A 47,582-nucleotide genomic window follows, 5' to 3' on the forward strand; every position below is an offset into this window, starting at 1 on the left:
GGAGTCGCCGAAGGTGGGACGTACTCCGCCGGGAGTGGGACACACGCCGCTGGAGGATGCGCCGGCTTTGGCTGCCGGACTGGGTTAAGGGCCGCCTGTGCGCTTCCGTGTGTCCCAGTTTCGGTCGCTCGGGTGGGTTGGGAGTCGCCGAAGGTGGGACGTACTCCGCCGGGAGTGGGACACACGCCGCTGGAGCTGGGACACACGCCCCAGAAGCTGGGACACAGCAGAATGCGGGACACTCGCGGAGAAGCGGCATGCGCCGAGAAGAGGCATGAGAGGGAGGATGCGCGCGTGCGGAGATGGGTGCCTGCGGAGGATGGCGCTTGCCCCGCCGGGGAGGCCCGAGAGAGAGCGAGACTCAGCCGAAGCGGCCTGAGAGAGCGAGACTCAGCCGAAGCGGCCCGAGAGAGAGCGAGACTCAGCCGAAGCGGCCCGAGACGTAGTCCTCGGTGGCTTGGATGGCCGGGGTCGTGAAGATCGCGTTTGTGTCGTTGTACTCGATGAGCTTGCCCGGCTGGCCGGTGCCGGCGATGTTGAAGAACGCCGTCTTGTCCGAGACCCGCGACGCCTGCTGCATATTGTGGGTCACGATGACGATCGTGTAGTCCTTCTTGAGCTCCTCGATGAGCTCCTCGATCGCGAAGGTCGAGATCGGGTCGAGCGCGGAGCACGGTTCGTCCATCAGCAGCACATCGGGCGAGACGGCGATCGCGCGCGCGATGCACAGGCGCTGCTGCTGCCCGCCGGAGAGGCCCGAGCCGGGCCTGTCGAGGCGGTCCTTGACCTCGTTCCAGAGGTTCGCGCCCTGCAGCGACTGCTCGACCAGGGCATCGGCATCGCTCTTGGAGATCCGCCTGTTGTTCAGCTTCACGCCGGCAAGTACGTTCTCCTTGATCGACATCGTGGGGAACGGGTTCGGGCGCTGGAAGACCATCCCCACCTGACGGCGCACGAGCACCGGGTCGACACCCGGACCGTACAGGTCGTCGCCGTCGAGGAGGACCTCACCCTCGACGCGGGCACCGGGGATGACCTCGTGCATGCGGTTCAGGGTGCGCAAGAACGTGGACTTGCCGCAGCCCGACGGACCGATGAAGGCAGTGACGGAGCGCGGCTGGATCTCGAGGCTGACGCCCTCGACGGCGAGGAAATCGCTGTAGTAGACGTTCAAGTCGTTGACTTCGATGCTCTTGGACACGGTTCCTCAGGTTTCGCTTTCGGGTGAGTTCAGGGTGCCGTGCAGGTCAGCGGCCCATCTTGGGGGAGAAGATCTTCGCGACCAGACGCGCGATCAGGTTGAGCGCCATGACGATGACGATGAGGGTGAGGGCTGCGGCCCAGGCTCGGTCGATATACGCCGAAGCCGGGGTGCCCTGGTTCATGAACTGTGAGTAGGCGAAGACGGGGAGTGTCGCCATACGGTCGCTGAAGAGGTCGAAGTTCATCGACGCGGTGACCCCTGCAGTCAGCAGCAGGGGTGCCGTTTCACCGATGACGCGTGAGATCGACAGCATGACTCCCGTTGTGATGCCCGCGAGCGAAGTGGGCAGAACCACCTTCACGATCGTCAGCCACTTCGGCACACCCAGTGCGTACGCCGCTTCGCGAAGTTCGTTCGGCACGAGGCGCAGCATCTCTTCGCTGGAGCGCACGACGACCGGGATCATGAGCACGGCGAGGGCGAGCGATCCCATGATTCCCATGCGTACGCCCGGTCCGAAGAAGAGCGCGAACAGGGCGAACGCGAACAGGCCGGCCACGATCGACGGGATGCCGGTCATGACATCGACGAGAAATCGGATGCTCCGGGCCATCCGGCCGTCGTGGCCGTACTCGACGAGGTAGATGGCGGTGAGCAGTCCGATCGGAATCGAGACCACTGCCGCGGCGAGGGTGATCAGCAGCGTCCCGACGATCGCATGCAGCGCCCCGCCGCCTTCGCCGACCACGTTGCGCATGGAAGAGGTGAAGAACTCCGCAGAGATGCCGGCCACGCCGTTGACCACGACCGTCCAGGTGACCGAGATCAGCGGCACCATCGCGAGTGCGAAAGCCGCTGTGACCAACCCGACCACCAGACGATCGACGCCTCTGCGGCGGCCCTCGACCAGCGTGGAGGTCACCGAGATCAAGATCAGGCAGATCAGGACGGACACGACGGCCCATCCGGGGACGTTGAATGCCCCATCGGGCGCCAGCGCGAGCACCCAGAAGATCAGGGCGCTGATGACGGCGCTGATCCCCAGAATGGCCCACGGCGCCCAGTTGGGAAGATGGCCGCTTGTGAGCTGGCTTGATTTCGGCACGGCGACCTTCGATGGGGCCGGTGCGGGAGCGGTGGTCATGGTCATGTCAGTTGGCCCCCGAGAATTCCTTGCGGCGGTCGACGACCCAGCGTGCGACGGCGTTGACGATGAACGTGACGATGAAAAGAATGAGACCCGTGGCAACGAGCACATTGATGTTCGTGCCGTACGCCTCGGGGAACGTCAAGGCGATGTTGGCCGGAATCGTCCCGGGATTCTCGGCGGTGAGAAGTCGGATGCTGATGATGTTGGCAACCGAGAGCACCATCGCCACTGCCATCGTCTCGCCGAGGGCACGGCCGAGGCCGAGCATCGAGGCCGAGACGATTCCACTCCGGCCGTAGGGGAAGACAGCCATCCGGACCATCTCCCAGCGCGTTGCGCCCAGTGCCAGCGCCGCCTCTTCGTGGAGGACGGGGGTCTGAAGGAAGATCTCACGACAGATCGCGGTGATGATCGGCATGACCATGACGGCGAGGACGATGGCGGCCGTGAAGATCGTGCGCCCGGTGCCCGAGACCGTTCCGCTGAAGAGCGGGAACCATCCCACATTGGCGTTCAGCCATGCGTAGACGGGCAGGACGGCGGGCGCGAGCACCAGGATTCCCCACAGACCGAAGACGACGGACGGCACAGCGGCCAAGAGGTCCACGATGTAGCCGAGGGCTTGCGCCAGTCGCCGCGGCGCGTAGTGCGAAATGAACAGCGCGACGGCGATCGACACCGGTACCGCCATGAGGAGGGCGAGGAGCGCCGCCCAGATTGTGCCGAAGGCGAGCGGCCAGACGTAGTCCCAGAAATCGCTGCGAAGGATCGAGGCAGTCGCTTTCGTGGCCGAGATGCCCGGTATCGACTGGATGATCAGAAAGATCGCGACCGCTGCCAGCGTGACGAGGATCATGGCAGCGGCGCCGAGGGCAGTCGCCGAGAACCAGCGGTCGCCGGGACGCTGCTTGGGTTTCGGTCGGGGAGCGACCGTCTGCGCCGGTGTCGTGGTCATGGATCCGTTTCCCCTCGGTGGTGTAAAACCCGTGGTGTGCCCGGTCCGGCGAATCGCCGGACCGGGCACACCGAGCGTCACTCAGTGACGATCAGGTCGATCGCAGACTGCATCGCGGAGCGCTGCGTGTCCGAGATGGGCGCGCTGCCAGCCGCGGCTGCCGCGGCATCCTGACCCTCAGCGCTGATCACATACTCGAGGAATCCCTTGACCAGCGGCGCCACGGCGGCGTCGGTGTACTCCTCGCAGGCGATCATGTAGCTGACGAGCACGATCGGGTACGCGGCCGTGTCGGGAGTGCGGTCGAGCGCGATCGCCAGGTCTCCGGCGGTGCGCCCCTCTTCTCGCGGCGACGCGTCGACGACGGCGGCGGCAGCCTCCGGCGAGAACGACACGAACTCGCCGCCGACCTCGACCGCGACGGTTCCGAAGCCCTCGGCGCGCGACGCGTCGGCGTATCCGATGGTTCCGGTTCCGCCGTCAACGGCGGCGACGACTCCCGAAGTCTGCGGGGCTGCTTCGCCGGCCACGGGCGTCGCCGGCCACACACCGTCGGCCTCCCACGTCCACACCGCAGGTGCGGCCTGGGAGAGGTAATCGGTGAAGTTCTCCGTGGTGCCGGAGTCATCGGCGCGGTGCACGGGGGTGATGGCGAGGTCCGGCAGCGACACGCCCTCGTTGCTCGCGGCGATCGCAGGGTCGTTCCAGTTCGTGATCGTGCCGGCGAAGATGCCGGCGACCGTCGCGGGATCCATGTTGAGCGTCTCGATGCCGTCGAGTTTGAAGATGACGGCGATCGGTGAGATGTACGACGGCATCTGGATGATGTCGGTACCCTCGACGCAAGCGCTGAAGGGGCCTTCGGCGATCTCGTCAGTGGTGAACGCACGGTCCGATCCGGCGAAGCCCACGGCGCCGGCCTGGAACGACTCGCGCCCCGCGCCCGAGCCCGAGGGGTCGTAGGTCACGGTCGTGGCGGAGTTGATGGTCTGGAATCCTGCGGCCCAGGCCTGGACCGCGACATCCTGGGCGGACGAGCCCGCTCCGGCGAGCTCGCCGGAAAGGGACGAGGCGCCATCGGTGGGCTCGGTGTTTCCACCGGTCTCATTCGAGGCGCAAGAGGTGAGGGTAAGCGCTGCAATGGCGGCGACTGCGCCCAGTTGGGCGAGGCGGGTGAGCTTCACGTGTGTGTCCTTCGGGTTTGTCCTGTGATTGCGGCCCCGGTGCAGAGCCAGCCTCGACGGTAGACACCGACTCTTACGAGCGTGCGCTTTCCCGGTGAACGAGAGGTGAACGCGCGGCGCACTGATCGGCGCGAACCGGCACCCCGTTCTCTTTCGGCCAACTCGCCCGGACTAGTCTGTGAGCCATGACGAAGTCGAGCAAAGCCGAGCGCGTGCTGTCGCGCCCGGACGTCCTCTCCTGACCGTGTCGACATCCGGTACCGCGATCCTGGATCGTTCGCAGGCGGCTGCTGACCCACGCACCCTTGTCGACATCATCCGGCAGACCACGGCGCGCCACCCCGAGGCGTCGGCGATCGACGACGGCTCCGGAGCGCTCAGCTACCGCGAGCTGATGGCACGCGTCGGCGCAACGGCGGCCCGCCTGCACGCGGCCGGAGTGCGGCGCGGCGACCGGGTCGGCGTGCGGATGCCCTCCGGCTCGAAGGAGCTGTACATCAGCATCCTCGGCGTACTGGCTGCCGGTGCCGCGTACGTGCCGGTGGATGCCGACGACCCGGACGAGCGGGCGCGACTCGTCTTCGGTGAGGCGCGCGTGCACGGCGTCATCACGGGCACCGGCGCATACGCCCCGGTCAGCGCCGAGGATGGGGACCCGGACGAGTCGCCGCTGTTCGCGGGCAATGCTCCGCATCCGTCCACGCACGCCCTCGTGACCGTGCCGCCGCCGACCGCCGACGACGACGCGTGGATCATCTTCACCTCCGGGTCGACCGGAGTCCCCAAGGGTGTCGCGGTCACGCATCGCTCGGCGGCCGCCTTCGTCGACGCCGAGGCGCGCCTGTTCGCGCAGGATGCCCCGCTCGGTCCGCAGGACCGTGTGCTGGCGGGCCTCTCGGTCGCATTCGATGCGTCGTGTGAAGAGATGTGGCTGGCCTGGCGACACGGGGCGTGCCTCGTGCCCGCTCCCCGCTCGCTCGTGCGCTCGGGAGAGGACCTCGGACCCTGGCTGCTGCGGCAGGGCATCACGGTGGTCTCCACGGTTCCGACGCTTGCGGCGATGTGGCCCGCGGACTCGATCGAGAACGTCCGCCTGCTGATCTTCGGCGGTGAGGCGTGCCCGCCCGAGCTCGCGGCCCGCTTGGCGGCGGAAGGACGCGAAGTCTGGAACACCTACGGGCCCACCGAAGCGACGGTCGTCGCGTGCGCCGCGCCGCTCGGCGGTCCGGGGCCTGTCCGCATCGGACTGCCGCTCGACGGCTGGAGCCTCGCTGTCGTCGACGCCGACGGGCAGCCCGTCGCGGACGGCGAGATCGGAGAGCTGATCATCGGCGGCGTGGGACTGGCGCGCTATCTGGATCCGGCGAAGGATGCCGAGAAGTACGCCGCGATGCCGACCCTCGGCTGGGATCGCGCCTACCGCTCCGGTGACCTCGTCCGCTTCGAGAGCGCCGGGCTCGTCTTTCAGGGGCGCGCCGACGATCAGGTCAAGGTCGGCGGCCGTCGCATCGAACTGGGCGAGGTCGAAGCGGCCCTGCAGGATCTTCCGGGAGTGACGGGCGCAGCGGTCGCCGTCCGGATGACCGAGGCCGGCGTGCCCGTGCTGGTCGGGTATCTCGCGGCGTCCCCCGATTTCGACCGACTCGCCGCGCGCGCCGACCTCGCCGAGCGGCTGCCCGCTCCGATGGTCCCGCTGCTGGCCGTCGTCGACGACCTGCCGATCCGCACCTCGGGCAAGGTGGATCGCGCGGCGCTTCCCTGGCCGCTCCCCGACGTGGAGCTGCCGCACCCGGACTTCTCGCCGGGGGAGGCCTGGCTCGCGCAGCAGTGGCAGGCGGTCCTCGGCATGCCGGTGACCGGCACCAAGGTCGACTTCTTCGACCTCGGCGGCGGATCGCTGGCGGCGGCCCAGCTCGTCTCCCGCATCCGTACGCGGGTTCCGGAGTTCTCCGTCGCCGACATCTACGACGTGCCCCGCCTCGGCGCGATGGCGAAGGCCCTCGGCGCCGCTCTGCACGACGACGCCGACGACACCTTCCACCGGCCCCAGCCCACGCCGCGTCGGATGCAGTGGATGCAGTCGCTTCTGGGTGCGCCGCTGTTCGTCCTGTCCGGCATCCGGTGGATGCTGTACCTGCTCATCGCCTCGGCCCTTCTCCGCCTGACGCCCGGCTTCGAGGTGCTGCCCGCTGCCCCCTGGCCCGTTCTCGTGATCGGGCTTCTCGTGTTCGCGACGCCGTTCGGTCGGATGATCATCGCGGCGGCCTCCGCCCGTGTGCTCCTGGCCGGGCTTCGACCCGGCGACTATCCGCGCGGCGGGTGGGTGCACGTGCGGCTCTGGCTCGCTGAGCAGATCGCCGACCAGGTCGATGCGGTGGGGCTGGCCGGCGCACCGTGGATCGGGTACTACGCCCGCGCTCTCGGCGCGCGCATCGGCGAGGGCGTCGATCTGCATGCGCTTCCCCCGATCACCGGGATGCTCGAGATCGGCGACGGCGCGGCGATCGAACCCGAGGTCGACCTGTCCGGCTACTGGATCGACGGCGACGTCGTTCGCATCGGCGGCATCCGGATCGGAGCCGGAGCGACGATCGGGTCGCGCAGCACTCTCGCTCCGGGCACCCGGATCGGCCGCCGCGCCGAGATCGCTCCCGGCTCAGCCGTGTTCGGCCGCGTGCGCGCCGATCAGAACTGGGCAGGGTCACCCGCCGTGCGCACCGGCGGACGATCGGGAGCGTGGCCCGCCGATCGAGCTCCCGCTCCGAACCGCTGGCTGTGGGCGTATGCGACCTCGGCGGTCTTCCTCGCCGTGCTGCCGATCGCTTCCTTCGCCGTCGGCGGGCTGGTCCTCGCGCGCGGAATGGTCGGAGCCGCGACGCTCGGCGCGGCTCTGGGCGGCGCTCTCCTGTGGCTCGTCCCCGCGGTTCTCGTGGCAGGCCTCGTCTACGCCGCCGCGGTCTTCGTCTGCGTCCGGCTGCTGGCCATCGGCCTCGCCGAGGGAACGTATCCGGTGCGCAGCCGCATCGGGTGGCAGGCCTGGACGACCGAGCGACTGCTCGACTCGGCGCGCACGATCCTGTTCCCGCTCTACTCGAGTCTGTTCACACCCGTCTGGCTCCGGATGCTGGGAACCCGCGTCGGCCGCGACGTGGAGGCCTCGACGGTTCTTCTGCTGCCCTCGATGACACGCATCGAGGACGGCGCGTTCCTGGCCGATGACACGATGGTCGCTTCCTACGAGTTGCGCGGCGGGTGGATGCGGCTCGGCCCGGTGCGCATCGGCAAGCGGGCCTTCCTCGGCAATTCCGGCATGGCAGCCCCCGGACATCGCGTGCCCCGAGACGGGCTCGTCGCGGTGCTCTCGTCGGCGCCCGCGAAGGCCAAGGCGGGCTCATCCTGGTTGGGCTCCCCGGCGGTGCGCCTGCGCCGGCTCTCCGCCGAAGGCGACCAGGCGCGCACCTACCAGCCGCCCCGGCGCCTGCGCGTCGCGCGGGCGCTCTGGGAGCTGTGCCGCTTCGTCCCCGTCGTCATCACCTGCGCGATGGGGGTGTTCGTGCTGTTCGCTCTGGCCGCCCTGGTCGAGGCCGTGGGTCTCGGCTGGGCGGTCCTCCTCTCCGGCGTGGTGCTCATGACGGCCGGCGCGATCGCGGCGGGCATTTCCACGATCGCGAAGTGGCTCATCGTCGGCCCGATCCGAGCCGGCGAACACCCGCTCTGGTCGAGCTTCGTCTGGCGCACCGAGGTATCCGACACCTTCACCGAAATGCTCGCGGCTCCGTGGTTCGCCCGCGCCGCCACGGGCACTCCCGCCCTCGCGGTATGGCTGCGATCGCTCGGCGCGACCATCGGACGCGGCGTCTGGTGCGACAGCTACTGGCTGCCGGAGCCGGATCTGGTCACGCTCGGCGACGGATCGACGGTCAATCGTGGGTGCGTCGTGCAGACGCACCTGTTCCATGATCGAATCATGAGTATGGATACCGTCGAACTGGAAGCGGGGGCGACCCTCGGCCCCCACAGCGTGATCCTCCCGGCGGCCTCGATCGGCGCGCACGCGACCGTGGGGCCGGCCTCGCTCGTCATGCGCGGCGAGTCGGTGCCGATCGGCTCACGCTGGAGCGGCAACCCCATCGGGCCGTGGCGTGCGGTGAAGGCGCGCGCGTACCAGTCGACATCGTGAGCGGGCACGACCCGTACACACCGGAGAGCGGCGACCCGACGTTCGACGTCGAGTCTTACGACCTTGAGCTCGACTACCGGGTGCGCACCAATCGCCTCGAGGGCCGCGCGATCATCAATGCGGTCGCCGCGGTGCCGGTCTCGGCGATCAGCATCGATCTCGTCGGGCTCCGCGCGACACGGGTGCGGATCGACGGCGACCGCCGCACCCGGTTCAGTCAGGGGCCGCGCAAGCTCCGGGTCGCGCTCCCGCGGCGGCTGCAGGCGGGAGAGCGGTTCTCGCTGGAGGTCTCGTACGCGGGCGCGCCCGCTCCGCGTCGCTCGCGCTGGGGCACGATCGGCTGGGAGGAGCTCGAGGACGGGTCTCTCGTGGCCGCTCAGCCCACCGGAGCGCCCACCTGGTTCCCGTGCAACGACCGCCCCGACGACCGCGCTCGCATGCGGATGTCGGTGACGACGGATGCCGGCTACCTCCCCGTGCCGACCGGTCGCCCCACGGGCCGCACCGTCGGCGGTGGGCGCGTGACCGTCACGGCGGAGTCCACCGTCCCGGTCGCGACCTACCTCGCCGCCGTCCACATCGGGGCGTACGAGCAGACTGCGCTCGCCGGCGATGCCCGTGTGCGGGTCTTCGCGCCATCGGCGCTGCGCGCTGACGTGGCTCGCGCGTTCGAGCAGATGCCGCGCATGCTGGCTCTGTTCGAATCGACATTCGGCGCGTATCCGCAGGAGGACTGCGCCGTCGTCGTCACGGCGGATGAGCTCGAGATTCCGCTCGAGGCTCAGGGAATGGCGGTTTTCGGCGTCAACCACCTCGTGCCGGAGGAGCAGCGTCTGATCGCCCATGAGCTGGCGCACCAGTGGTTCGGCAACAGCGTGGGTGTGGCACGGTGGCGCGACATCTGGCTCAACGAGGGTTTCGCGTGCTTCGCCGAGTGGATGTGGTCGGAGGCGTCGGGCGGCCCGACCGTGGCCGAGGAGGCGGCTGTGCACCACGCCCGGCTGGCCGATCTCCGGCAGGATCTGCTCCTCGGGGATCCGGGCGCGGATCTCATGTTCGACGATCGCGTGTACAAGCGCGGTGCGCTCACCCTCTACGCGCTGCGGTGCGCCGTCGGAGAAGCGACGTTTTCGCGCGTGTTGCTCGAATGGACGACCGGGCATCGACACGCCGTCGTGACCAGCGACGACTTCCGTGCTCTCGCCGCGCGGGTGAGCGGGATCGACCTCGACGCCCTGTTCGCGGCGTGGGTGGATCAGCGCGCCCTGCCGCCGCTGCCGAAGGCATCCGCGCCGAGGCGCTGAGGGCTGCTGGCGGCGCCGCGCATCAGGGCGACGCTGACCAGAATCCCCGGCACGCCGTCCGGCTCCCATCCGATGAACGCCTCGGTCCGGTCCGAGATGCGCGCGCTCCAGCCGTTCCCGGCCTCGGTGAACTCCAGCTCGGCGGGGTCGATTCTCAGTCCGCGTTCGTCCGCCTTCAGCACGGCCTCGGTGCGCACCCAGCGGAGCAGCCCACCGTCGACGCCGCCGCCCGCGTCCCGCACCGGATCGGCGAGCGGCTCGGCATCCAGCCCGAAGGCCGTCACCGTGTCCGGATGGATCCCGACCACCGCGACGGCGCCGGCATAGCTCACCGATGCCCGCCACGGCGCACCGGCGACGCGCACCGGCCCGTGCGGGCCGCCGCACCGCGGGCACGGGTTGGAGAGAAGGGCATCCGGATGCCCTTCGCGAGCGAGCAGCCGGCGCACGAGCGCCCACGCCGCCTCACGCCGCTCGGCGCGGCCGCCCCGGGCCACGGCCCATGCCAGCCGCAGATCCGGCACGCTACGGCTTCGGATCGTGCGTCTCGATCGACACGATCCCCGATCCGGGGTTGGTCGCAGACAGGTGGACGACCGAGAACGCCGCCGGCTCGAGCGCCGAGGCGCTGCCGAGGTAGGAGCCGCGGAGGGTCCCGGTGGCGAGCGCGATCTCGCTCAGGATGCCGGGGATCACCGGACCGTGGCTGCACAGCACGGCCGGCTTGCCGGAGCGGACGCGCTTGCCGACGACGGCGCGGATGTCCGAGGAGCCGTCGTCCCACGCGTCCTGCGCGATCAGGCGGGTCGAGGAGACGGGCCGGCTGAGGGCCCGTGAGAGCGGTGCGACGGTCGCAAGGCAGCGCACCGCATCGCTCGAGATGATGCGACGCACGCCGAATGCGCGCAGCGGCCCCACGATCGCCGCGGCCTGTCGGATGCCGCGGGGGGTCAGGGGGCGCGTCGCATCGGCGCCCCTCCATTCTTCGTGCGGCGCGGCCTTCGCGTGGCGGAGCACGACGAGGGGGAAAGTCTCGAGTATTCCGTCATCGACGAACGACAGGAACTGTTCGAGGATCTCGACGTCGACCGGGTAGGAGAGGTAGCCCAGGGCTCGACGCGGCGAGACCCACTCGAGCGCTGCGATCTCTTTGTTGGGGACGAAGCTCGACGTGCGCAGGGCGCGCTCGGTCGCCTCGGCGGCCCAGTAGTGCACGATCTTCTGTCGCTTGTTCGGCATGCGGTAGCGCGAGACGCCGATGGGGATGCCGAGCGCGACGCGGATTCCGGTCTCTTCGAGGATCTCGCGCACCGCGGTTTCGGCGAGCGTCTCGCCCGGGTCGACTTTGCCCTTGGGGAGCGTGACGTCCGCGTAGGCGGTGCGATGGATCACCAGCACCTTGAGCTTGCCCTCGACCTGGCGCCAGACGACGCCGCCTGCAGCGTAGACGGCCGTCTCGGTCATCGCACCGCTCGGGCGCGTCGCCGCCGGACCTGCGTCATCGTCGTGTCCTGCAGATCGACGAGGGGCTTGCCGTCCGCGTCGATGCTGTGCCGGGTCCACACCCCGCCGTCGCCGAGGTGCCAAGAACTCGTGCTCTCGCTCATGGCGGCATCGAACAGATCGATGAGCTCGCGCACGTGCGCCGGAGCCACCACCCGCACGAGAGCCTCCACGCGGCGGTCCAGGTTGCGGTGCATCATGTCGGCGCTGCCGATGAACACCTGGGGGTCGCCGTCGGAAAGAAAGGCGAAGATACGCGAGTGCTCGAGGTAGCGGCCGAGGATCGAGCGGACCGTGATGTGGTCGCTGACCCCCGGAAGGTCGGTGCGCAGCGAGCAGATCCCGCGCACCCACACATCCACGCGGACGCCGGCCTGGCTCGCGCGATACAGCGCATCGATGATCTGCTCGTCGACCATCGAGTTGACCTTGATGCGGATGTGCGCCGGCTTGCCGTCCTGCGCGTTGCGCCGTTCGTTGTCGATGTGGCGCAGCAGACCCCTGCGCAGGTGCAGCGGGGCGACCAGCAGGCGCTTGAACTTCTTCTCGATCGCGTAGCCGCTGAGCTCATTGAAGAGCCGGGTGAGGTCGCGGCCGACCTGTTCGTCGGCGGTGAACAGGCCGAAGTCCTCATAGAGGCGACTCGTCTTCGGGTTGTAGTTCCCGGTGCCGATGTGGCTGTAGCTGCGCAGCATCCCGTCTTCTTCACGGATGACGTGGAGCAGCTTGCAGTGCGTCTTCAGTCCGACGAGTCCGTAGACGACGTGCACGCCGGCCTTCTCGAGCTTGCGTGCCCAGACGATGTTGTTGGCTTCGTCGAAACGCGCCTTCACTTCGACGAGCGCCAGCACCTGCTTGCCTTTCTCGGCGGCATCGATCAGGGCTTGAACGATCGGGCTGTCACCCGACGTGCGATAGAGCGTCTGCTTGATCGCGAGCACCTGAGGGTCGCGCGCGGCCTGCTCGAGGAAGGCGACGACACTGGTCGTGAACGACTCGTAGGGGTGATGGACGAGCACATCGCCCTCCCGGATCGCGGCGAACAGGTCGGCTCGTCCGTTCTGCTCCGCGGGCTGGAATGCCGGTGCCGTCGCCGGCACCCGCGGCGGGTAGTGCAGATCCGGCCGATCGATGCGTGACAGGTCGAAGAGCCCGCGCAGATCCAGCGGAGACGGGAGGCGGTAGACCTCGTGGTCGGTGATGTCCAGTTCGTCCAGCAGCAGGTCCAGCGTCACGGCATCCATGCTGTCGGTGATCTCGAGTCGGATGGGCGGCCCGAACCGGCGGCGCAGCAGCTCCGCTTCGAGCGCCTGGATGAGGTTCTCGGTCTCGTCCTCCTCGATCACGACGTCTTCATTGCGGGTGACCCGGAAGGCGTGGTGCTCGAGGATCTCCATTCCCGGGAACAGATCCTCGAGGTTCTCCGAGATGAGCTCCTCGAGCGGGAGGTAGCGCGAACGACCGCTCGCGGGGACCTCGACGAAGCGCGGGAGCATGGGCGGCACCTTGAGGCGCGCGAACTCCTGGCGGCCGGTCTTCGCGTTGCGGATGCGGATCGCCAGGTTCAGCGACAGGCCGGAGATGTACGGGAACGGGTGGGCAGGGTCCACGGCGAGCGGCATGAGCACCGGAAACACCTGTGACTGGAAGTACTCGTACATCGTGGCGCATTCGGACTCGTCGAGGTCCGTCCACGAGACCAGCTCGATCCCGCTCTCGGCCAGCGCCGGGGAAACGAGATCGGCCCACGCGGCCGCGTGCCGCACCTGCAGCCTGTGCGCTTCGGCGGAGATGTCGGCGAGCACTTCCTGCGGCGAACGGCCGACGTTCGTGGGCACGGCCAGGCCGGTGAGGATGCGGCGTTTGAGGCCGGCGACGCGGACCATGAAGAACTCGTCGAGGTTGCTCGCGAAGATCGCGAGGAAGTTCGCGCGCTCCAGAACCGGCAGCCGGGGGTCTTCCGCGAGCTCGAGCACACGCTGGTTGAATGCGAGCCAGCTCAGCTCGCGATCGGTGTAGCGGTTGTCGGGAAGCTGCGCATCGTCGGCCTCGACGGCTTCATCGAAGTCGTCGTCGTCCGCGTCATCCAGGCCAGAGTCGAGAACGTCCGTATCGATCATCCCCTCATCATTGCAGGGCGAAGTGACCGGTGCGTTAACCGCTAAGCCTGTGAGCGTTCGCGCGGGGTGGGGACCTGGTCCTCCTCGTAGACGTTGAACCGATAGCCGACGTTGCGCACCGTCCCGATGAGCTGTTCGAGGTCGCCGAGCTTTGCGCGCAGACGCCTGACGTGCACGTCGACCGTGCGCGTCCCGCCGAAGTAGTCATAGCCCCAGACTTCGCTCAGCAGCTGCTCACGGGTGAACACGCGGGACGGGTGCGTCGCGAAGAAATGCAGGAGCTGGAACTCCTTGTATGTCAGATCCAGGGTCTTTCCGCGGACCTTGGCCGAGTACGCGGACTCGTCGATCGTGATGCCGGAGGTCGAAATGCGGCTGGACACCTGCTCCTTGGCCATCCGGCCGATCGCCAGGCGGATGCGCGCGTCGACCTCGGCGGGCCCCGCCGTGACGAGCAGGACATCGTCGATGCCCCAGTCGGTCGACACCGCCGTCAAGCCGCCCTCGGTGACGACGAGGATGAGCGGCGCGTCGAGTCCCGTCGTGTTGAGGATCTTGCACAGCGACTTCGCCCCCACGAGATCGAGCCGCGCATCGATGAAGATCACATCGGCACTCGGCGCGTTCACGAGCGATGCCGGTTCAGCGGGAATCTGACGGACGCGGTGGCTCAGCAGTTCCAGGGCGGGCAGGGTCGGCCCCCCGCCGCGGGCGGAGCTCAGCACGAGCAGTTGTGCCAACAGGGTCCCTTCCGCTGGGAGAACTCGGGCGGACCCGGATCGTGTCCCATCCTAGAGCGTCGTGCGCGCGGGAGGCGCCGAGCGTGCTCCGCCGGGCCGCGTGGGCCACAATGGACGTGTGTCCCTTCCCGAACTCGCGCCCCGCAGCGGTGTCCGCGGCATCCTCGCCGCGTGGCTGATCGCCGCGGCCATCGCTCTCGCCGTCGGGGTCACGGTCCCGGGCGGCGCGCAGCCGGCATGGATGGCGGTGGGGATGGGGTTCGTGGTCATCGCCTCTTTCGCCATCCAGCTCGCGGGGGGCCACCCGCACGGATTCATCGAGCGGACCGCGGCCAGCGTCGTCGGCGGCCTCTGCGTGATGGGGCTGATCGGCGTCGGTCTCGGTCTTGCCTCATTGTTCTCCGTCTGAGCGGATCGGGCGCGTAGACTGGGCGCATGGACCTCGTCGCACTCGAACTCTTCTTCGTCGGGCTGCTCGCACTCGCCTCGCTGGCGATCGCCTTCGTCTCTGGCGTCGTGATCAAGAACCTGTACCGCGGCCAGCGCTGACGCCGTGCTCGATCTTCCCACCGACCTTCCGGCGGACATCGTTCCGCTGTCCTGGTTGCTGGGTGTGTGGGAAGGCACCGGAGTCATCGACTACGACGTGGACGGCACCTCCTTCTCGGGAGAGTTCTCCCATCGGGTGAGCTTCAGTCACGACGGCGGTGATTACGTCAACTACGCGGCCAGTGCGTGGCTGCTCGGTGGTCACGGCCAACCTCGGCCGCTGGTCGCCGAGACGGGCTATTGGCGTCTGGCGCGACCGGCGACGGGAGCCGATCCGGGTCCGGCGCTCCTCCCGCCGACCGACATGCTCGCCTCTGCGCGCACCGTCGACGATGTCGAGGCCCTCCGCACGGACGGCGGAGGATTCGAGATCGAAGTGGCGGTCGTGCACTCCGACGGGATCAGCGAGCTCTACCTCGGCCAGGTGCGAGGACCCCGCATCGACATCGCGACCGACGCGATCGTGCGTCCCGCGACGGCGAAGGACTATGCCGCGGCGACACGGATGTACGGCTACGTCGACGCTCACCTGCTGTGGGCGTGGGATGTCGCGGCGCTCGGCGGCGGCCTCGCCTCGCACGCGTCGGCGCGACTCGCGCGGGCCGACTGATGGCCGAACTGTTCGCGGGGATGCGGGGCGCCGTGCTCGACGACAACGGCCCGCTGCACTTCGGATCGCCCCATCGGGAACAGCGCGAGCTCGTCGCCGGGCGCGCCCTGGCCATCCTCGGTGATCGTGCCGTCCTCACGATCACCGGCCCCGATCGGCTGACGTGGCTCGATTCGATCACCTCGCAGGCTGTCGCTTCGCTGCGGCCCGGCGAGAGCACCGAATTGCTCATTCTGGATCCGCAGGGACACGTCGAGCACGCTGCATCCGTCGTCGATGACGGAGCGACGACCTGGCTCATCGTCGACCGCGATCGGGCTGCGGAGCTGCTGGCATGGCTGACGCGCATGCGCTTTCGGCTGCGCGTCGACCCCCAGGATGCCGGCTCATCGCATCGCGTGATCGGTGGAACGGCCGAAGCGGCCGCGGCCGTCGATGCCGTGGCGAGGTGGGTCGATCCGTGGCCGAACGTCGCCCCCGGCGGATGGGGATACGCTGCCGCCGATCCGCACCCCGGTGCCGAGCGCGATTGGGTCGAAGCGATCGTCGATGCGGATCAGTACGCTTCGCTCGCGGCCGCGGCGGCACGGGGAGAATCGCCGGTCACCGGCCGCTGGGCGGCGGATGCGCTGCGCATCGCGGCGTGGCGACCGCGAGCCGCGTCTGAAGCGGACGGACGCACGCTCCCGCACGAAGTCGATTGGCTCCGCACGGCGGTGCACCTGGACAAGGGCTGCTATCGCGGCCAGGAGACGGTCGCCAAGGTGCACAATCTCGGGCACCCGCCGCGGCGCCTCATCGCTCTCCAGCTCGACGGGAGCGACGATGTCCTGCCCGAGCCGGGCGCAGAGGTCCTCGCCGACGGCGAACCGGTCGGTGCGGTCACATCGGTCGCGCGCCACTATGAAGAGGGCCCGATCGCGCTCGCGCTGGTCAAACGCACCCTCGCCGAGGACGCCGTGCTCACCGTGCGGACGGACGACGGCGACGTCGCCGCGTCCGCTGAGACGATCGTTCCTCCGGATGCCGGTCGCACCGCCGCGGTGCCGCGACTTCCGCGCTTGTCCCGCCGCCGCTGACGTGTCTGGCCGCGTCGATCCGCCGACGGGTCCGGTGCACACCGGCTTGCGCGGTCGGTTCGACCCTCGTCCCGGCATCGAGCGTGTCCGGGAGTCTGCTCTGGCCATCCTTCAGATCGTCATCGCCGCGACGGCCGCCTTCGCCTTCGCACACGATGTGCTCGGCCATCCGGTCCCTCTGCTCGCGGCGACCGTCACCGTGTCCAGCCTCGGCCTCGTCCGCGATGCCCGCCCGCGACGCGTGCTCGAGACGGTCGTCGGGATGGTCGTCGGCATCCTCATCGCCGAACTCATCGTGTTGGTCGCCGGAATCGGATGGTGGCAGCTGGCCATCACCCTGGCGGTGACCCTGGCCGTCGCCCGGTTCCTTTCGGCGCAACCGGCCTTCGCGATCGCGGCGGCCCTGCAGTCCGCGATCGTCATGGTGATTCCGGCGAGTGTGCCGTTTGTGCGGCTGATCGACGGAATCATCGGGGGCATCGCCGCGCTCCTGGTCACCGCGCTCGTTCCCCGCCGGCCACTGCGCGCCGCCACGCGCGAGGGCGCGGCACTTCTCTCCGCTTTCGACGGCGCCGCTGCCACGCTCGTGCAGGCGCTCCGTCGGGGTGACCGGTTGCGGGCCGAACGGGGGCTGGAGAAGGCCCGTGCGCTACAGCCGCTCGTGGACGACTGGCGGGTGTCGCTCGAGTCCGGCGCGGCCATCGCGAGGATCTCCCCGTTCCTGCGTCGCGAGCGCTTCGAACTCGAGCGGCACGAGCGGGTGCGGGCGCATCTCGATCTCGCCAGCCGCAACCTGCGCGTCATCGCCCGCCGCGTCGTCTACCTGAGCGACGACGGACGACCGCGTCCGGTCACGGCCGATCTGCTGGCAGAGCTCGCCGCCGGCGCGCGGCTGGTCGGTGAATCCCTCGGCGACATCTCCTTCGAGCCGCTCGCACGCGAAGCGGTCCGCGCCGTCGCCGCGCGGCTCGACCCCGCGGCCCTTGCCGGTGGCCACGCCGGCGGCGATCATCATCTGCTCGCGGCGCTGCGTCCCCTTGCGGTCGACCTCATGACGGCTGCGGGGATGCCGGCGGGGGAAGCGCGCGCAGTGCTGCCCCGCGAGTGATCGAACGGTTCATCCGGCGGGCGCGACGCAGTCCCACGGGACGGTGACTTCGCCCAGCCGCCAGCGTGCCCGGCCGCCGACGGGCCAGCCGGATGCCGCCATCGCCTCGAGTGTGACCCGCCAGCGCTGCTCGGCACCGAAGGCCGATGACGCCACCGCCCGGGTCCACTCGGCATCCATCGCCGCCATCAGGGCGTGGACGCGCTCGCCGGGCACGTTGCGGTGTATCAGGGCCTTCGGCAGGCGCTCGGCGGCGACGCCGGGGGAGTCCAGCACCGCAAGCCGCAGCGAGATCGTGAGGCTGCGCGGCTGGGCGTCCTCGCCGAGCTCGATCCAGGTGCAGACGCGTCCCAGCTCGTCGCAGGTGCCCTCCACGACGATGCCGCCGCGGGCCAGTCGAGTCGCCATCAGCGCCCACGCGCCGGCGACGTCGGATTCGTCGTACTGGCGCAGCACGTTGAACGCACGGATCACCGCCGGGCGCCGCCCCTCGGCGAGCGGCACTTCGAAGCCGCCGCGGGCGAACGAGACGCGAGCATCCGGTGCGAACGATGTGCGGCCGGCTCGCACATCGGCGAGCTGTGCGACGGCGCGCTGGACTCGCGCGGGGTCGATCTCGAGCCCCACGACCTCGACGTCCGGCCGCGCACGTCGCAATCGGGACTCGAGCTCGAAGGCTGTGACTCCGCTGGCTCCGTAGCCGAGGTCGACGATCAGCGGGTCGTCGGCGCGGCGCAGCACGGGATGCCGCGCGATCCACCGATCGACGCGGCGCAGCCGATTGGTGTTGGTCGTGCCGCGGGTGATCTTTCCGCTCGTGCGGGAACCGGGCGGATTCTCCGGCGTCATTCCCTCATGATGCCAGCGCCGAGATCGGTAGGATGACGGCCATGACCGCTCCCTACACGCTCATCCTCCTCCGCCACGGCCAGAGCGAGTGGAACAAGACCAATCAGTTCACGGGATGGGTCGATGTCCGCCTCACCGAGCAGGGGCAAGCCGAGGCGGCGCGGGCGGGCGAGCTCCTCGGGGAGGCGGGGCTTCTGCCCGACATCCTGCACACGTCGGTGCTCTCGCGTGCCATTCAGACCGCGAACATCGCGCTCGACACGGCGGATCGCCTGTGGATCCCGGTGCGGCGCTCCTGGCGCCTCAACGAGCGTCACTACGGTGCCCTTCAGGGCAAGGACAAGGCCGAGACCCTCGAGGAGTTCGGCAACGAGCAGTTCATGCTGTGGCGTCGTTCCTTCGACGTGCCCCCGCCCGAGCTGGCCGACGACGCCGAGTACAGTCAGTCCGGCGATCCCCGCTACGCCGGCATCGACGGTGAGGTGCCGCGCACCGAGTCGCTCAAGATCGTGATCGATCGCATGCTCCCGTACTGGGAGTCCGAGATCATCCCCGACCTGCGCACCGGAAAGATCGTGCTCGTGACGGCTCACGGCAACTCCCTGCGAGCCCTCGTGAAGCACCTCGACGGCATCAGCGACGCCGACATCTCCGAGCTGAACATCCCGACCGGCATCCCCTTGGTCTACCGGCTCGGCGACGATTTCATGCCGCTCGAGCCGGCCGCCTACCTCGACCCCGAGGCGGCAGCCGCCGGCGCCGCGGCCGTCGCGAGCCAGGGCAAGAAGTAGCGCCGGCGTTCAGTCGTCGGCGTTCGCGGGCAGTTCGACGCCGTTGGCGGACGCCACGACGGTGATCGTGTCGGTGTCAGGCGCCCACTCGCCGGTAGCGAGGTAGGCGACCTTCTTGGCGACATTCAGGGCATGGTCGGCGAAACGCTCGAGGTAGCGGCTCGCGAGGGTCGCATCGACGGTCGCGCCGGCCTCTCCCTGCCAGTTGTCGCTGAGGACCTTCTCGAACACCGACAGGTGGAGGTCGTCGAGCTTGTCGTCGAGATCGCGGAGCGCCTCGATGAGGGTGAGATCCTCTGTGCGGAGGATCTCGGTGAGCACCTTCGCGACCTGAACGTCCAGTTCGCCCATCTTCGTGAACGTGCCCTTCAGGCCCTTCGGGATGGCTCGCTCGGGGAAGCGCATGCGGGTCAGCTGCGCGATGTGCTCAGCGATGTCACCCATGCGCTCGAGCGATGCGCTGACGCGGAGCGCGGAAACGACGATGCGCAGGTCCCGCGCGACGGGCTGCTGCCGGGCGAGGATCTCGATCGCGAGCTCGTCCAGCGCGATGGCCTTGTCATCGATGGTCTGGTCGGCCTCGATGACTTCCTCGGCGAGGGCGACGTCGCTCGTGCCGAAGGCGCGCGTCGCGTGTTCGATCGCGACGGTGACGAGTTCGGCGATTTCCACGAGGCGCGACTGAACGTCCTCGAGCGACTGGTGGAACACTTCGCGCATCATGGAACCTCTCTTCACGGCCGGCACGGCGCCTCCGCAGACTGGCTGATCTTCCCCTCCGAAGGTTAACGAACGGTGCCGGTGCCGTGAACAGTCCCATTGATCGCGCGGACCGCGTACCGCAACGTCCGCGACGCGCGTATCGCCCGGCCTACGCTGGGTCCATGGACTCGACGCAGGTGACGCTCGTCGCTCTCGTGGTGGGCGTCGTCACCGGAGGTGCGCTCGCGGCCCTCGTGCTGGTGGCGCTCCGTGCGCGAGATCATGCGCGGATGGAGGCCTCGTTCGAGCTTCCCGATGGAACCCGATCGGTCCTGCAGGGTATGGACGATGTCGCCGTCGTCGTCGACACGTCCCTTCTCATCGTGGCCGCGTCGTCCCCGGCGGAGCTGTTCGGCATGCAGGTGGGCCAAGATCTGCCGAGCGACGATCTGCGCCTGCTGGTGCGCGCGGCGCGGCGCGCCGAGCATCCCGAATCAGAGAATCTCCGCCTCCGACGCGGGATCGAGCCCCGCCTGGTGACCGCCCGCGCGAGCGCGATCACGGCGCGGCTCACTCTCATCGTGATCAGGGACATCACCGAGCGCGAACGCGTGGAGGAGATGCGCCGGGACTTCGTGGCCAACACCAGTCACGAGCTGAAGACTCCGGTCGGCGCCGTCACCCTGTTGGCGGAGGCGATCGAGTCGGCCGCCGACGACCCCGACCAGGTGCGTCACTTCGCCTCGCGCCTGATCGCCGAGGCCGGCCGACTGGGGCAGTTGACCTCGCGCATCATGAATCTTTCCCGGCTGCAGTCGGCCGACGATCTCACCGAGCTGCGGGACGTCTCGATCGACGAGGTCGTCGCGGCCGCGATCGAATCGCAGTCGCTCGCGGCGCAGTCCGCTGAGATCACGATCACGCGCGCGGGCTCGCGGCGAGCCTATGTGCGCGGCGACGTGCAGGTGCTCACCGACGCGGTGGCCAATCTGGTCGCGAATGCGATCGCGTATTCGCCCGCAGGTGCGCAGGTCGGCGTCGGCGTCAAGGTCGTCGACGGTGTGGTCTCGATCGCGGTCACCGACCACGGCATCGGCATCCCCGAGGATGAGCAGCGGCGGGTGTTCGAGCGCTTCTATCGCGCCGACCAGGCCCGCTCTCGCCGCACGGGGGGCACCGGCCTCGGGCTGTCGATCGTCAAGCACGCCGTGCAGCGCCACGGCGGCGAGATCGAGCTGTGGTCACGACCCGGGCGCGGTTCCACCTTCACGGTGCGACTTCCGGCTGTGGATCCGCCGCCCGACCTGCCGGGCAAGAAGCGGCGTGTGGCGAAGAAGAAGAAGAAGGCCGCGAAAGCCGCGGCCGTCAACCGAGAGAAGACTCCATGACTCGCGTGCTGATCGTCGAGGACGAACCCGACCTGGCCGACCCCCTCGCCTACCTCCTCCGCAGAGAAGGCTTCGACGTCGAGATCGCAGAGGACGGCCCGTCGGCCTTGGATGCATTCGGGGCCCGCGGCGCCGACATCGTGCTTCTCGATCTCATGCTCCCGGGGATGCCCGGCACCGAGGTGTGCCGCATCATTCGGACGACCTCGACGGTGCCGATCATCATGCTGACCGCCAAAGACGGTGAGATCGACATCGTGGTCGGCCTGGAGCTCGGGGCTGATGACTACGTGACCAAGCCGTACTCGTCGCGTGAGCTGCTGGCGCGGATGCGGGCCGTCCTGCGCCGCTCGGAGGGACCCGATCTCGGCTCAGACGAGCGCGTCGTAGAGGGCGGCCGGGTCGTGATGGACATGGACCGGCACACGGTCTCGGTCGACGGCTCGGTGATCTCGATGCCGTTGAAGGAATTCGAGCTGCTCGAGGTTCTGATGCGCAACGCCGGTCGCGTGCTGACGCGCGGTCAGTTGATCGACCGCGTCTGGGGGAGCGACTACTTCGGCGACACCAAGACGCTCGATGTCCACATCAAACGCATCCGCTCCCGGATCGAACGCAACCCCAGTGAGCCCACCATGCTGCTCACCGTGCGCGGACTGGGGTACCGCTTCGAGAGCTGATCTGGTGGTCCTGGTCAGTCCTGGTCAGTCCTGGTCAGTCCTGGGGGACGAAGTCGGCCAGGTACTCCAGGCTGCCGTCGAGCACGGGGATGAAGTACGCGACCCCCTCACCGTCGCCGGACTGGAACGTGAGCTCGACGTTCGTCCCGGGCGCGGAATCCACGCGGCGCAGGAGCAACGGCTCGGCTCCGTCGAAGCCGAGGCTCACCGTGGAGTGCGCCGGCACACGCACGGTCTGCGTCGCGCCGTCCAGGCCCACCAGCAGAGTTTCAGTGGTGCCGGTGTCGTTGACGACGGCGGCCAGGAAGTTGGCTGTGGCCCCCGACTCGTCGGCCACCAGCAGGGCGTTGCGCACCTTGAGGGGGCCCGAGTCGGGGATATTGACACCGTCCGCCGCCGAGAAGGGGATGGTCGTCGCGGGCATGGTGAAAGTGCTGCAACCGGTGGCGCCGAGGACCACAGCGGCACCGAGGGCAAGCGAAGCGAGCAGACGCGATTTCACGGATCCTCCAGAGGGCAGAACGGTTTCACACAGTCTACGGTGATCGGCAGCACTCACTACGCGCGCGCGGGGGCCAGTCGGCGAACCCTATCGTATATCGCCTGTGGTATCCTTTAGGTTGCCGAAAGGACATAACTGCATGCTTTTTGAGGTTGGCGAGACGGTCGTCTATCCGCACCACGGGGCCGCTACGATCATCGAGGTCAAAGACCGGGTCATCAAGGGCGAGACCAAGAGATATCTGAAGCTGAACGTCACTCAGGGCGATCTGATCATCGAGGTTCCGGCGGACAATGTCGACCTTGTGGGCGTGCGTGACGTGATCGGTCAAGACGGTCTCGAGCGGGTCTACGACGTGTTGCGAGCGCCCTTCACCGAAGAGCCGACCAACTGGTCGCGCCGCTACAAGGCGAACCTCGAGAAGCTGGCCTCCGGCGACGTCATCAAGGTGAGCGAAGTCGTGCGCGACCTGTGGCGCCGTGACCAGGACCGCGGGCTGTCGGCCGGCGAGAAGCGAATGCTCGCCAAGGCGCGCCAGATCCTCGTCTCCGAGATCGCTCTCGCGCTCAAGGCCGACGAAGAGCACGCGTCCGCAGTGCTCGACGACGTTCTCGCCAGCTGAATCGCCGGCCTCGTTGAATCGGTAGTCTCGGGGCCATGAGTTCCGATGCAGTACCGACCCCGCGCGTCGCCGTGATCGTCGTCGCGGCGGGTTCGGGCACACGTCTGGCAGCGGGGGCGCCCAAGGCGTTCATCGGCATCGACGCGCACTCGATTCTTCACCACTGCCTCGCGCGCGTGCTCGCGGGCGAGCTGGCGCAGGTCATCGTGGTCGCTCCGGAAGATCGCGTGGGCGACGCCCTCACCGAGGTGCGCGCTGTCGCGGGAGCGCGCCACGAGCTGATCAGCGTCGTCGCGGGCGGCTCGACGCGGCAGCAATCGGTTGCCGCGGGCCTTCGCGCAGTGTGGCCCGATGTCGAATACGTGCTCGTGCATGACGCGGCCCGCGCGCTCACTCCCCCCGGTGTCTTCGCACGCGTCGTCGCCGCCCTGCAGGACGGCAACGACGCGGTGCTGCCCGTGCTGCCGCTCATCGACACCGTCAAACGCGTCGACGGCACACGGGTGATCGCGGCGCTGGACCGCTCCGAGTTGGTCACGGCCCAGACGCCCCAGGGCTTCCGGCGGTCGGTGCTGGACGCCGTGTACGCGGCCGCGACAGTCGATCACACCGATGATGCGGCACTCGTGCAGGCCGCCGGCCACGATGTCGTGACGGTCGCGGGCGACGATCTCGCCTTCAAGATCACGAGGCCGGCGGACCTCGACCGCGCGCGGGCGCTCCTCGGCGATCCGGTCGAACGAGCCGTGCCGTCCGGGGTGCTGCCGCGGGTGGGCATCGGCACCGACGTGCACGCGTACGGCGGGGAGGGCGCGCTGTGGCTCGCCGGCCTGGAGTGGCCGGGGGAGAACCCGCTTTCCGGCCATTCCGATGGCGATGCCGTCGCCCACGCGATCGTCGACGCTCTGCTGGCCGCGGCCGGGCTGGGCGATATCGGCGCTCACTTCGGGACGGATGATCCGGAGTACGCCGGCGCGCATGCCGCGGTGTTCCTCGCTCGCACGCGTGAGCTGCTGTCCCGTGCGGGATTCGCGATCGGCAACGTGTCGGTGCAGGTGCAGTCGAATCAGCCGAAGCTGGCACCTCGCCGGGCCGAGGCAGAGGCCGTTCTCGGGAGCGCGCTCGGGGCGCCCGTGGCGGTGTCGGCCACCACGACCGACGGGCTCGGCTTCACCGGGTCGGGCGACGGTGTCGCGGCTTTCGCGGTCGCCCTGGTCGTGCCGCTTCCCGCTTGAGTGCGGGAGCTACGCCTCGATCGCGAACGGAGCCGGATCGCGCGCGGCGCGGGAGCCCCACGCCAACAGCGCGAGCCCGGCCCCGAGGACGAGCAGGCCGATCACAGCCAGGAGGGACAGACGCTCCCCGAGCACGATGATCCCGAGGAGTGCAGCCGTCAGGGGCTCGCCGAGCGTCAGAGTCGCGGCCGTCGCAGCAGACAGGCCCTGCAGCCCCCACGTGAACAGGAGGTATGCGACGGCGATTGTCGCAAGCCCCAGCCAGAGTGCCATCACGAGGCCGCGCGGGTCGCCCATCCAGCCGACGTCGACGAACGGCAGAGCCAGCGCGCACAGGACCGCAGAGCCGGCGCCCATGCTCCCGACGACCGTGAACGCGTCCCACTTCTGGTCCAGCAGTCGTCGCTGCACGTTCGCGATCACCGCGAACGAGGCGCCTGCGCCGACGGCACCGGCGATTCCGAGCGGATCGGTGCCGCGTTCGGGCGACCCTCCGACGCCGAGGAGGGCTACGCCGAGGGTGGCGAGGGCGGTCGCCGCGATCCAGACGCGCGAGGGGAGGCGGCGGGTCCGTGCCCATTCAAGCAGGCCGGCCAGAACGGGCGCCGAGCCGAGAGCGATCACGGTGCTCACGGCGACGCCGTTGCGCGCGGTTCCCATGAAGAAGAGGGGCTGATAGACGGCCAGACACACGCCCGTCACGGCCATCAGCAGGACGGGACCGGCGCCGAGGAGCGGGCGAACAGCGACGCGCCCACGTCGTCGCCGACGCGCGAGCGCAAACGAGACGAGAGCGAGTGCGCTGCCGCCGATCGTCATTCTCATCACGCCGATCGACAGAGGGGTGGTTCCCTCGGGTCCGAGGGCTTGCGAGGTGCCGGTCGTACCGAACAGAACGGCGGCCGCGAGGATGGCGAGAACAGAGCGCACCTGATAGTTCTACCGTGCGCCGGTAGGCTGGCGCGGTGACGGTTCGGCTCTATGACACTCAGGCGCAGGCGATGCGAGACTTCGCGCCCGTGGACCCGGAGCGCGTCACGATGTATGTCTGCGGTCCGACGGTGCAGTCCGGGCCCGGCATCCACCACCTCCGCGCCGCGCTCGCCTTCGATCTGCTGCGTCGCTGGCTCGTGCACCGCTACGGGCGGGTGACCTTTGTGCGCAATGTCACCGACATCGACGACAAGGTGCTTGCGAACGCGACCGACGCTGAACCCTGGTGGGCGCTGGCGTACCGAACGGAGCAGGAGTTCGCGCGGGCGTATGCCGCGATCGGCATCCTGCCGCCGACGTACGAGCCGCGCGCGACCGGGTCGATCCCTCAGATGGTCGCGCTGATCGAGCGTCTCATTGCGCGCGGTCACGCCTACACCTCGGCCGGCTCAGCGGGAGGGAGAGCGGGTGACGTGTACTTCGACGTGCGCTCGTGGCCCGCGTACGGTGCGCTCACCCACCAGTCGATCGATGCGATGGAATCCGCCGCCGACGCGGATTCGCGCGGCAAGCGCGACCCCCGCGACTTCGCGCTGTGGAAGGGCGCGAAGGAGACCGAGCCGGCCGACGCCGTGTGGGACTCGCCCTGGGGCCCCGGCCGCCCCGGATGGCACATCGAGTGCTCGGCCATGAGCCGGCGCTACCTCGGCTCCGAGTTCGACATCCACGGCGGCGGACTGGATCTGCGGTTCCCGCACCACGAGAACGAACTGGCCCAATCCACGGCGGCCGGCGACCGTTTCGCACGCTACTGGGTGCACAACGGTCTGGTGACGGTCGGCGACCAGAAGATGTCCAAGTCGCTCGGCAACTACCGTCTCGCCGCCGACGTGCTCGCCGAGCGCGACCCGCTGGTCGTGCGCTACGCGCTCGGCGCGGCCCACTACCGGTCCACTCTGGATCTGAGCGCCGAGAGCTTCGATGAGGCCGAGGCGGCAGTCTCGCGCATCCGGACTTTTCAGCAGCGCGCCCGGCGGATGCGGGGTACGCCGAGCCGGCTGACCGCGACAGAGCTTCCGGCCGCTTTCGCAGACGCGCTGGACGACGACCTCGGAGTCCCGCAGGCGCTTGCGGTCGTGCACGAGACTGTCCGGGCGGGCAACGTCGCGCTCGACGCGCGCGATCACGATCGCGCAGCGGAAGCATCCGTCCAGGTGGCGCAGATGACCGGCATCCTGGGGCTCGACCCCGACGACCCGCAGTGGCGGGACCCGCACGGCGGCGCCGAGGCGGCAGCGCTCGATCGTCTCGTGCGGGCGATGATCACTCAGCGCGCCGAAGCGCGCACGAACAAGGACTGGGCGGCGGCCGACCGAATCCGCGATGCGATCGCGGCGGCCGGCGTCGTCCTCGAAGACGGTCCCGAGGGGACCCATTGGAGCATTCATGACTAAGCCTGGCAACCCCTCCGCGGGCCGCGGCAAGAGGAAAGGCCCCACCAAAGGCACCGGCGGCAAGAACAAGCGCGCGCTGGAAGGACGCGGTCCGACGCCCAAAGCCGAGGACCGTGCCTGGCATCCGGCCGGAAAGCGCAAGGCCGCCGCCGAGCGCTACATCGCCGCCGGCGGCACGGGTGCCCCTGGGCAGCGGCCGAGCGGTGCCTCGCGTGCGCCGAAGTCGAAGGCCGGCGACGACACCGAGAACGTGACCGGGCGCAATTCTGTCCTCGAGGCGCTGCGGGCCAAGATCCCGGCAACGGCGTTCTACATCGCGCAGCGCGTCGAGATGGACGACCGTGTCAAGGAGATGCTGTCGATCGCGACGCAGCGAGCGATCCCGGTGATGGAAGTCACCCGGCCGGAACTGGACCGCATGGCCGGCTTCGACGGCGTGCACCAGGGCGTCGCGCTCAAGGTGCCGCCGTACGAGTACGCGCACCCGCAGGACCTGCTGGAGCAGATCATCGACCGCGGCAAGACGCCGCTGCTGGTGGCGCTGGACGGCATCACCGACCCCCGCAATCTCGGCGCGATCATCCGGTCGACGGCGGCGTTCGGCGGCCAGGGCGTGGTGATTCCGCAGCGCCGCTCGGCGGGTGTCAACTCTGCCGCGTGGAAGACGAGTGCCGGAGCGGCCGCGCGGATACCCGTCGCGATGGCGCCGAACCTGACGTCGACGCTCAAGGAGTTCAAGAAGCAGGGCGTGTTCGTTCTGGGCCTGGACGGTGCCGGCGACGTCGCGCTCCCCGCGCTCGAATTGGCCGACCGTCCGGTCGTGATCGTCGTGGGTTCCGAGGGCAAGGGGCTTTCGCGCCTGGTCACCGAGACCTGCGACCAGATCGTGTCCATTCCGATCTCGGCCGCGGCCGAGTCGCTCAACGCGGGGATCGCGGCATCGGTTGCGCTCTACCAGGTCGCGACGATGCGCGCCGCGTCCGAGTAAGCCGAAAGGGAACAATCATGGCACTCATCGCCGTCCTCGGCGGCACCGGCTACGCCGGCCGTCACATCGTCGCCGAAGCCGTCCGACGCGGCCACACCGTCGTCTCGATCGCCCGATCGGTGCCGGCGGAGCGTGTTCCGGGAGCGACATATCTCGAGGGGTCCCTGCTGGACGTGCCGGGCCTGGTCGCACAGTTGGCGGGAGTCGACGTGGTCATCAGCGCGGTGTCGCCGCGTGGTGAGATGGCGGGTCTCGTCCGCCCCAATCTCGAAGCCCTGGCCTCCACCCTGCCGGACACGGTGCGCATCGGCATCATCGGCGGTGCCGGCGGGAGTCTCGTCGCTCCGGGCGGGCCGCGCGTCATCGACGGGGACTTCCCCGAGGAGTTCACGGCGGAGGGCTTCGAGATGATCGGAGTGCTCGACGACCTGCGGTCGGAGCAATCCGACCGCGACTGGTTCTTCGTCCACCCCGCCGGCGGCTTCGGCGCGTGGGCTCCGGGGGAGCGCACCGGCAGATATCGCATCGGCGGCGACGTGATCGTCACCGATGACGACGGCGTGTCATTCATCTCCGGCGCGGACCTGGCTGTCGCCGTCCTCGACGAGATCGAGAACCCGCGGCACACTCGTGCGCGGTTCACCGTCGGCTATTGACCCGCGGGGTATCGCTCAGACCACGTCGCGCCAGTCGAGGGCGCTGGTCTCGGGGCCGGGTTCGGGCACGTCCTCATCCGATTCGATGATCGCAATGCCCACCGTCTCGGTCGGCGGTCCCATGACGGTCGCCTCGTCGCGGCGATGACGCAGGACGTTGGCGACGTAGGACGAGAGCACTTCGGCAATCGGCACCGACCGTCCCCGCGCCTGCGACATGTACCACCGGTGCTCGAGCATCTGGTGGAAGACCTCCGCCGGCTCGAGCTTGGCTCGCAGATCGCGGGGAATGGCCTTGACCACCGGCTCGAACACACGCGTCAGCCACTCGTGGGCGACCATCTCCTCGTCGGTTCCGAGGCGTGAGACGCGCGCGCGGAACTCGTCCATGTCGTTGAGCAGGCGACGGGCCTGGTTCTCTTCGACGTCCAATCCGGTCAGACGGAGCAGGCGGCGCTGGTGGTGGCCGGCGTCGACGACCTTCGGCTGAATCGACACCCTGGTGCCGTCCGGCGTCGTTTCGATCGACATCTCGCCGATGTCGAATCCGAGCGCATTGAGCTGGTTCACGCGCTCGGTGATGTGCCACGCTTCGTCCGCGGAGAATGTCTCACGATCGGTGAGCGCGCCCCACAGCGAGTGATACGAGGCCATGATCCCGTCGGCAATGGCCACGGCATCCACCCCGCCCTCGAGGCGTCCGCCGGCTTCCAGATCCATGATCTCGCCGGCGATGTTGGTGCGGGCCACGTCCAGGTCGTGTTCACGCTGCCCGGGGGTGAGACCGCTCTCGTGGAGTTCGCCGGTCTCTGCGTCGACGAGGTAGGCGGCGAACGCGCCGGCATCCCGCCGGAACAGCGTGTTCGACAGCGAGACGTCACCCCAGAAGAATCCGACGGCGTGAAGGCGCACCAGGAGAACCGCCAGGGCATCCACGAGGCGGCCCGCCGTATCGGGACGCAGCGTCTGCGTGAACAGCGCGCGGTAGGGGAGCGAGAATCTCAGGTGGGCAGTCACCAGAGCCGCGGGCAGCTGCTCGCCTCCGGGCGTGCTGCGCCCGTCGATCGCGGCCACTCGCCTCACGCACGGCACGTCGAGGCGTGCGAGCGAGCCGAGCATCTCGTACTCGCGCCGAGCCATCTCACCGGTGGTCTCCTTGATGGCCACGACCCGACCGGAGAGATTCGCGAATCGCACGAGATGGCGGGACAGGCCCTTCGGCAGAGACACGATCGTATCGTTGCCCCACTCCCCGAGCGGGGTCTTCCACGGGAGCGCGAGGAGTCCGGGATCGATGCTGCTGGCCGTGATCGTCAGGGAGTCCGCCACCGGGAGGCCTTTCATCCGGTCACGCGCAGCGGCGCGGGCGTTCCGAAGACCCGCCCGCGCCGCTGCGCGAGCGAGATTGGATCAGACGGACGCGATCGCCTTCTTGGTGAGACGCTGGCCGGACTCGACGTCGAACGCGTGCACGTGGTGCGGTGCGGGTGCCAGCACGACCGACTCGCCGGCGCTCGGGTGGTGGCGGCCGTCGACTCGCGCAACGATGTCTGTGCGCTTTCCGGCGAGATCGGTGTGTCCGTACAGGTAGCCGTCGGCGCCGAGTTCCTCGACGAGGTCGACCGTCACGGTGAGGCCCTTGCCGTCGGCAGGGCCCACCACGACGTCCTCGGGGCGCACACCGGCCGTCACCTGCGTGGCGTGGGCGGGCTTGTCGATGTCGGCCTCGATGACGGCCGTGCCGAACTGGATGCCGCCGTCGGTGACGCTGACCGGAAACAGGTTCATGGCGGGCGAGCCGATGAATCCGGCGACGAACACGTTGTCCGGCCGCTCGTACAGGTCTCGGGGCGTGCCGACCTGCTGGAGGACACCGTCCTTGAGAACCGCGATGCGGTCGCCCATGGTGAGGGCCTCGGTCTGATCGTGGGTGACGTACACCGTGGTCACCCCGAGGCGGCGCTGCAGCGATGCGATCTGGGTGCGTGTCTGCACGCGGAGCTTGGCGTCGAGGTTCGACAGCGGCTCGTCCATGAGGAACACCTGCGGTTGGCGAACGATGGCGCGACCCATCGCGACGCGCTGACGCTGACCCCCGGAGAGTGCTTTGGGCTTGCGGGTCAGGTACTCCTCGAGATCGAGCAGCTTGGCCGCCTCGAGCACGCGCTGGGCGCGCTCTTCCTTGCCGACGCCGGCGATCTTCAGCGCGAAGCCCATGTTCTCCGCCACCGTCATGTGCGGGTACAGAGCGTAGTTCTGGAACACCATCGCGATGTCGCGGTCTTTCGGCGGGATGTCTGTGACATCGCGGTCTCCGATGAGGATGCGTCCCGAGTTGACCTCTTCGAGGCCGGCCAGCATGCGCAGCGACGTGGACTTGCCGCAACCAGAGGGGCCGACCAAGACCAGGAACTCGCCGTCAGCGATCTCGAGGTTGAGCTTGTCGACCGCGGCGCGCGTTCCGCCGGGGTAAAGGCGGGTTGCGTTGTCGAATGTGACGGACGCCATGTTTTCTTCTCCTTCACCGGCAGGTACGTGCCGGACGATCCGTGATGAATGGAATGAGCGGGGGCTTGACCCGCACGCCCACCATTGGACGCACCTCTAGTATCACATCCGAGGTGATCATCCGCGCTGCGGTGTCTGGCTTCTCCCAGGGTGTCTGGTTAGCATCGTCAGGGTCGCCACGCCCGAGTGGCCACCCTCGGACACCGCGATCGTCCGTCTGCTCTACCCTGCTCTGCTCTTCCAGAAGGTCCCATGTCCAGCGACGACAACTCGAACGCACCAGTGCCCCGCAGCAGCCGTGACGCTGTGCGAGAGAAGGCGGTGCAGGTGCAGGCTCAGCAGGCGCGGGCCCGCACCATCCGTCGCTCCGTGCTCGCCGCGGGTGTCGTGACGGCGGTCGCGGTCGTCGCGACCGTGGTCGCGTGGGCCGTCGGATCGACGCTGGATCGTCCGCAGTCGTCGCCTTCGAACACGACCGGCGACGGATTCGTGGTCACCGATGTCAGCGGTGTCTCGGATGCGCCTGACGACATGTCCGAGTCCGACGCGATGACTTCGGAGCCGGCGCCCGAGGGCGCGGCGGCGCCCACTCCGACGGCGACCAGCGCCCCTGTCGTCGACATCCAGGTCTACGTCGACTACCTCTCGCCGGGTGCGCGTGAGTGGCAGCTCGCGAACTCCACTCAACTGGCATCGTGGGTGGACGACGGCGCCGTGGCCCTGAGCTACCACCCGGTGTCGATGCTCACGGCGAAGTCAAACGGAACGAAGTACTCCCTGCGCGCGGCCAGCGCCGCCGCCTGCGTTGCGACACACGAGCCGACGACATTCTTTTCGTTCCACAACTCGCTGCTGACGCAGCAGCCCGCAGTCGACTCCGACGGGATCTCTGATGCGGCGCTGGCCGACCTCGCTGTCGCTTCCGGCGCCGAAGACCCGAAGCAGATCCGCTCGTGCATCGAGGACGAAGCGTTCACAGCGTGGGTGAAGTCCGCAACCGAACGCGCCGTCTCCGGCATCACCGGCACGAACCTCGCGCTCACGGGCACCCCGATGGTGGTCGTCAACGGGCAGCAGTACCTCGGCGATCTCACCGACCCCGCCGAGTTCGCCCAGTTCGTGCTGACCAGCGCCAGCGGCGCCTATCAGAAGGCGCAGACCGCGTCTCCGACGCCGACGCCCGGTGTGACCCCGTGATCGCACGGAGGGCCGGATAGACTGGGACTCCTTGCCGGCTTGGCGCAATTGGTAGCGCACCTGTCTTGTAAACAGGGGGTTGCAGGTTCAAGTCCTGTAGCCGGCACCGTTCGCACGCGCTCAGAGGGTGACGATGATCTTCCCGGGGGCGTGCGTGCCCGCGACCGCGGTGAACGCAGCTGAGACCTGGTCGAGCGGGTAGGTGGCCGCCACCGGAACCACGATCTCGCCGGAGGCGACCCGCTCCGCCAGCGCAGCGAGGTTGGCGGCGGTCCTGGCCCGCTGGCCGGCCACGTGGACGCCGAGCTCGTCGCCGGCCGATCCGGCGGCGATCGCTACCATGTGCTCGGCGGCCACGCCCAGGGTGATCCCGGCATCCAGCGCGTCACGCCCGTGGCAGTCGTAGACCGCAGTGAGTCTTGCCCGGGCGGCGACGCGCGCCGCGAGGCCGTCGCCGTAAGACACGGGCTCGACGCCGAGCGAGCGGAGCAGCTCATGATTGCGTGCGGACGCCGTGCCGATCACCCGTGCCCCCGCGGCCACTGCCAGCTGCGCGGCGATGAGCCCGACGCCGCCCGCGGCGCCCCCGACGAGCACAGTGTCACCGGGGCCGATCGGAACGGTGTCGAGGATCGCGACGGCGGTGAGTCCTGCGACGTGCAGTCCGCCGGCGACCTCGACCGCGAGTCCAGCGGGGCGTGGGGCGAGGTCGGATGCCATGGCGATCACCCGCTCGGCGATCGCGCCCGCAGCCCGGCCCAGCACCTCATCGCCGACGCGCACCGGGGCGCCGTCGGCATACACCGCGCCCTCGCCGGCCGCCTCGACCGAGCCCGCGAGGTCGCCGCCGATCCGGCGGGGGAACGGCGCAGTCGACGCGATCGCGCCGCTCAGTACTTTCGAGTCGTAGGGATTGAGGCCCGCTGCCCGCACCCGCACGGCGACCTTCCCGGGACCGGGCGCCGTGTCGGTGACCTGCCCGATGTAGAGCACGCGCGGGTCCCCGACCTCGTCGTACATCGCCGCCCGGCTCATGGATTCTCCTCCCCGTGCGGTGCACCCTGGTCAACCCCCGATCGTACTCGCCTGCGCGAGTAGGCTGACGAGGATGTCGATCCAGCCCGCTCCCGCACGGCTCCCGGCCGGAGTCGCGCTGGGCGGGGCGGTCGTCGTCGGGATCCTGACGGCTCTGCAGGCGCGGATCAACGGGCAGCTGGGGCTCCGCCTCGACGACGGCTTCGTCGCGGCCGTGATCTCGTTCGGCTCGGGGCTCGTCGCGATGATCGTGCTCTCCGCTGCCCTGCCCGCCGGGCGCCGCGGATTCCGGTCGCTCGTCACCGGCATCCGCGAACGCACGATCCCGTGGTGGATGCTCGGCGGCGGCGCCGCCGGCGCGCTGACCGTGGCGACTCAGGGGCTTGCGGTCGGGTTGATCGGCGTCTCGCTGTTCACAGTCGGTGTCGTGGCCGGGCAGACCGCAAACGGTCTTGTGCTCGACCGAGCCGGCTATGGGCCGGGCGGGGTGGTCGCGGTGACCGTGCCACGGATCGCGGGCGGAGCCCTCGCGCTCCTCGCGGTCGGGATCTCGCTCCAGGGCGGCGTGCTCGAGCGGGTGCCGGTGTGGATGCTGGTGCTCCCGGTGCTCGCCGGCGTCGGCATCGCGTGGCAGCAGGCCACGAACGGGCGCCTGCGGCAACGCGTCGGCACACCGCTCACGGCGACGTTCGTGAATTTCCTCGGTGGGACGGCGATCCTCGCCGTGGCGGCGGTCATCCACGTGTCGATCGTCGGCGCGCCGCGGGCGCTTCCCGCCGGCGGCTGGCTGTATCTCGGAGGGATCGTCGGCGTGAGCTACATCTTCTTGTCCGCCGCGCTCGTCGTGCACACGGGGGTCCTCGTGCTCGGGCTCGGGGCTGTCGCCGGGCAGCTTCTCACGGCGTTCGCGCTCGACGCGCTGTGGCCCGCCGAGGCGGGTCCCGGGTGGATCATCGAACTGGTGATGGTCGTGGTCGCGCTGCTCTCGGTCGTCGTCGTCGCCGTGCCGCCTCGCCGCCGGCGGCGCTGACCGGGATTGCGGCGTCCGCAGGCGGACTCACGGCACCCGGTTCGCTCTACCGGGGTCGCTGCTCGGGAGCGAACGACAGCGCGAGCGAATTCATGCAGTAGCGGTCGCCGGTGGGCGTGCCGACGCCGTCGGGAAACACGTGCCCCAGGTGCGAACCGCACCGCGCGCACCGCACCTCGGTGCGCTGCATGCCGTGGGAGCTGTCGTCGATCAGCTCGACCGCCTCGGGGCGCACCGACTCGTAGAAGCTGGGCCATCCGCAGTGCGAATCGAACTTCGTGCCGCTGTTGAAGAGCTCCGCGCCGCACGCCGCACACGCGTAGAGTCCCGCCCGCTCTTCGTTCAGCAGCGCTCCGGACCAGGCGCGCTCCGTCCCGGCTTGTCGCAGCACGGCGTACCGGTCGGGCGACAGCTCGGCTCGCCACTGCTCATCGGTCTTGTCCACGGGATGGTTCACGAGGTCTCCTCTGCGTCACCGCCATTCAACCCGAATCCGCGGGCGGGTGTTCCCCGACAATGGGAGAGTGGAACTCCCGATAGTCGACGTCGCCGAGCGCTTCGGCCGTTTCGCCCGCGACGAGGCCCCCGGACGATCCCACCGGTACGCGCAGTGGGCCTCCGGCATCGCGGCGGATGCGGTCGTGCAGAGGGTCCTCGCGCGTATCCCCGCAACACATCGGCAGCCGCCGCTCGTTTTCGCGGTGACCCGGATGCTCGGATCCGGCGAGCCGGACTTCGCCGAGTGGCGCGAGTGGCTCCTGTCCCACGCCGATGCGGTGGTCGCCGAATGCGGGCGGCGCTCGCTGCAGACCAACGAGCCGCTGCGGTGTGCGGCGCTCCTTCCGGCGCTCAGTCGTATCGCCGGGCCGATCGCGCTCCTCGAGGTCGGCGCGAGCGCGGGCCTGTGCCTGTATCCCGACCGCTACTCCTATCGCTACTCGGGAATCGCGGGCACGCTCGCGCTCGACCCCGCATCCGGTCCCTCCACGGTGGTGCTGGAATGCGAGGTGCGTGGGCGGCGGATGCCGGAGGTCGCTGTTCCCGAGATCGTCTGGCGCGCCGGCATCGACCTTCACCCGCTCGACCCCGCCGCCCCGGACACGGCCGCATGGCTGTCGGGGCTCGTCTGGCCGGGCGAGACCGGTCGCGCGCGCCGCGTGGTGGACGCGCTCGCGATCGCGGCCGCCGACCCGCCGGTGATGGTCGCCGGCGACGCGGCCGACCTGCTCGCGGAGGTGGCGGCATCCGCCCCCGCCGAGGCGACGCTGGTGATCCAGACCCCGGGCGTGCTCGCCCACGTGCCGTGGTCCGGGCGACGGCGCGTGATCGACCGAGCGCGGGCGGCGGGGCGCTGGCTCACGATCGATGCACCGGGACTGCACGACGGGTGGACGGCGCCGATCGATCCGGCGACCTGGCCGGGCGGCTTCGCGGTCGCGCTCGACGGTCAGGTCGAGGCGGCGGCCGACCCGCTGGGCGGATGGTGGAGTTTCCGCGATGCCTCCGAGTGGCGGCCGAGCGCGGAGGGCATCGGCGGTTAGCGTGGAAATGTGACCCTCTCCGACCGTGATCTGGCGCTCCTGGAGTTCGAAGCCCGGTGGCAGCAGCACGGTGCGGCCAAGGAGGAGGCCATCCGCAGGGAGCTGGCACTCAGCCCGGCGCGGTACTACCAGCTGCTGAATCGGCTGATCGACACGGCGGATGCGCTGGCCCACGATCCGCTGCTGGTGCACCGCCTGCGCCGCCTGCGCGAGGTCCGCGCGCGCGAGCACGTCATCCGGGCGACGGCATCCGCAGGTCCGGCCCGGTAGCATTCACTGGTGCCGAAGACCCGCCCGCCCCAGGACCGCTTCGACGACCTGCCCGTCGACAGCCGCCGGATCGGCGCACATCGGGCAGAGAACCCCCGCATGCGCGGGAGCGTGGTCTTCCTCTGGTCGGCGATCGCGACGGTCGCACTCGTGGCGATGGGGATCTTCGGTACCCTGATCGCGACCGGCCGGATCACGGTGTTCCCGGCGCCGGCGGTCACAGAGGCCGGCAGCCCTCCGGCTGCGGCGATCATCGACACGACCTACAAGGTCACCGTGCTCAATGCCACACCGCAGTCGGGTCTGGGTGGTCAGTTCGCCGACACGATCATCGCGGCCGGATGGAACGCGGCCGACGTCACCGCCGGCGCGGCGGGATCGGACGCGTTCGAGACCACGACCGTCTTCTACGCGATCCCCGCCGACGAGGGCGCTGCGCGCGGACTCGCGCAGGTGATCGGAGGGGCCGGCGTCGAGCTCACCGGCGCGTACGCCGACCTTCTGGGAGATGAGTCGGTGGGACAGCTGGTCGTCGTGATCGGCCTCGACCGAACGACCGGCACCGCGGGCTGAGGCGTGTGTTTCACGTGTGTGAACACTTCGATGCACACGTGTCAATAGTTGCGGATTCGGCGATTTCGCCCCGCCGTGGCTCGTTAGCATGGCGGGGTCCCACTGCATCAGGAGATCCACAATGAGCGCACAGACCCGCGGCACCGTCAAATGGTTCAATGCCGAGAAGGGCTTCGGATTCATCACGATCGACGGCGGCGAGGATATCTTCGTCCACTACTCGAACATCGAGATGAACGGCTTCCGGGTCCTCGAAGAAGGCCAGGCCGTCGAGTTCACGGTCGGTGCCGGACAGAAGGGCCCCCAGGCCGAAGCCGTGCACGTCGTCGCCTGACGCCCGCTTCCCCGAACGACCTCTGCGCTCCGGCGCGGAGGTCGTTGTGTGTGTGCCGCCGGCCGCGGCCGCAGCTTGCACTCCCCCCTGCCGAGTGCCAGAATGGGTTAGCACTCACTCCACGCGAGTGCTAAAGACTCATCCTCACGTCCGGGAGGGACGACACACTTATGGCAAAGATCATCGCTTTCGACGAAGAGGCCCGACGCGGCCTTGAGCGCGGCCTCAACATTCTCGCCGACGCCGTCAAGGTGACCCTGGGCCCCCGTGGCCGCAACGTCGTGCTCGAGAAGAAGTGGGGAGCACCCACGATCACGAACGACGGTGTCTCGATCGCCAAGGAGATCGAGCTCGACGACCCGTTCGAGAAGATCGGCGCGGAGCTCGTCAAGGAGGTCGCCAAGAAGACCGACGACGTCGCCGGCGACGGAACCACGACCGCCACGGTCCTCGCTCAGGCGCTTGTCCGCGAGGGCCTGCGGAACGTCGCAGCCGGCGCCGACCCGATCTCGCTCAAGCGCGGCATCGAGAAGGCCGTCAAGGCCATCACGGACGAGCTGCTCGCCTCGGCCAAGGAGGTCGAGACAAAGGAGGAGATCGCGGCCACCGCATCCATCTCCGCGGCGGACCCCGAGATCGGCGCGCTGATCGCGGAGGCGATCGACAAGGTCGGCAAGGAGGGCGTTGTCACCGTTGAGGAGTCCAACACCTTCGGCACCGAGCTCGAGCTCACCGAGGGCATGCGCTTCGACAAGGGTTACATCAACCCGTACTTCGTCACGGACGCGGAGCGTCAGGAGGCGGTGTTCGAGGACCCCTACATCCTGATCGTCAACCAGAAGATCTCCGCGATCAAGGACCTTCTCCCGATCGTCGACAAGGTGATCCAGGACGGCAAGGAGCTCGTCATCATCGCCGAGGACGTCGAGGGCGAGGCGCTTGCGACTCTCGTGCTCAACAAGATCCGCGGCATCTTCAAGTCGGCGGCCGTCAAGGCTCCCGGCTTCGGCGACCGTCGCAAGGCGCAGCTGCAGGACATCGCGATCCTCACCGGCGGCCAGGTCATCACCGAAGAGGTCGGGCTCAAGCTCGAGAACACGACGCTCGACCTGCTCGGACGCGCACGCAAGGTGATCATCACGAAGGATGAGACCACGATCATCGAGGGTGCCGGCGAGGCATCCCAGATCGCGGGTCGCGTCACTCAGATCAAGCGTGAGATCGAGAACACCGACAGCGACTACGACCGGGAGAAGCTCCAGGAGCGTCTTGCAAAGCTCGCCGGTGGCGTCGCGGTCATCAAGGCGGGAGCGGCGACAGAGGTCGAACTCAAGGAGCGCAAGCACCGCATCGAGGACGCCGTGCGCAACGCGAAGGCCGCCGTCGAGGAGGGCATCGTCGCGGGTGGTGGCGTCGCGCTCATCCAGGCGGGCAAGAAGGTGCTCGACGCCCTTGAGCTCACCGGTGACGAGGCGACCGGCGCGAACATCGTGCGTGTTGCCATCGAAGCGCCGCTCAAGCAGATCGCGCTGAACGCGGGCCTCGAGCCCGGTGTCGTGGCCAACAAGGTCTCGGAGCTGCCGATCGGTCACGGTCTGAACGCGGCCACGGGCGAGTACGGTGACCTGTTCGCACAGGGCATCATCGACCCGGCCAAGGTCACCCGCTCGGCGCTGCAGAACGCCGCGTCGATCGCCGGCCTGTTCCTGACGACCGAGGTCGTCGTGGCCGACAAGCCCGAGAGCGCCGCCCCCGCGATGGGCGACCCGACGGGTGGCATGGACTTCTGAGTCCGCGATAACCACGGCGAAGGGCCTCTCCGAATGGAGGGGCCCTTCGCCTTTTCGGTGCTGTCTGTCTCGCTGTCCGTCACCCGTGTCCCACCTTCCGTCGCTCCCACTGCCGAAGGTCAGCGGAAAGTGGGACGCGGGCCACCGAAAGTGGGACACGGCGGGGGAGCCCGAGGCGAGCGGGTCAGCGGAAGAGACCGGCGGCCGACATCTCGGTCTGAGCGTACTGGTTGCCCGCGTGCGCAAGCGCCCCTCCGATGTCGCCGAGGGCGGCCTCGAGCTCACTCTGAGCATGGCGCCAGCGTTCGATGACGCCCTGGAACGCGACGGCGGCCGAGCCCGTCCATGATCCCTGCAGCTGCGTGAGCTGCGCGAGCATCGACGCCGTCTCGCCCTGCAGACGGTCGCTGGTCGCGCGGATCGCTGCCGTCGCGGTGAGCACCGCGTCGCTGTCGACACTGAAGATTGCCATGTGAACCCCTTCCGATGGATGTGGCTCCACGCTAGGGAGGGTGACGGCATCCCGAGGCGGAGCGCACACCATCTGGGGAGAGCCGGCCGATCCGGCTGACTGGGGAGGAAGCTGCGGGCCGCGTCACCACTCCCCGCGGTCGCGGTCACTCCTCGACGGCACGGATCCGTGGCAGAGGCTGGGTCTCGATGAGCAGGTGATCGGCGGCATCGCGCACGTGCGCCAGCGGGAACGCCACGCGGAAGGTCGCGCCGCCGCCCGGCGTCTCACTCACGGCAATCGAACCGTGCAGGGCCTCGACGACCGACGCGACGATCGACAGGCCGAGCCCCGAGCCGCCCGTGTCCCGCGTGCGGGAGGTGTCGGCCCGCCAGAACCGCTGGAAGATCTTGTCGCGGATCTGCGCGGGGATCCCTTCGCCGTGGTCGGCGACGCTGATCCATCCCGTGCCGGCCTGCTCATCCACCCCGACACTCAGCTCGATCGGTGAGCCGGCGGGTGTGTAGCGCCGCGCATTGCCCATGAGATTCGCGACGACCTGGCGGATGCGATTCTCATCACCCAGGACGATCGGCAACGGCCCGGTGGCGGCGGTCGAGGAAGGCGGGTCGTCAGATGCCGGGGCACTGTCGTCCGGGAGCGCTCGCGGGCGCCGTCGTAGCAGAGACCGGGTAGCGCCGGCGATCCCCGTGGGGGGCTTTCGCGCAGTGCCGCCGGTCGGAGCAGCGATGGGAGCCGTCGCCGGAGCCCGAACGTGCGCGGGCTCCCGCGTCGCGAACGAGACCTCGCGGTCCGGCGCGGTCGCGCGCGCATCGAGCGCAGCATCCCGAGCGATCGGACGCAGGTCGACGTCGGTGACGACGATGTCGCGGCGCTCGTCGAGTCGTGCAAGCGCCAGCAGATCCTCGACCAGAACCCCCATCCGGATCGCTTCCTTCTCGATCCGCTCCATCGACTGGGCGATCTGCTCGTCGCCCGAGATCGCGCCCATCCGGTACAGCTCCGCATAGCCGCGCACGGTGACCAGGGGCGTGCGCAGCTCGTGGCTCGCGTCGCCGATGAACCGGCGCATCTGCTGCACCGTCGCGTCGCGCTGTCCGAGAGCCTGGTCGATCCGGTCGAGCATCGCATTGATCGCTGTCTTCAACCGGCCCACCTCGGTACGGGGGGAGATGTCGCTCATGCGCTGAGTGAAGTCCCCGGCCGCGATCGACATGGCCGTCGATTCGACCTGACTGAGGCTGCGGAACGCGAGCGTCACGAGCCACCGGGTCGCGAGCGCACCGGCGAGCAGGGTCACGAGCGCCAGCAGTGTGTAGATGCCGATGTACGACGCGACCGTCTGGTTCACCGAGACCAGCGGCAACGCCACGAGCTGCGTGTATGTGTCGCGCACGCCGGGCATGGGCGGGAGGAAGTCGACGCTCGCGTGGAACTCGCCGGGGCCGTCCGCGGACGGCAGCGTGAAGGGTTCTGTGCCCGTCATCAGGGTCTTCTCGAGCGAGAAGGATACCGGGAACTCCGGTTCGTCGCCGTCGCCGCCCGCCGAGGCGATGAACGAGCCGTCCGGCCCGTAGATCGCGATGAAATACTGCGTCGCCGGTCCGCCCTGGTCCGCGAACCGCGGCACGCCGTCGACCACCTCGACATCGAACAGCGCACTCGCGACATCGGTGGTCACGAGCTGGCGAAGATACTGGTCCAGTGCCGCGATCTGCGTCTCGCGCAGGAACACCATGGTCCCGACGCCCGCCGCGAACAGACCGACCGCGAGGACCGCGACCGTCACCCCGGTCACTTTGGCGCGCAGGCTCAAGCCGCGCCACCATGATGTGACCCGGTCGTTCCTCTTCGCGTTCCGCGAAGGGCTCGGCAGAGTATCCATGACGACGGCGGGCTACGCCGTCTTGCCGGCCTTCAGCATGTAGCCGAAGCCGCGCTTCGTCTGGATGAGCGGCTCGCTGGAATACGGGTCGATCTTGCGGCGGAGGTAGGAGATGTAGCTCTCGACGATGCCGGCATCGCCGTTGAAGTCGTACTCCCAGACATGGTCGAGGATCTGCGCCTTGCTGAGCACCCGGTTCGGATTGAGCATGAGGTAGCGGAGCAGCTTGAACTCGGTCGGGCTGAGGTCGATCGACACGTCACCGACGAGGACGTCGTGCGTGTCCTGATCCATCGAGAGCTCGCCGGCCTTGATGGTCGACTCTTCGTCTGCCTGCATGGTGCGGCGCAGGATCGCCTGGATGCGGGCGACGATCTCGTCGAGGCTGAAGGGCTTGGTGACGTAGTCGTCGCCTCCCGCGTTCAGACCCTCGATCTTGTCCTCGGTCTCGTCCTTCGCCGTCAGGAAGAGGATCGGCGCGGTGTACCCGGCCCCGCGCAGCCGCTTGGTGACGCTGAAGCCGTTCATATCCGGGAGCATGACGTCGAGGATGATCAGATCCGGTTCCTCTTCGAGCACGGCCGAGATGGTCTGCGCGCCGTTGGAGACGGCTCGCACCTGGTAGCCGGCGAAGCGGAGGCTTGTCACGAGCAGGTCGCGAATATTCGGTTCATCGTCCACGACGAGGATGCGCGGTGCAGTCATAGGGCCAGTCTGGCACCGTCATCGTTCCTTTTGCTGGATATCGGGTACTGCGCTCGGGGTGATGATGGATACATGACGCTTCCTTCGGATGCCCTCACGGGAGGCCTTGCCTTCCATCGCCTCGTCTTCGCGCGCCGCCGGAGCGGGTGGTGGACCCCGCTCGCAACAGGACTGCTCGCGCTCGCGTTCTACCTCGCCTTCCAGGTGGTCGTGGTCGTCGCGACGGTGCTGGCGGCCTTCGCTGACCCCGGCATCCTCGATCGGTTCCAGGCCATGGCACTCGCCCCGACCTTCGACCTGACCGACCCGTTCCTCGTGTCCTTCCTGCTGGGAGTGATCGCCCTCATGCTTCCCGCGTACGTGCTGGCCTCGCTCATCGTCAACGGCCGCCGGGTCGGGTTGATCTCGTCGGCGGCGGGGCGCCTCCGCTGGCGCTGGATGCTGCTGTGCGCCGCCGCCGCGGCCGTCATCGCGGTCGTGCTCACGGGCTTGTCGCTGCTGTTTCCGGCCGAGGGGACGCCGCTTGCACCGCGGGAGAACCCGCTCTGGGCGGTGACCCTCGTCATCGTGCTCTTGCTGGTGCCGTTGCAGTCGGCGGCCGAGGAGTACATCTTCCGCGGGTACCTGATGCAGACCATCGGGCGGTGGCTGCGGCATCCGGCGTTCGCGATCCTGCTTCCGGTGCCGCTGTTCGTCGTCGGGCACCTCTATGACGTGTACGGGCAGGTGGGGGTCGCGCTCTTCGCGGTCGCGGCGGGCTGGCTCACCTGGCGCACGGGTGGGCTCGAGGCGGCCATCGCGCTGCACGTGGTCAACAACCTGGTGGGATTCCTGTCGGGCCTCGCCAGCGGGGCTGATCCGACGGCGACCGATCAAGGCCCGCTGAGCATGCTGTGGTCGGTCGTTCTGATCGGCGGGTACGTCGCCGTCGTCGAGGTGCTCTTCCGGCGCTCCCGGATGCCGCGGACGCTCGTGCTGACTCTGCCCGCACCATCTCCCTTCGACCAGACGTCCCCGGTCCAGATCCCCGCGGGTCGCCAGCGGTAGGCGGCTCGATCCGCCCGGCGCGCGCCGCGCGCGGGATTGGTCACGCGGCGATGGCGTCGGCATCCAGGATCGTATAGCTGTACCCCTGCTCGGCGAGGAATCGCTGCCGATTCTGCGCGAAATCCTGGTCGACGGTGTCGCGGGCGATGAGCGTGTAGAAGCTCGCCGTGCGGCCGCTCGTCTTCGGGCGCAACAGGCGCCCGAGGCGCTGCGCCTCTTCCTGGCGCGACCCGAACGAGCCCGACACCTGAATCGCGACGGATGCCTCCGGCAGATCGATCGAGAAATTGGCCACCTTCGAGACGACCAGCACGGGAATGCGTCCCTCGCGGAACGCGCCGTAGAGCGATTCGCGCTCGTCGACCGGGGTCGCTCCCGTGATCTTCGGCACCCCGAGAGCGTCGGCGAGCACGTCGATCTGATCGAGGTACTGTCCGATCACGAGGATCTGCTCGCCCGCGTGCCGCGCGACGAGGTCACGCACCACGCGGATCTTCGCCTGCGCGGTCGCCGCCAGCCGGTAGCGTTCGTCGTCGGCGGCCGCAGCGTACTCCAGCCGATCGGATGCCGGCAGGTCCACACGCACTTCGTAGCAGACGGCGGGCGATATGAAGCCCTGCGCTTCGATCTCCTTCCACGGGGCGTCGAAGCGCTTGGGGCCGATGAGGCTGAACACATCGCCCTCTCGGCCGTCCTCGCGCACGAGTGTCGCCGTGAGACCGAGCCGACGGCGCGCCTGGAGGTCTGCCGTGAGCTTGAACACCGGCGCCGGCAGCAGGTGCACCTCGTCGTAGATGATCAGACCCCAGTCCAGGGCGTCCAGCAGCGCGAGGTGGGCGTACTCGCCCTTCCGCTTCGCGGTGAGGATCTGGTAGGTCGCGATCGTGACGGGCTTGACCTCTTTCGCCTGTCCCGAGTACTCGCCGATCTCATCGGCGGTCAGCGACGTGCGCTTGAGCAGCTCATCGCGCCACTGCCGCGCGCTGACCGTGTTGGTCACCAGGATCAGCGTCGTCGTCTTCGTCTCGGCCATCGCGGCGGCGCCCACGAGGGTCTTGCCCGCGCCGCAGGGGAGCACGACGACACCCGATCCGCCCACCCGGAAGATGTCGACGGCCTGCCGCTGATACGGGCGGAGCGTCCAGCCCTCCTCGGCGAGATCGATCTCGTGCGGGGTCCCCGGCGTGTAGCCGGCATGGTCTTCGGCCGGCCAGCCGATCTTCAGCAGCTCCTGCTTGATATGGCCGCGCGCCCACGCGTCCACCACGAACACATCGGGCGAGGGGTGGCCGATCAGCAGGGGCTGGATGCGCTTGTTCCGCGCGACTTCGGCCAGGACGGCGGCATCGTTGGCGCGCAGGATCAGCGCCCCGTCGGAATCGCGTTCGATCACCAGCCGGCCGTAGCGGCCCACGGTCTCGCGGATGTCGGTCGACACCGACGGCGGTACGGGGAAGCGGGACCATCGGTCGAGCGTCGCGAGCATGTCTTGCGCGTCGTGGCCGGCCGCGCGCGCGTTCCAGAGACCCAAGCGGGTGATGCGATAGGTGTGGATGTGCTCGGGTGCGCGCTCCAGCTCAGCGAAGATCGCGAGCTCGTGGCGCGCGCTCTCCGCCTGCGGGTGGGCGACCTCGAGCAGGACGGTGCGATCGCTTTGAACGATCAGGGGGCCATCAGCCATAACGGGAAAGTCTACCCGCGCCGGCTGTGTCCGCTCAGACGGGGCGCACGCTCACGATGCTCGAGATCGGCAGCGTGCGTTCGACATCGGCGCCGCGGTCACGTCCGCGCAGCCGCCCGCCGCCGAGTCCGGTCACCTCGAGCGTCACCTCCCGATCGCTGCCGTCCGGAAGCCGCACGGCGACGATCAGGAGCGCGCGTGAGCGCGCCGCCTGTTCGAGCTCCCGGCCGAGCCAGGCGGCATCGGCGTCGTGCGCGTGCGCGGCGCGCAGCCGCGCCACCAGAGGCGCGTACGCGGCGCCGGCGGGGGCCGGCGCGGCGGGGACGTCGGGCGCGAGCCGGTGGCGGTCGAGGGTACGCCGCTGACCGTCGGGGCCCACCGCCACGACGGGGTACCGGGCATCGGCGAGGAGCCAGAACGCCGTGTCGGGGCTGCTGCGCGTGGCCAATCCCTCGTCGAGGTCCGTGAGCCCGAGCGGGCGAAGCGCCTGGTCGACGGCGACGGTGCGCAGCAGAGAGGTGTCGTCGCTGGTGATGAGTGTCTGACCCGTCGAGTCGGGACCCACCCGGAGCGCGCCGTGCCGGCTCGCCGACCGCTCGATCTCGTACGCGAGCGGCTGCGGCAGACCCGTCAGTGACAGCGCGGTGAGGAACTCGCGCACCGTGTCTGCGGTCTCGCCCGCCGTGAAGGCTTCGGACAGCGTCTCGGCCGTGAAGCGATACGTGGATGCCTGGGCCCGTGACTCGCGGCGCGCCATGAGGCGCAGGCGCATGTCGAGCTGAGGAGCCAGCGGTCCCGGAGCGATCGCCGTGAGATCGTTCTGCAGGTACACGCGGTCCACCTCCGGCGGCAGCCGTGCCTGAAGCGCGCCGAGATCGGCATCGCCACCCGCGGCGAATCGCCGTGCCCAGCCGGCCGGCTCGCCATCGGCGGCCACGACGGCCCACCGTTCGAGTTGTCCGCGCAGGACCGCCGCCCGGTTCGGCCACGTCGGATCGAACGGATAGGCCGTCGGCCACTCGGCCACCGGCATCCACCCGCCCTCCACGGTGCGCACGGCCGAGGGAAGCGCTTCGCGCAGACGGCGCGCCACCGACTCCCACCGGTCGACGGTGCCCAGGCTCATCCATTCGATGCCGGCGCGCGTCACCAGCCAGTGCCGGTCATCGACCGCGAGGAGTCCCGCGCGCTCTGCGATGGCGATCAGCTCGTCCGCGCCGCGGCCGTCCGGGGCGGCTCCGGATTCGACGAGCCGGCGACGGTCGGCCGCGCCCAGCAGACCTGAGCCGATGCGGGAGACGGGCAGGATGAGCGTGGCCTGCAGGATGTCGGCCAGTGCGGCCGAGGCCTCGAACGCAAGCTCGGCCGCGTGGTCATCGCTCGCTGCCGCGACCGGCGCATTCGAACTCGCGGGCCTCGGTGCGACGCGGTTGACGAGCGCCCGACCCGCGGCGACCGAGGCGTAGGGGCGGCCCTCGTCGTCGACCAGTGCGCGTGCGCTCAGTCGATCGCGAGACACGCCGTCCGGGATCGCTCCGCCGCTCTCGAGGGCTGCGTCGAGCGCATCGGCGTCGTCTGCGGACAACTCGATGAGCGCGCGGGAGACGGACGCCGGATCGAGCAGCGCATCGGCCGCGTCGAACGCGTCGGACCAGGCCACCGAGGCCGAGACGCGGCGAAGGGCCAGCATGTCCGTCAGCGTGGGGTCATCGAGCTGTGCGATGCGGCTCGCGAGGGAACGTGCGTCCGAGGCCGCCACGTCAGCGGCCCTTGCTCTCCCGTGCCCTCCGGATGAAGGTCATGATCAGCACGCTCAGCAGCAACAGGAACGCGATGATCGGCGCGACGTACAGCAGCGCACTGACCACCGGCCAGACACCGGTCTGGAAGTCGGAGTACTCGAGGCCCGAGGAGGTGCCGATGATGATCGCGATGAAGCAGATGATCGACAGGACCAACAGCCCGAGCGACATGAAGGCGAGGATGCGGTCGATGCGGCGAACCGGCAGATCGTCGCGTGAGGGGGGAGTCGAGGAGGACATCGGACTCAGCCTACTGCGCATCACGCTTCGCCGCGGTGGCGGTGCCGTAGGCTGGATGTGGTGCCATCCGGCGCCCGTTCGCCGTGTCCCCACGGCCGGATGCCCCCACAGCAGGTACCCGCATCGCGGGTGTCGATCAGCGAGGTTGAGATGCCCACCGGCAAGGTCAGGTTCTACGACGAGGAGAAGGGCTTCGGCTTCATCTCGGGCGACGATGGCCAGGACGTCTTTCTGCACGCGACCGCTCTTCCTGCCGGTACCACGGGTCTCAAGCCGGGGACGCGGCTCGACTTCGGCGTCGCCGACGGCAAGCGCGGACTGCAGGCGCTCGCCGTGCGGGTGCTCGACGAGCCGGTGACCCTCGCCAAGCGCAACCGCATGAAGGCCGACGACATGGCCGTCGTGATCGAGGACCTCGTCTCGCTCCTCGACAACGTCGGTGGAGACCTGCGCCACGGCAACTATCCGAGCCCCGCGCACGGCAAGAAGGTCGCGGCGATTCTGCGCAAGGTCGCCGATGATCTTGATGCCTGACCCGCAGCCGGACGAGCGGCTGCTGGGAGCCCGCGACCTGGCGCTCGCCGCCCTGCACGAGATCACGCCTCCGGGCACCGTCGGAGCCCCTGAAGGGTACGCGGTCGAGCAGGACGGGGTCGTGTCGCTCCGTTTCGCGAACACGCAGCCCGGGTATCCCTCGTGGTTCTGGACCGTCAGTCTCGCCGTGGTCGAGGGGGCCGAACCCACGGTGCTCGAGGTCGAGCTGCTGCCCGGCGACGGCGCGCTCCTCGCGCCGGACTGGGTGCCGTGGGCCGAGCGCCTGGCCGAGTATCAGGCCGCGCAAGCAGCGGCTGCGGCCGGGAACGAGGACGAGGACGGCGGCACCGAGAGCGACGGAGCCCCGGACGACGATCTCGATGAGGACCTCGACGATGACCTCGACGATGACCTCGACGATGAACTGGACGACCTCGACGATCTGGACGCCT

At 69.2% G+C, this 47,582-nt stretch carries 46 protein-coding genes and 1 tRNA gene; 25 read left to right on the plus strand and 22 right to left on the minus strand.

Annotated elements, in window-relative coordinates:
• Positions 1–421: 421 nt before the first annotated feature.
• The 4 genes from pstB to QZV81_RS00780 form a co-directional block, all read right to left on the minus strand.
• On the minus strand, positions 422–1,201 hold the full coding sequence (pstB, locus tag QZV81_RS00765) for a phosphate ABC transporter ATP-binding protein PstB (RefSeq protein WP_292831005.1): 780 nt from the start codon (positions 1,199–1,201) through the stop codon (positions 422–424).
• 46 nt (positions 1,202–1,247) lie between these two features.
• Positions 1,248–2,354, minus strand: a complete 1,107-nt coding sequence (pstA, locus tag QZV81_RS00770) for a phosphate ABC transporter permease PstA (protein WP_292831008.1) — start codon at positions 2,352–2,354, stop codon at positions 1,248–1,250.
• A 1-nt stretch (position 2,355) separates the two neighbouring features.
• Positions 2,356–3,309, minus strand: coding sequence for a phosphate ABC transporter permease subunit PstC (pstC, locus tag QZV81_RS00775; RefSeq protein WP_292831011.1), 954 nt, complete (start codon positions 3,307–3,309; stop codon positions 2,356–2,358).
• Positions 3,310–3,386: 77 nt separating this feature from the next.
• Positions 3,387–4,493, minus strand: coding sequence for a phosphate ABC transporter substrate-binding protein PstS (locus tag QZV81_RS00780; protein WP_292831014.1), 1,107 nt, complete (start codon positions 4,491–4,493; stop codon positions 3,387–3,389).
• Between the two features lie 244 nt (positions 4,494–4,737).
• On the opposite strand from QZV81_RS00780, the gene QZV81_RS00785 reads away from it, so the two are divergent.
• Positions 4,738–8,673: a Pls/PosA family non-ribosomal peptide synthetase gene (locus QZV81_RS00785; RefSeq protein WP_292831017.1), complete on the plus strand. Its 3,936-nt coding sequence runs from the start codon at positions 4,738–4,740 to the stop codon at positions 8,671–8,673.
• Positions 8,670–9,977, plus strand: coding sequence for a M1 family metallopeptidase (locus tag QZV81_RS00790; protein WP_292831021.1), 1,308 nt, complete (start codon positions 8,670–8,672; stop codon positions 9,975–9,977). Before QZV81_RS00785 ends, QZV81_RS00790 begins: the two co-directional genes overlap by 4 nt.
• Here QZV81_RS00790 and QZV81_RS00795 read toward each other — a convergent pair.
• Genes QZV81_RS00795 through QZV81_RS00810 form a run of 4 tightly spaced genes read right to left on the minus strand, consistent with a single transcriptional unit; the run spans position 9,929 to position 14,340 of the window.
• Positions 9,929–10,501 (minus strand): chemotaxis protein CheY, encoded by a 573-nt coding sequence (locus QZV81_RS00795; RefSeq protein WP_292831024.1) that lies wholly within the window; start codon positions 10,499–10,501, stop codon positions 9,929–9,931. The two genes, QZV81_RS00790 and QZV81_RS00795, sit on opposite strands and share 49 nt — an antisense overlap.
• A 1-nt stretch (position 10,502) precedes the next feature.
• Positions 10,503–11,441: an NUDIX hydrolase gene (locus tag QZV81_RS00800; RefSeq protein ID WP_292831027.1), complete on the minus strand. Its 939-nt coding sequence runs from the start codon at positions 11,439–11,441 to the stop codon at positions 10,503–10,505.
• Positions 11,438–13,600 carry an RNA degradosome polyphosphate kinase gene (locus QZV81_RS00805; protein ID WP_292831030.1) on the minus strand — a complete coding sequence of 721 codons (2,163 nt, stop codon included), beginning with the start codon at positions 13,598–13,600 and terminating at the stop codon, positions 11,438–11,440. Before QZV81_RS00805 ends, QZV81_RS00800 begins: the two co-directional genes overlap by 4 nt.
• A gap of 41 nt (positions 13,601–13,641) precedes the next feature.
• Positions 13,642–14,340: a response regulator transcription factor gene (locus tag QZV81_RS00810; protein WP_292831033.1), complete on the minus strand. Its 699-nt coding sequence runs from the start codon at positions 14,338–14,340 to the stop codon at positions 13,642–13,644.
• Positions 14,341–14,458: 118 nt separating this feature from the next.
• Here QZV81_RS00810 and QZV81_RS00815 point away from each other — a divergent pair, with 118 nt between their 5' ends.
• The 4 genes from QZV81_RS00815 to QZV81_RS00830 all read left to right on the plus strand — a co-directional run bounded on the left by QZV81_RS00815 (position 14,459) and on the right by QZV81_RS00830 (position 17,686).
• The gene (locus tag QZV81_RS00815; RefSeq protein WP_292831036.1) at positions 14,459–14,749 is read left to right on the plus strand and encodes a hypothetical protein; all 291 of its coding nucleotides are present in this window, start codon (positions 14,459–14,461) and stop codon (positions 14,747–14,749) included.
• A gap of 144 nt (positions 14,750–14,893) precedes the next feature.
• Positions 14,894–15,499, plus strand: coding sequence for an FABP family protein (locus tag QZV81_RS00820; RefSeq protein WP_292831039.1), 606 nt, complete (start codon positions 14,894–14,896; stop codon positions 15,497–15,499).
• The gene (locus QZV81_RS00825; protein WP_292831042.1) at positions 15,499–16,578 is read left to right on the plus strand and encodes a glycine cleavage T C-terminal barrel domain-containing protein; all 1,080 of its coding nucleotides are present in this window, start codon (positions 15,499–15,501) and stop codon (positions 16,576–16,578) included. The genes QZV81_RS00820 and QZV81_RS00825 overlap by 1 nt, the downstream gene beginning before the upstream one ends.
• Before the next feature lies 1 nt (position 16,579).
• The gene (locus QZV81_RS00830; RefSeq protein WP_292831045.1) at positions 16,580–17,686 is read left to right on the plus strand and encodes an FUSC family protein; all 1,107 of its coding nucleotides are present in this window, start codon (positions 16,580–16,582) and stop codon (positions 17,684–17,686) included.
• Positions 17,687–17,695: 9 nt separating this feature from the next.
• Here QZV81_RS00830 and QZV81_RS00835 read toward each other — a convergent pair whose 3' ends face one another.
• Entirely contained in the window at positions 17,696–18,535 is an 840-nt protein-coding gene (locus QZV81_RS00835) for a class I SAM-dependent methyltransferase (RefSeq protein WP_292831048.1), read from the minus strand.
• 41 nt (positions 18,536–18,576) lie between these two features.
• Here QZV81_RS00835 and QZV81_RS00840 point away from each other — a divergent pair, with 41 nt between their 5' ends.
• Positions 18,577–19,326, plus strand: coding sequence for a phosphoglyceromutase (locus QZV81_RS00840; protein WP_292831051.1), 750 nt, complete (start codon positions 18,577–18,579; stop codon positions 19,324–19,326).
• A gap of 9 nt (positions 19,327–19,335) precedes the next feature.
• On the opposite strand, the gene phoU is transcribed toward QZV81_RS00840, so the two are convergent.
• Positions 19,336–20,046, minus strand: a complete 711-nt coding sequence (gene phoU, locus QZV81_RS00845; RefSeq protein WP_292831169.1) for a phosphate signaling complex protein PhoU — start codon at positions 20,044–20,046, stop codon at positions 19,336–19,338.
• Positions 20,047–20,210: 164 nt separating this feature from the next.
• Between phoU and QZV81_RS00850 the strand changes: the two genes are divergently transcribed.
• Together QZV81_RS00850 and QZV81_RS00855 are read left to right on the plus strand one after the other, a co-directional pair.
• Positions 20,211–21,416: an ATP-binding protein gene (locus QZV81_RS00850; RefSeq protein ID WP_292831054.1), complete on the plus strand. Its 1,206-nt coding sequence runs from the start codon at positions 20,211–20,213 to the stop codon at positions 21,414–21,416.
• Complete coding sequence (locus tag QZV81_RS00855; RefSeq protein ID WP_292831057.1) at positions 21,413–22,096, plus strand: response regulator transcription factor; 684 nt, start codon at positions 21,413–21,415, stop codon at positions 22,094–22,096. Before QZV81_RS00850 ends, QZV81_RS00855 begins: the two co-directional genes overlap by 4 nt.
• Positions 22,097–22,130: 34 nt before the next feature.
• Here the strand turns inward: QZV81_RS00855 and QZV81_RS00860 are convergent, their stop codons facing one another.
• Entirely contained in the window at positions 22,131–22,598 is a 468-nt protein-coding gene (locus QZV81_RS00860) for a DNA modification methylase (protein WP_292831060.1), read from the minus strand.
• A 139-nt stretch (positions 22,599–22,737) separates the two neighbouring features.
• On the opposite strand from QZV81_RS00860, the gene QZV81_RS00865 reads away from it, so the two are divergent.
• Positions 22,738–23,220, plus strand: a complete 483-nt coding sequence (locus QZV81_RS00865; protein WP_292831063.1) for a CarD family transcriptional regulator — start codon at positions 22,738–22,740, stop codon at positions 23,218–23,220.
• A gap of 35 nt (positions 23,221–23,255) precedes the next feature.
• A complete protein-coding gene (gene ispD / locus QZV81_RS00870) occupies positions 23,256–24,455 on the plus strand; it encodes a 2-C-methyl-D-erythritol 4-phosphate cytidylyltransferase (protein ID WP_292831066.1) in 1,200 nt (399 codons plus the stop codon).
• A 9-nt stretch (positions 24,456–24,464) separates the two neighbouring features.
• On the opposite strand, the gene QZV81_RS00875 is transcribed toward ispD, so the two are convergent.
• Positions 24,465–25,385: an EamA family transporter gene (locus tag QZV81_RS00875; protein WP_292831069.1), complete on the minus strand. Its 921-nt coding sequence runs from the start codon at positions 25,383–25,385 to the stop codon at positions 24,465–24,467.
• A gap of 35 nt (positions 25,386–25,420) precedes the next feature.
• On the opposite strand from QZV81_RS00875, the gene cysS reads away from it, so the two are divergent.
• Genes cysS through QZV81_RS00890 form a run of 3 tightly spaced genes read left to right on the plus strand, consistent with a single transcriptional unit; the run spans position 25,421 to position 28,486 of the window.
• Positions 25,421–26,842, plus strand: coding sequence for a cysteine--tRNA ligase (cysS, locus tag QZV81_RS00880; RefSeq protein ID WP_292831071.1), 1,422 nt, complete (start codon positions 25,421–25,423; stop codon positions 26,840–26,842).
• On the plus strand, positions 26,835–27,830 hold the full coding sequence (rlmB, locus tag QZV81_RS00885; protein ID WP_292831074.1) for a 23S rRNA (guanosine(2251)-2'-O)-methyltransferase RlmB: 996 nt from the start codon (positions 26,835–26,837) through the stop codon (positions 27,828–27,830). Before cysS ends, rlmB begins: the two co-directional genes overlap by 8 nt.
• 17 nt (positions 27,831–27,847) lie before the next feature.
• Complete coding sequence (locus tag QZV81_RS00890; protein ID WP_292831077.1) at positions 27,848–28,486, plus strand: NAD(P)H-binding protein; 639 nt, start codon at positions 27,848–27,850, stop codon at positions 28,484–28,486.
• A 15-nt stretch (positions 28,487–28,501) separates the two neighbouring features.
• Here the strand turns inward: QZV81_RS00890 and QZV81_RS00895 are convergent, their stop codons facing one another.
• Both QZV81_RS00895 and ugpC read right to left on the minus strand, forming a co-directional pair.
• Entirely contained in the window at positions 28,502–29,815 is a 1,314-nt protein-coding gene (locus tag QZV81_RS00895; RefSeq protein WP_292831080.1) for a DUF4032 domain-containing protein, read from the minus strand.
• Between the two features lie 81 nt (positions 29,816–29,896).
• Positions 29,897–30,994 (minus strand): sn-glycerol-3-phosphate ABC transporter ATP-binding protein UgpC, encoded by a 1,098-nt coding sequence (ugpC, locus tag QZV81_RS00900; RefSeq protein WP_292831083.1) that lies wholly within the window; start codon positions 30,992–30,994, stop codon positions 29,897–29,899.
• Positions 30,995–31,246: 252 nt separating this feature from the next.
• Between ugpC and QZV81_RS00905 the strand changes: the two genes are divergently transcribed.
• Complete coding sequence (locus QZV81_RS00905) at positions 31,247–32,191, plus strand: thioredoxin domain-containing protein (protein ID WP_292831086.1); 945 nt, start codon at positions 31,247–31,249, stop codon at positions 32,189–32,191.
• A gap of 33 nt (positions 32,192–32,224) precedes the next feature.
• Positions 32,225–32,297, plus strand: a tRNA-Thr gene (locus QZV81_RS00910).
• A gap of 14 nt (positions 32,298–32,311) precedes the next feature.
• On the opposite strand, the gene QZV81_RS00915 is transcribed toward QZV81_RS00910, so the two are convergent.
• Entirely contained in the window at positions 32,312–33,226 is a 915-nt protein-coding gene (locus QZV81_RS00915) for a zinc-binding dehydrogenase (protein ID WP_292831089.1), read from the minus strand.
• A 73-nt stretch (positions 33,227–33,299) separates the two neighbouring features.
• On the opposite strand from QZV81_RS00915, the gene QZV81_RS00920 reads away from it, so the two are divergent.
• Entirely contained in the window at positions 33,300–34,256 is a 957-nt protein-coding gene (locus QZV81_RS00920) for a DMT family transporter (protein WP_292831092.1), read from the plus strand.
• A 46-nt stretch (positions 34,257–34,302) separates the two neighbouring features.
• Here QZV81_RS00920 and msrB read toward each other — a convergent pair whose 3' ends face one another.
• Complete coding sequence (gene msrB, locus QZV81_RS00925; protein WP_292831096.1) at positions 34,303–34,713, minus strand: peptide-methionine (R)-S-oxide reductase MsrB; 411 nt, start codon at positions 34,711–34,713, stop codon at positions 34,303–34,305.
• Positions 34,714–34,780: 67 nt separating this feature from the next.
• On the opposite strand from msrB, the gene QZV81_RS00930 reads away from it, so the two are divergent.
• From QZV81_RS00930 to groL, 5 genes are all read left to right on the plus strand, one after another.
• A complete protein-coding gene (locus QZV81_RS00930) occupies positions 34,781–35,797 on the plus strand; it encodes a DUF2332 domain-containing protein (protein WP_292831099.1) in 1,017 nt (338 codons plus the stop codon).
• A 9-nt stretch (positions 35,798–35,806) separates the two neighbouring features.
• Positions 35,807–36,067 (plus strand): DUF3263 domain-containing protein, encoded by a 261-nt coding sequence (locus QZV81_RS00935; RefSeq protein WP_292831102.1) that lies wholly within the window; start codon positions 35,807–35,809, stop codon positions 36,065–36,067.
• A gap of 9 nt (positions 36,068–36,076) precedes the next feature.
• Entirely contained in the window at positions 36,077–36,640 is a 564-nt protein-coding gene (locus tag QZV81_RS00940) for a LytR C-terminal domain-containing protein (protein ID WP_292831105.1), read from the plus strand.
• 121 nt (positions 36,641–36,761) lie between these two features.
• A complete protein-coding gene (locus tag QZV81_RS00945; RefSeq protein ID WP_292831108.1) occupies positions 36,762–36,974 on the plus strand; it encodes a cold shock domain-containing protein in 213 nt (70 codons plus the stop codon).
• 170 nt (positions 36,975–37,144) lie between these two features.
• Positions 37,145–38,764 (plus strand): chaperonin GroEL, encoded by a 1,620-nt coding sequence (groL, locus tag QZV81_RS00950; RefSeq protein WP_292831111.1) that lies wholly within the window; start codon positions 37,145–37,147, stop codon positions 38,762–38,764.
• A gap of 184 nt (positions 38,765–38,948) precedes the next feature.
• On the opposite strand, the gene QZV81_RS00955 is transcribed toward groL, so the two are convergent.
• From QZV81_RS00955 to QZV81_RS00965, 3 genes are all read right to left on the minus strand, one after another.
• Positions 38,949–39,236, minus strand: a complete 288-nt coding sequence (locus tag QZV81_RS00955) for a WXG100 family type VII secretion target (RefSeq protein ID WP_292831114.1) — start codon at positions 39,234–39,236, stop codon at positions 38,949–38,951.
• A gap of 145 nt (positions 39,237–39,381) precedes the next feature.
• Entirely contained in the window at positions 39,382–41,121 is a 1,740-nt protein-coding gene (locus tag QZV81_RS00960; protein WP_292831117.1) for a HAMP domain-containing sensor histidine kinase, read from the minus strand.
• A 12-nt stretch (positions 41,122–41,133) separates the two neighbouring features.
• The gene (locus QZV81_RS00965; protein WP_261607470.1) at positions 41,134–41,826 is read right to left on the minus strand and encodes a response regulator transcription factor; all 693 of its coding nucleotides are present in this window, start codon (positions 41,824–41,826) and stop codon (positions 41,134–41,136) included.
• A gap of 72 nt (positions 41,827–41,898) precedes the next feature.
• Here QZV81_RS00965 and QZV81_RS00970 point away from each other — a divergent pair, with 72 nt between their 5' ends.
• Positions 41,899–42,873 (plus strand): type II CAAX endopeptidase family protein, encoded by a 975-nt coding sequence (locus QZV81_RS00970; RefSeq protein ID WP_292831124.1) that lies wholly within the window; start codon positions 41,899–41,901, stop codon positions 42,871–42,873.
• Between the two features lie 40 nt (positions 42,874–42,913).
• On the opposite strand, the gene QZV81_RS00975 is transcribed toward QZV81_RS00970, so the two are convergent.
• Genes QZV81_RS00975 through QZV81_RS00985 form a run of 3 tightly spaced genes read right to left on the minus strand, consistent with a single transcriptional unit; the run spans position 42,914 to position 46,596 of the window.
• Positions 42,914–44,554 carry a DNA repair helicase XPB gene (locus tag QZV81_RS00975; protein WP_292831127.1) on the minus strand — a complete coding sequence of 547 codons (1,641 nt, stop codon included), beginning with the start codon at positions 44,552–44,554 and terminating at the stop codon, positions 42,914–42,916.
• 34 nt (positions 44,555–44,588) lie between these two features.
• Positions 44,589–46,313 (minus strand): helicase-associated domain-containing protein, encoded by a 1,725-nt coding sequence (locus QZV81_RS00980; RefSeq protein ID WP_292831130.1) that lies wholly within the window; start codon positions 46,311–46,313, stop codon positions 44,589–44,591.
• A 1-nt stretch (position 46,314) separates the two neighbouring features.
• A complete protein-coding gene (locus tag QZV81_RS00985; protein ID WP_292831133.1) occupies positions 46,315–46,596 on the minus strand; it encodes a multidrug ABC transporter ATPase in 282 nt (93 codons plus the stop codon).
• Positions 46,597–46,746: 150 nt separating this feature from the next.
• Here QZV81_RS00985 and QZV81_RS00990 point away from each other — a divergent pair, with 150 nt between their 5' ends.
• Both QZV81_RS00990 and QZV81_RS00995 read left to right on the plus strand, forming a co-directional pair.
• Positions 46,747–47,130 (plus strand): cold shock domain-containing protein, encoded by a 384-nt coding sequence (locus tag QZV81_RS00990; RefSeq protein ID WP_292831172.1) that lies wholly within the window; start codon positions 46,747–46,749, stop codon positions 47,128–47,130.
• On the plus strand, positions 47,123–47,582 hold a 460-nt coding region (locus QZV81_RS00995), incomplete at its 3' end, for a DUF3027 domain-containing protein (protein ID WP_363331566.1). The genes QZV81_RS00990 and QZV81_RS00995, both read left to right, overlap by 8 nt.

The organism is Microbacterium sp. (genome assembly GCF_011620665.1).
Taxonomy (GTDB): Bacteria; Actinomycetota; Actinomycetes; order Actinomycetales; family Microbacteriaceae; genus Microbacterium.

Bases quoted from the DNA above. Each gene is read 5' to 3' on its own strand.
- QZV81_RS00920 (WP_292831092.1), top strand. From the start codon at position 33,300: ATGTCGATCCAGCCCGCTCCCGCACGGCTCCCGGCCGGAGTCGCGCTG.
- QZV81_RS00915 (WP_292831089.1), bottom strand. From the start codon at position 33,226: ATGAGCCGGGCGGCGATGTACGACGAGGTCGGGGACCCGCGCGTGCTC.
- QZV81_RS00800 (WP_292831027.1), bottom strand. From the start codon at position 11,441: ATGACCGAGACGGCCGTCTACGCTGCAGGCGGCGTCGTCTGGCGCCAG.
- QZV81_RS00835 (WP_292831048.1), bottom strand. From the start codon at position 18,535: ATGACGCCGGAGAATCCGCCCGGTTCCCGCACGAGCGGAAAGATCACC.
- QZV81_RS00890 (WP_292831077.1), top strand. From the start codon at position 27,848: ATGGCACTCATCGCCGTCCTCGGCGGCACCGGCTACGCCGGCCGTCAC.
- QZV81_RS00990 (WP_292831172.1), top strand. From the start codon at position 46,747: ATGCCCACCGGCAAGGTCAGGTTCTACGACGAGGAGAAGGGCTTCGGC.
- rlmB (WP_292831074.1), top strand. From the start codon at position 26,835: ATGACTAAGCCTGGCAACCCCTCCGCGGGCCGCGGCAAGAGGAAAGGC.
- QZV81_RS00840 (WP_292831051.1), top strand. From the start codon at position 18,577: ATGACCGCTCCCTACACGCTCATCCTCCTCCGCCACGGCCAGAGCGAG.
- phoU (WP_292831169.1), bottom strand. From the start codon at position 20,046: ATGCGCGAAGTGTTCCACCAGTCGCTCGAGGACGTTCAGTCGCGCCTC.
- pstA (WP_292831008.1), bottom strand. From the start codon at position 2,354: ATGACCATGACCACCGCTCCCGCACCGGCCCCATCGAAGGTCGCCGTG.
- QZV81_RS00855 (WP_292831057.1), top strand. From the start codon at position 21,413: ATGACTCGCGTGCTGATCGTCGAGGACGAACCCGACCTGGCCGACCCC.
- QZV81_RS00825 (WP_292831042.1), top strand. From the start codon at position 15,499: ATGGCCGAACTGTTCGCGGGGATGCGGGGCGCCGTGCTCGACGACAAC.
- ispD (WP_292831066.1), top strand. From the start codon at position 23,256: ATGAGTTCCGATGCAGTACCGACCCCGCGCGTCGCCGTGATCGTCGTC.
- QZV81_RS00805 (WP_292831030.1), bottom strand. From the start codon at position 13,600: ATGATCGATACGGACGTTCTCGACTCTGGCCTGGATGACGCGGACGAC.
- QZV81_RS00865 (WP_292831063.1), top strand. From the start codon at position 22,738: ATGCTTTTTGAGGTTGGCGAGACGGTCGTCTATCCGCACCACGGGGCC.
- QZV81_RS00960 (WP_292831117.1), bottom strand. From the start codon at position 41,121: ATGGATACTCTGCCGAGCCCTTCGCGGAACGCGAAGAGGAACGACCGG.
- QZV81_RS00975 (WP_292831127.1), bottom strand. From the start codon at position 44,554: ATGGCTGATGGCCCCCTGATCGTTCAAAGCGATCGCACCGTCCTGCTC.
- QZV81_RS00970 (WP_292831124.1), top strand. From the start codon at position 41,899: ATGACGCTTCCTTCGGATGCCCTCACGGGAGGCCTTGCCTTCCATCGC.
- QZV81_RS00985 (WP_292831133.1), bottom strand. From the start codon at position 46,596: ATGTCCTCCTCGACTCCCCCCTCACGCGACGATCTGCCGGTTCGCCGC.
- QZV81_RS00965 (WP_261607470.1), bottom strand. From the start codon at position 41,826: ATGACTGCACCGCGCATCCTCGTCGTGGACGATGAACCGAATATTCGC.
- groL (WP_292831111.1), top strand. From the start codon at position 37,145: ATGGCAAAGATCATCGCTTTCGACGAAGAGGCCCGACGCGGCCTTGAG.
- pstC (WP_292831011.1), bottom strand. From the start codon at position 3,309: ATGACCACGACACCGGCGCAGACGGTCGCTCCCCGACCGAAACCCAAG.
- ugpC (WP_292831083.1), bottom strand. From the start codon at position 30,994: ATGGCGTCCGTCACATTCGACAACGCAACCCGCCTTTACCCCGGCGGA.
- QZV81_RS00905 (WP_292831086.1), top strand. From the start codon at position 31,247: ATGTCCAGCGACGACAACTCGAACGCACCAGTGCCCCGCAGCAGCCGT.
- QZV81_RS00945 (WP_292831108.1), top strand. From the start codon at position 36,762: ATGAGCGCACAGACCCGCGGCACCGTCAAATGGTTCAATGCCGAGAAG.
- QZV81_RS00850 (WP_292831054.1), top strand. From the start codon at position 20,211: ATGGACTCGACGCAGGTGACGCTCGTCGCTCTCGTGGTGGGCGTCGTC.
- QZV81_RS00955 (WP_292831114.1), bottom strand. From the start codon at position 39,236: ATGGCAATCTTCAGTGTCGACAGCGACGCGGTGCTCACCGCGACGGCA.